Here is a 44745-nt window from a genome sequence, read left to right on the forward strand (position 1 = left end):
CGTCGGCGGTCATGATCTCCAGGTGCTCGGCCGCGTAGGCGTCCACGACGGCGAGCCCGTGTTCGACGTCGTCGACCAGGACGATGCCGGACTGGGGACCGCTGAGAGCCTCGCGGACGCGGTCCGCGTGCTTGGTGGCGGGGACGCGCACGGCGAGCCGTTCGGCGACGGCGTCGGCCAAGGCCTCGTCCGGAGTGACCAGGACGGAGGCGGCCACGACGTCGTGCTCGGCCTGGCTGATGAGGTCGGCGGCGACGTAGTCGGCGTTGGCGGTGGCGTCGGCCAGGATGGCGATCTCGGTGGGCCCGGCCTCGGCGTCGATGCCGATGACACCCTTGAGCAGGCGCTTGGCGGCGGCCACCCAGATGTTGCCGGGGCCGGTGACCATGTCGACGCGCGCGCACTCGCCCGCCCCGTGGGCGAACATGGCCACGGCCTGGGCGCCGCCGACGGCGTAGACCTCGTCGACGCCGAGCAGGGCGCAGGCCGCGAGGATGGTCGGGTGGGGCAGGCCGCCGAACTCGCGCTGGGGCGGTGAGGTGACGGCCAGGGACGCCACGCCCGCCTCCTGGGCGGGGACGACGTTCATGATGACGCTGGACGGGTACACGGCCCGGCCGCCGGGCACGTAGAGGCCGACGCGGCCGACCGGGATCCACTTCTCGGTGACGGTGCCGCCGGGGACGACCTGGGTGGTGTGGTCGGTGCGGCGCTGGTCGCGGTGGACCTTGCGGGCGCGGCGGATGGACTCCTCCAGCGCGGCGCGCACGGCGGGGTCGAGGTCGGCCAGGGCGGCGTCGATCGCCTCGCGCGGGACCCGGATGTCGGTGAGGCGGACGCCGTCGAAGCGTTCGGTGAGCTCGATCAGCGCCTCGGTTCCGCGATGGCGCACGTCCTCGCACAGGGGGCGTACGCGCTCGGCCGCGTCCGCCACGTCCAGTTCCGCGCGCGGGAGCGCTTCGCGGGGGTCGCCTTGGGTGCCTCGGAGGTCGATTCGACTGATCACGGCCCCAGTCTAGGGCGCTTCACCGTGACCGAGGGTGTCGTGTTCCGCATGTTGGACAGCGCACGTGCGCGTCCGGTGGGTCGCGTTCGCCCGTGAACATCGCCGACCAGCCCGACACGAATGCCCTTAATAAGCTTCCCCTTACTTTGGAATACCTAACCTCAGCTATCTTCAGAAAGGCTTGCCTAACAAATTGAGACACGTTTTTCAGCGTGTCGCATAATGCATTTGAATGCGTTATCGTGATGCCATGACTTCGAGCAAGAGCGGCGACAGCGGCCTTTCCAAGTTCCACCGCCTCCTGGTTGACCAGGTACGGCACGAGTACACCGCGTCGCACCAGTATGTGGCCATCGCGACATGGTTCGACGCCCGGGACCTTCCGCAGTTGGCACGCGTCTTCTACGAGCAGTCGCTGGAGGAGCGCGATCACGCGCAGATGATCGTGCGATACCTCATCGACAGCGACGTGGACTTCGCCTTTCCCGCAGTGGACGAGATCGAGACCGATTTCAACACCGCGCGCGATCTCGTGGCCCTGGCCCTGCGTCAGGAGCGCGAGGTGACGAACCAGATCCACCGGCTGGCCAAGGTCGCCCGTGACGAGGACGACTACGCGGGCGAGCAGTTCCTCCAGTGGTTCGTCCAGGAGCAGACGGAGGAGATCGCCAAGATGTCGACCCTCCTCAACGTGGTCGACCGCGCCGACGGCAACCTCTTCGACGTGGAGACCTTCGTGGCGCGTGACATGCCCAGCGAGGAGCACGGCAGCCAGGACGCGCCGGAGACGGCGGGTCCGTCGGTGTCCTGACCTCGGGCCGTCCCGGTGATGGGAGGGTCCGCTCCAGGCGGCCCGGGTGCGGGCGTCCGGCCCTGAGGGGAGGCCGGTCGCCGCCCGGGCCGTGCCGTGCGCGGGCTCCACGGGCATACTGGAACCATGCCCGTGGCACTGCCGATCTTTCCGCTCAACACCGTCCTGTTCCCCGGTATGAGCGTTCCCTTGCACGTGTTCGAGCGGCGTTACCGCCGCCTCGTCTCCGAACTCCTGGGCCCCACCCTGACCGGGGGTGAGGGTTCGACCCGCCGTGGTGGTCCGCACCGCTTCGGCGTGGTGTGGATCGAACTCGGCCACGAGGTGGCCAGCGAGTCCGGCCAGGGCTCCGGCGGCGCCGACACGGGCGTACCCACGACCGGCCGGAGCGAGGTGTCCCTGCCGAGGGTGAGCGGGACCGGGTGCACCGCGGTCGTGCGGGACGTGCGCACCTACGAGGACGGGCGCTACGACCTGGTCGTCGAGGGCGGCGCCCGGTTCGCCGTCACCGACCTGTCCGAGGTCGACCCCTCCTCACCGGACGAGTACTCGACCGCCTCGGTGTCGTTCCTGCCCGAACCGGTGGGTCCGGACGCCGAGGAGCACGCCGAGCGGGTCCGGGATCTGTACGACACCTACTGCGAGCGTTTGGCCGCCATCGGGATGGCGCCGGAGACCCACCCCGATCTGCCCAAGGACCCGATCGCGCTGTCCTACACGGTGGCGGCGTCGGTGGTCCTGGACCAGGCGGAGAAGCAGCGGATGCTGGAGGCGGAGGACGCCGCCACCCGCCTCGCGGTGGCCGCGCGCTTCCTACGCCGGGAGAACCGGATCGTGGACGCTCCCACCCTCCCCAACCTGCCCGCCGGTCCCTTCCTGAACAACGGCGTCTCCTTCAACTAGCCCGGGTTAGGCTGCTGGTGCGGTCGCCGCACGCGACGCGTGTCCGGCGTCCGTGACCTTCAGTGACCCCGTGAGAGTTGAGGAGACGTCCGGCATGAGTGGAAGGGGCACACCCGCGACCGTGGCCGCGGGGCGGGCCAAGACCGCCTACACGCTGCACCCCTATGAGGTGGACGGTGGCGCGGACGGGCACTCCTACGGCACCGACGCCGCCGACGCGCTGGGGGTCCCGCACGAGCGGGTCCTCAAGACACTGATCGCCGAGGTGGACGGTGTGTTCACGGTCGGGGTGGTGCCGGTGAGCGCGTCGCTGGACCTCAAGGCGCTGGCCGCCGCGGTCGGCGGGAAGCGCGCGACGATGGCGGACCCGGCCCGGGCCGAACGGATCACCGGGTACGTGCGCGGGGGCATCAGCCCGCTGGGGCAGCGCAAACGGTTGCGGACGGTGATCGACGCGTCGGTGACGGAGCTGGCGTCGGTCTACGTCTCAGCGGGGCGGCGGGGGCTCCAGATGGAGTTGGCGCCCCGGGACCTGATCCGGCTGACGGAGGCGGTCACCGCCCCGATCGGCGCCTCCTGAGTGACGGCGGGCACGGTCGCGCATCCCCCGCGCCACAGGGGCCGGTGCTTCCGCGCACAGTCGGCCACGGACCGTTGCCGGACCCGCTACCCGGGGGTAGCGTTGTGACATGAACAACAGTTCATCCCCCTTTCCCTCGATCGCCGCCATGTTCACCGCCCGTGTCGCCGAATCCGGCGACGCCGTGGCCTTCACCCACCCCGTCCCGGCGCCCTCCGGCGACGGCGAGACCTGGGCCGAGCTGACCTGGGCCCAGACCTGTGACCGTGTCCGCGACATCGCCCTGGGGCTGCACTCGCTCGGGGTGACCTCCCAGGCCCGGTGCGCGATCGCGGCGAGCACCAGGATCGAGTGGATCCTGGCCGACCTCGGCGTGCTGTGCGCGGGAGGGGCGACGACGACCATCTACCCCTCATGCACCCCGCCCGACTGCGCCTACATCGTCTCCGACTCCGGCAGCATGGTCGCCTTCGCCGAGGACGACGAACAGGTCGCCAAGCTGCTCCGACAGCGCGCCCAGATGCCTGGCCTGACCCGGGTGATCGCCTTCGAGGGCGAGGCCGGGGGCGACGACGAGTGGGTGATGTCGCTCGCCGAACTGGAGGCGCGCGGCGCACGACTGGCCGCCGAGCGGCCCGGCCTGTTCGGGGAGTTGGTGGCACGGGTTCGCCCCGAACACCTGGCCACCCTCATCTACACCTCCGGCACCACGGGCAGGCCCAAGGGGGTACGGCTCGACCACGCCAACTGGCTGTACGAGGCCGAGGCCCTGCACACCCTCGACCAGGAGCTGCGCGCTCAGGGGCGGGCGCTGTTGACCGGTGACGACGTGCAGTACCTGTGGCTGCCGCNCTGCGCATCGGCTACCGGACGGCGGTGGACGGGCGCATGGACCGGATCGTGGACAATCTGGCCGTGGTCCGGCCGACGTTCATGGCGGCGGCGCCGCGCATCTTCGAGAAGGTGTACAACCGCGTGGTGATACAGGCCAAGGAGGGCGGCGCGGCCCGGTATCGGATCTTCCGGTGGGCGGCGGCCGTGGCCGACCGAGTCGCGCGCGAGCACGAGCGGGGGCGCGAACCCGGCGGTGTACTGGCCGCGCAGCACCGTGTCGCCGACCGGCTGGTGTTCTCCAAGCTGCGTGCCCGGTTCGGGGGACGGCTCCGATTCTTCGTCTCCGGCAGCGCGCCCCTGGCTCCGGAGATCGGCCGGTTCTTCCACGGTGCGGGGATCACGATCCTGGAAGGGTACGGGCTCACGGAGAGCAGTGGAGCCACGTTCGTCAATCGGCCGGGCGAGGTGCGGTTCGGGAGTGTGGGGCTGCCGATGCCCGGTACCGAGGTCAGGATCGCCGAGGACGGCGAGGTGATGCTGCGCGGCGGCGGGGTGATGCGCGGCTACCACAACCTGTCCGGTGCCACCGAGGCGGTGCTGACGGAGGACGGGTGGTTCGCGACCGGTGACATCGGCGTCCTGGAGGACGGGCACCTGCGTATCACCGACCGCAAGAAGGAACTGATCAAGACCTCCGGCGGCAAGTACGTGGCCCCGCAGGGCATCGAGGGTCGGTTCAAGGCGCTGTGCCCGTACGTGAGCAACCTGGTCGTGCACGGGGATCGGCGGCCGTACTGCGTGGCACTCGTGGCTCTGGACCCCGAGGCGATCGCCGAGTGGGCCGCCGACAAAGGCCTGGGCGGGCTCGACTACACCGCGCTGACCAGGGAGCCCGCGGTTCGGGCGATCGTGCAGGAGGCGATCGACACGTTGAACCGGGATCTGCCCCGGCACGAGACCGTGAAGCGCTTCGCGATCCTGCCGAGTGACCTGTCGGTGGAGGAGGGGGAGATCACACCGAGTCTCAAGATGCGGCGGCGGGCGATCGAGGAGAAGTACCGCGAACTGCTGGACGGCATGTACGAGGGCACCGTCCAGAGCCTCTGACCCGCGGGGCTCAGGGAGCGGAGTCCTCGGTGCCGGTCTGGCCGTGTTCGGGGGTCGCGGAGGTGTCGGTCGGGTCCGCGGCCCGCGGGGATCGCGGGTGCTCCACGGCCTGCGGGGGCTCCGGATCAGGGGCGGGCGGGAGCACGCCCGGCTGGTCGGAGCGCAGGGCGCTGATCCCGTCCAACAGTCCGTACTGGAGGACGAAGAGGAAGGGCCAGACCACCAGGAACGAGGTCGCGCGCAGGTCGAGACCGACGGTGACGGACTCCCCGCGTTCGGCGGCGGCCGCGGCCGCGTGGAGGGGCGCGTCGATCAGGGTCCCGACCTGCCAGGTGAGCACGGTCGCGGCCATCGCGCCCAGGGTGCCCGCGACCAGGAAGACCATGCGCAGGTCCTGGATCCGATAGCGCGCCAGGGAGAACTGGACCATGTAGGCGGCGTAACCGGTGGCCATACCGGCGGCCCCCGTGATGAGGGCGAAGTACGCCTCCCCCGCGAAGACCTCCCCGGCGGTGCCCGTGAAGACCCGGCCGTCCCCGAGCGCGGTGCCCACCGCGCGGTCGGGGGCCAGCAGCCACCACACCGGGCCCAGGACGGTGCCGATCAGGGCCATGCCGACCAGGACGCACGCGCTCACGAGGAGCGCGTGGCGCGCTGCCCCCGCACGACTGTGATCGGTCATGTTCCCCCTTCTCCCGGGCTCGTCGACGCCCCGGAAAAGCACTGGCTGCGGGGCACGGCCGGAAGGAGAATACCCGCATGAGCGACATCACCGTCCCCTCACCCCTGACCGAACCCGCCCGAGTCGACCCTCCGATGGCCGCCGACGAGCGCACGATGCTCTCGTCGTGGTTGGACTGGCACCGCGCGACCGTGCGTCGCAAGTGTGCCGGGCTCGCCCCCGAACACGTGGGCGCGAGCCCGCTGCCGGCCTCGCCGCTGATGACGGTGGGCGGCATCGTGTCGCACCTGCGCTGGGTGGAGGCCTACTGGTTCGACACCGTCATGCTCAACCAACCCGATCGGGCACCCTATTCGCCCGAGGATCCCGACGCGGAGTTCCGGGTCGGCGCGCAGCGACCGTTGGCGGAGCTGCTCGACGAGTACGACGCCCAGTGTGCGCGCTCGCGGGAGATCACCGCCCGTCTGGAGCTGGGTACGACCGCCCGCAAGGCACGGCCCAACCCGACCCTGAGATGGGTGCTGCTGCACATGATCGAGGAGACGGCCCGACACAACGGGCACCTGGATGTGGTGCGCGAGCTCGCCGATGGTGTGACCGGCGAGTAGCCCCGCGTCCGTGTGGTCAGGAGGCCGGGCGCCGCCGGGCGGCACGTGCCCGGTTTCCGCACATCACCGTGCACCACGCCTGGTCCCTGCGCGTACGCAGGAAGTACATGCCGCAGCTGGGGGCGTCGCAACGGCGCAGCCGCTCCTTGCCCTCCCGCGCCAGCAGCACGAGCGCCTCCCTGGCCAGCACGGCGCCGACGTCGTCGGCCGCCTCCTCGTGGACGAGACCGCCGTCGGCGCCCAGACGCATGGTCACGGGGGCGCCCGCGGCCAGGGTGTTGAGCTCCTCCCGCGTCCGGTCCGGGATCTGCTCACCCCTCGCTCTGGCGTCCACCGCGGCCCGCAACGGGGCGCGGAGCGCACGCAGCGCGCCGAGCGGTTCCCGCGCCAGCGCCCGGTTTCCGAGCCGCTCCCGCCACGCCGCGGTCAGCCCGGGATCGGAGAGGAAGTCGACGTCGCCGTGTCCGGGACCGGCGCCGATGACGACGGTGTTGGTCAGGTCGAGGACGGGGTGCTCGTGGCCGATCCACGGCATGTCGTAGAACTCACGCAGCGTCATCCCCTCAAACTACCGGATTCTGCTCCCTGAATCCGTGATACTTTCATGTCACGGTTTTGAGCAATCAAGTCCGTGACATATTCGCTCTCCAGAGACGGGATGGTCCTCCATGACGCTTGAGTACGTTCACTTCGAGGCCAAGGACGTCGACGCGCTGACCGCCGACCGCGACCGGCTCGTCCATCGGCTGAAGGAGCGCTACGGCGACGCGTTCGTCAGTGCCCGGCTGGTGCGTTACGACGACGGCAGCATCGGTGACGTCATCGTGTGGGGATCACGCGAGGCGGCCGAGCGGGCCGCGAAGGAGATGCCCTCCGACGAGGCCGTCGCCGACTTCTTCGGTCAGATCACCACCGTGCACGACATGCGCCACGCCGAGGTCCTGCACAGCGCGTGACGCATCGGCGCCCGCTGACGAGCTTCTCGTCAGCGGGCGCCGCCGTGTGTCACTCCTCGGCGTCGGAGTGTTCGTCGGCTCCGTCGTCCTCGGCGAGGATCCGGTACAGGCCCCGTTTGGTCTCGTTCAGGAGCCGTTTGGCCCGTTCCGACTGCTCGTCGGTACCCGCCTGGGCGACCTGGGCCGCAGCGGCGCTGAGCTGGTAGGCGAGCTCGCCCATCTCCTCGTAGCGTGAGCGGGTGTCGGCGTGGGCGTCGTCCCCCGCCGCCCAGGGCGGGGTGAGGTCGGCGCCGTGCTCCTCCAGGTGGGCGATGCCCTCCTCGGTGAGCTGGTAGGGGCGGCGGCGCCCCTCCCCCGCGATCTGACTGACCATGCCCTCGTCCTCCAGCTGCTGGAGCATGGGGTAGACGGAGCCGGGACTGGGCCGCCACATGCCGCCGCTGCGCTCACGGCCCTCACGGATGATCTCGTATCCGCTGCGCGGCTCCTCGGCGAGCAGCAGCAGGATGCCGGTGCGGACGTCACCGCGCCGGGCACGGCGGGGGGCCCCNNNNGGGCCGAAACCGCCGAAGCCGTGCGCTGAGGGGCCGCCACCCCAGGGCGGCGTGGGGGGCACGACGGGAGGCCCGGGGGGAGGTGGCGGCCGGTGGCCGAACTCGGCGCGGTGGTGTGCGTGGCGTTCCTCGCCGGGCGCCTCGTCGTGACCGTGGTCGTGGTGACCGCGCGGGGTGTCGGTCGGCCGCCAGGACCAGGGGCCGCGGAACGGTCGACCGCCGCGCCCCTCCCAGGACCAGGGACCGGGCAGTGCCATGGCACTCATGGGGACTCCTTCTGCATTGTAGCGACACAAAGCGACTGTCTTACATGATTACGACAGTCAGCCTTTGTTCTGATAGCTTAAAGATATATCGCTAACTCGCTCAACGCAAGAGGGCCGCCGCGAAGAAGTCGCCTCGAACACGACGAAAGGGGGTCCCGCGCGCCGTTCGGCACACGGGACCCCCGGGGTCCTTCGGGATCAGTAGTCGACCGCGTAGGCCCCCAACAGGCTCTTCATCTCACTGTTGAACTCCGGGGAGATCCGCACGGAGTACCGGTCCACGGCGTAGATCCGCGACCGCACCGGGTTGTCCACCCGGATACGCACCGGGGTCTCCCCCTTGTGGGAGCTCAGGACCTGGCGCAGGTCGTCGACCAGCTCCGCGGTGAGCCGCTTCTCGTCCACGGTCAGCAGGACCGGGGGTTCCCCGTCGGACACGTGCGAGATGTCCAGGATCGACATCTCCGAGGCGAACATCGAGTAGGTGCCGTCACGCTCGTTCAGGCGGCCCTTGACGGTGACCGCGGTGTCCTCCAGCAGGGCCTCCACGTACAGCGGATAGGTCTTGGGGAAGAACAGGACCTCCATGCTGGCGTCCAGGTCCTCCACCGTGGCGATCGCCCACTGGTTGCCCGCCTTGTTGACGCGCTTGTCCACCTTGGAGATCAGGCCGGAGATACGCACCTCGCCGCGTTCGCGGCTCAGCTCACCGGCGACGACCTGGGCGATGGAGGTGTCGCGCGAGCGGGCCAGGATGCGCTCGGCACCGGCCAGCGGGTGGCTGGACACGTACAGGCCCAGCATCTCGCGCTCGAAGGCGAGCTTGGTCTTGCGGTCCCACTCCTCGTCGCCCCACTGGATGTTCAGCCCGATCGGCGTGGAGTCACCGTCGTCGTCACCACCGCCGAACAGGTCGAACTGGCCGTGCGCCTCCTGCTTCTTGGAGCTGATCATGCCGTCGACCGCCGTCTCGTGGTGGCGGTACAGCTCGCGCCGGGGCTGGCCCAGGGAGTCGAACCCGCCCGCCTTGACCAGCGACTCGATGACGCGCTTGTTGCAGGCCGCCAGTTCGATCTTGGACAGGAAGTCGGTGAAGGAGGTGAACTTGCCCTTCTCCGTACGGGTCTTGATGATCGAGTTGACGACGTTGGCGCCGACGTTGCGGACCGCGCCCATGCCGAAGCGGATGTCCTTGCCCACCGGGGTGAACCGCAGACCCGACTCGTTGACGTCCGGCGGGAGCACCTTGATGCCCTGGGTCCGGCACTCGGCCAGGTAGACCGCCATCTTGTCCTTGTCGTCACTGACCGAGGTGAGCAGCGCGGCCATGTACGCGGCCGGGTAGTTGGCCTTGAGGTAGGCGGTCCAGTACGCGACGAGGGCGTATCCGGCGGCGTGCGACTTGTTGAACGCGTACCCGGCGAAGGGGAGCATGACGTCCCACAGCGCTTGGGTGGCCTCCTTGGAGAAGCCGCGCTCGGCGGCACCGGGGAAGAACTTGGCCTCCTCCGCCTCCAGGGCCTCCTTCTTCTTCTTACCCATGGCGCGACGCATCAGGTCGGCGCCGCCCAGGCTGTACCCGGCCAGCTGCTGGGCGATGGCCATGATCTGCTCTTGGTAGACGATGAGGTGGTACGTCTCACCGAGGATCGGATCCAGTGCGTCCTTGAGATCCGGGTGGATCGGTGTGATCTCCTGGCGCCCGTTCGACCGGTCGGCGTAGTCGTTGTGGGCGTTGGCCGCCATCGGGCCGGGCCGGTACAGGGAGATCACGGCGGTCAGGTCGCCGAACTGCTTGGGTTCCATGCGGCGCAGCAGGTTGCGCATCGCTCCGCCGTCGAGCTGGAACACGCCCAGGGTGTCGCCGCGTGCCAGCAGGTCGAAGGTCTTCTTGTCGTCCAGGGGCAGGCTCCCCAGGTCGATGTCGATCCCCTCGGCCTCCTTGATGCTCTTGACCGCGTCATCCATGATCGTGAGGTTGCGCAGGCCCAGGAAGTCCATCTTGAGCAGACCCATGGACTCGCACTGAGGGTAGGGAAAGCCGGTGATGATGGCGCCGTCGGTGTCGCGCTTGTGCACGGGAATGACGTCGAGCAGGGGGTCCCGGGACAGGATGACACCCGCCGCGTGCACACCGGTGCCGCGGGTCAGGCCCTCGATACCACGAGCGGTCTCCATGACCTTGGCGACCTGGGGGTCGTTGTCGATGAGGCCGCGCAGCTCGGTGGTCTCCGGGTAGCGCTCGTGTTCGGTGTTGAAGACCGCGTCCAGCGGGATCTCGTTACCGCCGACGGGGGCCGGGAACGCCTTGGTGATCTGGTCACCCACGGAGTAGGGCATGCCGAGGATGCGGGTGGAGTCCTTGATCGCGGCCTTGGCCTTGATGGTGCCGAAGGTGAGGATCTGCGCGACGCGTTCCTCCCCGTACAACTCCGTGACGTAATCGATCATCTCGGCGCGCCGACGCTCGTCGAAGTCGAGGTCGATATCGGGCATGGAGACACGTTCGGGGTTGAGGAACCGCTCGAACAGCAGACCGTGCTCCAGGGGGTCCAGATCGGTGATGCCCAGGATGTAGGCGACCATCGACCCCGCTGCGGAGCCACGCCCCGGCCCCAGCGCGATCCCCGTCTTACGCGCGTGCTGACAGATGTCGGCGGTCACGAGGAAGTAGGCCGGGAAACCCATCTCGTTGATGATCCCGAGTTCGTACTCGACCCTCCGACGTGCTTCCTCGGAGACGCCGTTGGGGTACCGGAAATGGAGCCCCTTCTCGACCTCCTTGGCCAGCCAGGAGGACTCGGTCTCCCCCTCGGGGATGGGGAAGGCGGGCATCAGGTCGCGATGCGCGAACACGTTGTCGTAGGCGTCCGGCGCGATGCGTTCGGCGATGAGCAGGGTGTTCTTGCACCCCTGGGCCCACTCGTCGAAGTTGAGGATGCCGCGCATCTCATCGGCGGTCTTGAGGTAGTAACCGGACCCGTTGAAGCGGAACCGGGTGGGGTCGTCCAGGTTCTTGCCCACGCCGACCGCCAGCAGGGCGTCGTGCGCGGCGGACTGGCTCTCGTAGACGTAGTGGGAGTCGTTGGTGACCAACGGCGGGATGTTCAGCTCACGGCCGACCTTGAGGAGGCCGTCGCGAACCTCCTTCTCGATATCGACGCCGTGGTCCATCAACTCCAGGAAGACGTTGTCCTTGCCAAAGATGTCCTGGAGCTGGGAGGCGTAGGCGATCGCCTCCTTCTCCTGGCCCAGTCGCAGACGGGTCTGCACACCGCCGGAGGGACAACCGGTGCTGACGATAATGCCCTCGCTGTGCTCGGCCATGAGGTCGAGGTCCATTCGAGGTTTCATGTAGTAGCCCTCCATGGACGCCAGGGAGGACATCTTGAACAGGTTGCGCAGCCCGGTCTCGTTCTCCGCGAGCATCGTCATGTGGAGGAACCGACCGCCACCGGAGACGTCCTTGCCACCCTCACCGGCGACGTCGTCGGACCCGCTGGCCCGACCCCAGAAGACGCGCTTCTTGTGGAACCGCGACTCCGGCGCCACATACGCCTCGATGCCGATGATGGGTTTGACCCCGGTGCCCTTGGACTGCTGGAAGAACTCGTAGGCCCCGAACATGTTGCCGTGGTCGGTCATGGCGACCGCTGGCATGCCCAACCGCGAGGCCTCCTTGAACAGGGGCTTGAGTTTCGCGGCGCCGTCCAACATCGAGTACTCGGTGTGGACGTGCAGATGGGTGAAGGAGTCAGCCATGGCTCGGGTGCCCCCAGGAGGGTCGACGGACGGGTGATGACTCCTGAGCCTACGCCCGTCCCACGACTCTCGCGGACCCCTGTGGACAACCAAAACGGGTCCCCCACTGATCAGTGCGGGACCCGCCCGACGAGCCGCGATCTAGATCACGACATCGTTCTCACGGACGTAGTAGCGGACGAAGGCGTCCATCTCGGCCTTCGTGAACCGCAGCGGCTCGGCCACCGGGTTCTTGGAGTCACGGATGGCGACCACCTCGGGGGTGTTCACGACGAGGACGCAGGACTCCTCGTCACCGTCGGAGTCGTTGTTGCCACCGCAGGGCTTCACCTAGTCGGTACCACTCAGGTTGATGTTGTACAGGTTGCGCATGAGCGCCCCTCCTTGGTTCCTCACCTAATCCAGCGCCGCGACCACACGCACCGGGCCCTCGCAGGAGCCCTGGAGGCCGGTGACCACGCTGTCGCGATCGCTGTCACCATGCCCCTACGCGAACCAGCGGATACGTACACCGTGCTCACGAATGGCGCGAGCGCGATCACACGTGACCACAGGAGATTCGGGCATCTCAGGCACCTGCTCACGACGGAGTTGTGACCAGGATCCACCGCGCTGAACACGCGTCCCCCGATACTTAGCACGAACCTCTGAAGCACACCCGTGAAACGCACTGTCCGGTGGCCGGGTGTCTCCGGCCACCGGACAGGGGAAAGGGGTCAGCTCTGCTTGGATGAGGCGAGGAAGGCGTCCCACTCCCCCGCGTCGAAGGAGAAGTAGCCCAGCCCCGGGTTCTTGGAGTCCCGGAGATACATGCTGTGCTCTCCCTCGGCCACCTCCACGCACTCGCCACCCTGGGCACTGCTGTAAGAGGATTTCCGCCACTGCATACCCGTCGCGGAGGGGGTCCTGTTCATGTCTCTCCCATGTACTTCTCGATCATCTCCACCGACAGGGACGACGGCAGTGCGGCACCACACAGAGCGAGAAAGCGAAGCTGCGCAGGCCTTACCTCACTGGGAACGGTGGTGATGGTCGCACTTCCCGGCCCCTCAACGTACAGGGCAGACTCCCCCTCTGGCAGATCTAGGATCACGTGCGACCCGTCGATAGCCGGATGGCCACCGACCGAGAAGGGCATGATGAGAAGGTTGACAGTCGGCCACTGGGATACGTCCATCAGTCGTTGAAGCTGCTGCCTCATCACCGACGCCGTCCCGATCCGCCGTTTGAGGACTGCCTCATCGATCACGAAGAACAGATGCGGTGGTTCCGTCCGGCCCAGGATCTCCTGGCGCTGCATTCGAGCGGTGACGAGACTCCCTACCTCCGTCTCACTGGGAGCCGGATACAGACACCTGGCCAATTCCTGCGCGTACTCCTCCGTCTGTAGCAGTCCAGGCACCGTTTGGGACTGGAAGATGTAGATGGCCGTAGCCTCGGCTTCCAGGTTGGCGTACGGCCTGAACCAGGAGGGGTACGGGTCACCCGCATCTTCCAGTAGAGGCAGTATCCGGCTGAGCGCTCCCCCGGTGTCCAGCACCTGGTCGCAGTAGTCGGTGAACCTGGATGTGAGTTTCTCGCCTCCCCGCGCCTCCAACGGCGACCGCTTGGCTGTCTCCACCATCGAGATCATGGACTTGGAGTACGGGATGAGGTTCGAGAGCTGCTCCTGCGTGAGCCCCGCCGCCTCCCGATACCGCTTGAGTTCACTCGCGTAGTACCGCAGAGGCAACGGAGTCGCCCGCTGCGGCTCGTCCGCGTCCTCCTCGGGCACGAGGTGCAGGTCGGTCATGGCTGGCTCTCCGGAGGGGTGAGGGGTGACGCCGATCCCGATGAATCGGCAATCTCAGCGTAGTTCCGCGCTCACCTTCGGTGGAGGTTTTCCACAGGCCGAGTTCGGTCACCTGGTCACGACCGCTCCTCACCCGCTCACAGCGGATCGCGCACGCCCACAGCACTCCACCGGCCCCTGCGGTATTTCGGACGGGAATCCACGGATCAACAGGTGAACAGGAACCAGTAGCGCAGGGTGACGCCCCTGTCGCAGTCTCGACGCATGGAGAACACCACCGCACAGCGCGCCCACACCTTCGCCCTCATATCCGAAGATCTGCGATCCGAGGCCGATGCCCTGGCCGCCGAACAGGCACCGCGACGGTTCGCGGTCCTCGCACTGGACTACGCGGAGCAGGACGGCGTCATCCTCGCCTGGGGACTGTGTTTCGGGGACGGTCGTGTCGTCCTCACCGGGGAGACCGCACCGATTCGCGGCACGTTCGGTTCCCTGGACTCCGCACTCCGGCTCTTCCGGCACGGCGAGGACACCACATACGTGACCTGGGTCGATCCGGAACCGGACCCGACCCCGGCGGCCTAACGCCCCCGGATCGCGCGGGCGACGTCGCGCAGCCAGGACTCGCGGAAGGTTGGCTCGCCGGTGAGGACCTCGTGGACGTGTTCGCGCACCCCACGTGTGCGGCCGTGCTGGTAGAGGGCGACCGCGGCGGCCAGGCCCCGGCGCGCCTCCTCGTCACGGCGCGGCACCGTCCGGAACCCGGCGCAAATCACATTCCACGCTGATTCCACCACACGGCCACCCACTGCCCCGTACGGTAACAGCACGTGACTGACCGGAAAGAGAAGTATCTTGACCACCCCGAACAGGCGGCACCGTCGTCTCATGCCGTTCGGCCCCGCGCCGGGACAGACACGGCTGCTCACCCTCGAACTCGAACCTGAGGTTGAGGCGAAGCTGGACGCGATCCGCGAGGACGAGTACGTGGTCGTCCTACGTCTGGCCGAGATGCTCGCCTTGATGGGACGCAGGCTCACAGAGCCACAGGCGAAGCCGTTGGGAGAGGGTGTCTACGAGCTCCGGCCGGGGGCCTGGCGCCTGACCTACTGGTTTCCCAGCGAGGACCGTATCGTGTTCCTGACGATGTTTCGCAAACAGCGCGACAGGGACACCCGCCAGGTCACCTACGCCAAGAGCACACGGAAGCGGTGCGAGCGAGAACACTTCGCCGCTGACCCGCACGGTAGCTGGTTCGACCGCCCTCGGGAGGAGAAGTGATGGCGCACAGCGTGTGGAGGATCTCCGGGGACTGGTCGGGACACCCCGGCTACGAACGCGCCGGGTGGTGTGTGGCTCTTTCCACCGTCGTCCACCAGGAACGGACGGCGCGCGGCTGGTCCCACGCCGAATTGGCCGAACGTATGGGTATCGGTATCGACGAAGCGGAGGAGCTGGAGGAGAATGCCACCTACCCCGGACCGGAACTCCTGGTCAGGCTCGCTCACGTGTTCGGTGCCGAGGGAGCGGTGACCCGTACTGATGCCGACGGTGTGGAGCTGATCGAGTTCACCCCAAGGGTGGCCTAACGCCCCCGGATCGCGCGGGCGATGTCACGCAGCCAGGACTCGCGGAAGGCCGGCTCACCGGTGAGGACCTCGTGGACGTGTTCGCGCACCCCACGTGTGCGGCCGTGCTGGTGGAGGGCGACCGCGGCGGCCAGGCCCCGGCGCGCCTCCTCGTCACGGCGCGGCACCGTCACCTCCGGGTCCGCCCAGCGGGTGCGCCGGAAGGAGCGGGCGGTCTTGGGCTGGTCGTTGCCCAGGTAGCGCCACAACCATCCCTCGATCGAGACGTTGCGCACCGCCCTGCCCGGCAGCTGCGCGACCCAGTCCTTGTTCTGCTGCCACCGCCAGGTGTTCGGACTGGTCTTCTCCCGGGCGGTGATCCCGAGGTAGCGGATCTTGGCGCGGATCACGTTCCATGCGGCGCGCTCGTCCTCGATCCAGTCGCACAGCTGGTGGTGGAGGTTGGTGAACGTCGACCCGTGCAGGACGAGGTCGGCGAACACGAAGGGGCGCCGCCTCGCCGCGAGCGCCTTCGGGGACAGATCCGAGGCGGTGAGGTTGACGCGCAGCCGGGCGCGTTCCTCACCCGTGAGCCCCATGCCGTCGAGGCCGTACAGGGACAGCGGCAGCTGGTGGAGCCGCGCATCGTACGGGGTGTCCGCGAGCACGCCGCTGAGCAGGTCGAACACACTGTCGGCGGACCGGCCGACGAAGTACAGATCCCCGTCGGAGCTGCGGGCGAGCACCTTGGCGGCGCACTCGGTGAGTTCGGACAGGTAGAGGGGCTCGTACCCGTGGCCGTCGAGCAGTGAGCCGAGCCGGTCACCGCGCGCGACGTTCCAGCGGAAGGGGCGGATCGGTTCCATGGGTCACCATGGAAGCAAGGCGGCCGTGGACGGGACAACCGGTTTACGCTCCCCGTGGAGGGGCGACCTGCTAACGTCCGGCCCACGGGGCGGGTGTGCCCCGTGCTCCTTGTGAGAGGCCCTCCCGTGTGTTCGACCGCCACCCTGGTGCTGGCGTCCTCAGGCGTGCGTCCGGCGCGTCCGGTGTCAGTGGTCTCGCCCTCGGTTCCGGGCCCGCCCGGCCCCGGTGAGGTGCGGTTCGCGACCTTCAACGCCGCGCTGACCCGACCGACGGCCGGCGCGCTGTTGGCCGAACTGGCCGGACCGGGCGGCGCGCAGCCGCGCAACGTCGCCGAGATCGTCCAGCGCGTGCGCCCCGACGTCCTGCTCGTCAACGAGTTCGACCACGACCCGGACGGGATGGGTCCGCGTCTGTTCCAGGACCGCTATCTGTCGGTGGGCCACCGCGACGCCGAGGGGATCGAGTACCCGTACGTGTACACGGCCCCGGTGAACACCGGGGTGGCCTCGGGGACGGACCTGGACGGTGACGGCCGGGTGGTGACCGAACCCGGCAGCGTCGCCTACGCCGGGGACGCGTTCGGTTTCGGACTGTTCCCCGGCCAGTACGGCATGGTCCTGTTCTCCCGGTACCCGATCCTCGCCGACCGGGTGCGCACGTTCCGGACGTTCCGCTGGGCGGACCTGCCGGGGGCGTTGCTGCCGGTGCGCCCCGACACGGGCGCGCGGTTCCACTCGGACGAGGCGTTGGCGGTGCTGCGCCTGTCCTCCAAGAGCCACTGGGACGTTCCGGTGGACGTGGGCGGACGGCGTCCGGTGCACGTGCTGGCGAGCCATCCGACACCGCCCGCCTTCGACGGCCCCGAGCGGCGCAACGTGCTGCGCAACCACGACGAGATCCGGTTCTGGGTCGACTACCTGTCCCGGGACGCCGGGCACGTGTACGACGACGAGGGGCGGCGGGGCGGGTTGGCGCCCGGGGCCCCGTTCGTGGTCGCGGGGGACCTGAACGCCGACCCGGCGGCGGGAGACGGTCACCCCAAGGCGATCACCCGCCTGTTGGAGCATCCCCGGGTGCGAGACGTGGAACCGTCCAGCCGGGGCGGGCTGGGCGCCGCCGCCCTGGACGCGGCGGCCGCGCCGTCCGAGGGGCATCTTCGCGCGGACTACGTGCTGCCGTCGGCGGAACTTCCCGTGGGCAGGGCCGGAGTGTTCTGGCCCGCGGCGGACGATCCGCTGTTCCGGCTGACCGGCGACCACCCCTTCCCCAGTTCCGACCACCGGCTGGTCTGGGTGGACGTGGGACGCCCGTGAGTGGGGAGGATCAGGACCTCTGCGGTCGACGGCGCCAGAGCACCCGCAGGGGCTGGGTGACCACCCCGTAGAAGGCGAGACCGGCCAGGAGAACAGCCGTGACGATCAGCGCGACGAAACACGCGTCGTCTCCTTCGACGTCCTTCACGGTCACGACGTCGCCCGGGTCGTCGTGACCATAGAGGACATCGACCTCCTCCCCCTCCTCCACGTCGGAGGCGATGTCGTCGACCTCCCGCACGTACTCGGTGCCCCGGACCGCGTAGGAGATCTCTCCGTCCTGGTGCTGGCACCCGCGTTTATCGCACGGCCACACGTCCAGAACAGTGGCCGTGGTGAGCCTGGGGTTGTCGACGGGCACGGGGTCCACGACGGCGATGGGCACGAGGACGCCGAACGTGATCAGGGCGATGAAGCAGAACACCATGCCCCGATCACTGATGAAAGCGTCGAGTGCCAGGGCGACCACACCGCGCCGTCCGGGAAGCTCACGTTGGCCCCTGGACACCCTCAGGTGCATGAGGAGGCAGACGGCGCTGAGAGTCAGGGAGGCGGCCGCGACGACGGCGGCCGCCCCGGCCGGGTGCCGGGCACCGTCGATCGCGACCAGGGGGTCGGGGCCGGGCACCACCTCGACGGTGACGGGAGTTCCGTGGGCGTGAACCCCGTCGCTGAGTGCGGGGTCCGCACGCCACCGCCCGTCCTGCTCGTACCACACGTACTGGTCGTCGGCGAGGAACCAGAGGGCCTGCGCGGTACCGTCCTCGCCCCGGGTGTCGAGCGCGTGGTTCTCCCACGCCCAGGCCCCGGCGAACACCGCGGACGCCAGCCCCACGAGAAGGAGCAGCAGGGCGGGGAGCAGCCAGCGGTTCGCCTCCCTGCGCAGCTTCTCACGGCGCCGCCTCCGCACCTCGGGCGAGGTGTGGGAGGCGGCCTCCCTCCGTCCACGGAACCGGGCCACGCTCTCTCCTTCCGCGGCCCGGTGCGGGGGCGGGACCCGGGCCACGGGAGATGGGACGCGGTTCCGAACCGGACGGTTCCCGCGCCTGGGGGTCGGCACTGGTCAGCGCCGCCCTTCGGCCTCCTCCTGGGCTGCGGCCAGTCCCGCGCTGATGACGCTGTCCATGATCGCGGCGAGCCGGTCGGGGCCCAGACGCGGGGCGTGTTCGGCCATGCGCTCGACCAGTTCACGCTCGCGGCGCGCGTCGCGTCCGGCGAAGTAGCCGACCGGCTTGAGCCGCTGGACCTGGGCGGCGACGAGGGCGCGGCGCTCCAGGAGCTCGGCGAGTTCGGCGTCCATCCGGTCGATGCGGCCGCGCAGGTGGCGGATCCGCTCGTCGGCGGCGGGCTCGGGCGTGGTGGCCTGACGGTGCACGGTGCTCTCCAACGGGTGTGGGCGTGGTGCGGCCGAACGTCCCGTCGGGATGCCGTCGGTGGGGAGCATCGGCCGCCTGAAAGACGAAGGAGCACCGGGGCGATGCCCGAGTGCTCCGTTGCCGACGATCCCTGTGTCCGCCTACGTGTCAGCGGCCGACGGGACCGTCGGCTGGCTAAACACGAAATAGCGGTGGATCATGGCGCCGATCCTACCTCCTGCGTCCGGCGCTCGCCCGCCCGACCCTCGTTACGCGCCGGGCTCGGGCAGTTTGAACTGCACCATGATGGCGGTTCCCTCGGCGGTGACCTCGCCGCCCGCACGGATCTCCCCGGAGACGAACACCTTGCGCCGCTCCACCCCGGTCACGCGCGAGGTGATCTCCAGCGGGGTGAACAGCGGGGTGGGCCTGCGGTAGTCGGTCTCGAGTCTGGCGGTGAGGCCGGGCATGCCCGCGACCGCGGCGGCGCTGCCGAGGGCCTGGTCGAGCAGGGCGGCGACCCATCCGCCGTGGACCAGCCCGGGCGGCCCTTGGTAGACGGTGCTGAGGGTGACCTCACCGCGCAGGCCCTCGGCGGTGCGTTCCAGGGAGAGCGGCGGGGCGGCGGGGTTGGTGTCGCCCGCGACGATATTGGTGATGGTGCCGTACTCGGTCGTGCCGTCGCGTAGATCGCGCTCGACCATGGTGCCGACCTCGCGGCGGGCGACGTTGAGCCGGTCGGTGAGCGTCTCGACGGCGGCGGCGGCCTCGGCGAGGGCGTCCGAGTCGGCTTCGGTGTTGGCGACGGCGTCGATGAGGTCGTGGACACGGGCCACCAGGGAACGCAGTTCCGGGGGGATGCTGGCGCCGTCGACGACGGGGAGGCCGAACTCCCGGGGGTCGGGCAGTGCGGAGACCGGCTGCGTGTTGACCGTCATGTGTTCCTCGTCGGATCGGGATGTGCACGGGAGGTGGGGGGCACGAACGTCAAAACCGAATCCTACTCGGTAGTATTCCGGGAAGACGTCTCGTGCCCTGCGCTCGTGTCCGCGCCCCGAGCCGCGATCAGCGGTCAGCGGTCAGCCCAGGTGGCGCACCATGTGCAGATGGGGGATGCCCGCGTCCAGGAACTCCTCGCCGTGGGCGGTGTAGCCGAGCCGTTCGTAGAAGCCGAGCGCGTGGGTCTGCGCGTGCAGTTCGACCGCCGTGAGACCGCGCTCCCTGGCCCGGTCCTCCACGGCGCGCACCAGGGCCGCTCCGGTGCCGGTCCCCCTTCCCTTGGGCAGGACGGCCAGCCGGCCGAGCAGGCCGACTCCCCCGTCCTCCTCCACGAGTCGGACCGTGCCCACGGGGACACCGTCGACCAGGGCGAGGAGGTGGTCCGCGGTCGCGTCGCGCTCGTCCCACTCCTCCTCGATGGGCACCTGCTGCTCGGAGACGAACACGGCGCCCCGGATGACGAACACGGCGGCGCGGTCGGGCTCGTCCACGGCCAGGCGGATCAGCGGTTCGGTACTGGTCATGTCCGCAGACTAACCGCACCCGGAACCGGTCGGGCCGCCGGCGTCGCACCTAGTCTTGGGCGTATGGGCCAGCCCGAGACCGTTCACCCGTCCGTCGAGGACCCGCGCGCGGAGCACGCGCGCTACTGGCGTTTCTCCGGGCTGCCCGACACCGAACTGCTCACCGCGCGCTTCGTCACCACCGCGTTCGTCCGACACACCCACCCCACGTACACGATCGGGGTCATCACGGGCGGGATCGAGGAGTACACCCACGAGCGCGGCCACGCGCGCGTGGGTCCGGGCGGTCTGGCCGTCGTCGGCCCGGGTGAGGTGCACACGGGCCACGCCGGGACCCCGGAGGGGTGGAGCTACCGGGTCTTCTACCCCTCTCCCGCGGTGGTCGAGGACGTCGCCCGCGAACTGGGGATGCGCGGGACGCCCGCCTTCACGGACTCGGGCATCCACGCGCCCGAGGCCGCTCGGGCCCTGGCCCGCGCGCACCTGGCCGCCGAGCGGGGCGAGCCGCTGGACGCCTCCTCCCACGCCCGGCGGGGGATGGGGCTGCTGCTGAGCTCCCACGGACGCGAACGCGCCGCCGAGCCGGTCGAGCGCACCGCCCGACCGCAGGTCGCCCTGGCCCGCGAGGTCCTGGCGGAGCGGATGGTGGACCCGCCCACGCTGGAGGAACTGGCGGCGCGGGTGGGGATGGGGCCGTTCGCGCTGACCCGGGCCTTCCGTGCCGCCCACGGCCTGCCCCCGCACGCCTACCTGAACCAGCTCAGGATCGACCGCGCCCGCTCCCTGCTGCGCTCCGGCCGCCGTGTGGGCGAGGTCGCCGCCGAGGTGGGCTTCGCCGACCAACCGCACCTGACCCGCCACTTCAAACGCCATCTGGGCGTGCCGCCCGGCACCTACCAACGGGCGATCCTGGCCTCCTGAGGCGGCCGCCGTCCACGCGCGCAAGAACGTTCAAGACCCGGACCGGGGCGCGTACCTACCGTCGGTGGACGTGAAAGCTCCCTCGTTCCTTCGTTCCACCGCCGTGCGCGACGGCGTCGGGCTCGGTGTCGCCGTGGGCGCGGCGGGCCTGGCCTTCGGCACCGCGGCGGTGACCGCCGGGCTCTCGCCCGCGCAGGCGGTGTTCCTGAGTCTGTTCGCGTTCACCGGCGCCTCCCAGTTCGCCCTGGTCGGTGTGGTCGCCGGGGGCGGCAGTCTGGTCGCGGGCGTGCTCGGGGCCCTGCTGCTCGGCGCCCGCAACACCCTCTACGGCCTGCGGTTGGCCGACATCCTGGGGTGGCGCGGCCTACGGCGGGCCGTCGCGGCCCACGGGGTCATCGACGAGACCGCAGCGATGACCCTGCCCCACACCGACCGGGCCTCGGCCCGCGAGGCGTTCACGGCCACCTACGTGGTCCTGGGCGCGTTCTGGGTGGCCACGACCCTGGTGGGGTCACTGGCCACGGACCGGGTGGCCGACGTGTCGGCGTTCGGACTCGACGCGGTGGGACCGGCGGTCTTCCTCGGGCTGCTGTGGCCGCGGCTGCGCGACGGGGACACACGGGTGCGCGTGATCGCCCTGCTCGGCGCGGGGGTCGCGCTGGCCGCCACACCCCTCCTGCCACCCGGGGTGCCGGTACTGCTGGCCGCCTCGGCCGCCCTGGTCGGGCTCCTCGGCCCCGCTCCGGAAACGGTGCCCCGGACCGGCCGCGCGACCGTCGAGGAGGGTCGGCCATGACCCTGTGGATCGCCCTGGTCGCCACCGCCGCTGGGTGCTACCTGCTCAAGTACGCCGGGCTCGCCGCCCCTCGTCGCCTGTTGGACAACCCCTGGCTCCAGCGGTTCGCCATGACCGTCCCCATCGCCCTGCTCGCCGCGCTGATCGCCGTGGAGGCACTGCGAGGCGAGGGCCAGGCGCTGGCCTGGGACACCGCGCGGATGGGCGGGATCGGCGCGGCCGTGGTCGCCCTCGTTCTGCGGGCGCCCTTCCTCGTCGTGGTCGTGGTGGCCGCGACGGCCACGGCCGCGCTCCGGTGGTGGGGTGTGGGCTGAGGCGAAGCCGCGGGCCCGCGTCGGACGCTGCCCGGTCACTCCGTGTAGGTCGCGGCGGACTCCCTCAGCGCGCGCACGACCGCGCGGATGGCGGGCCGCCGTGAGCCGTCGCTGCGCCAGAAGACGTACACCTGGCGGACCAGCGCGGGTTGGACGGGAACGATCCGCACCCCCTCGGGCACGGGTCCCCGTCCCAGCCGGGGCATGACCGCGGCGCCGATCCCGGCGGCGATGAGAGCCAGTTTGGTCTGGTGCTCCTCGACGTTGTGGATGATGACGGGCTCGGCGCCGCGCGAGCGGATCATGTCATGCAGCCAGTCGTCACAGATCGACCTGCGCGACCAGCTGATCCACGGCAGGGTGAGGATCTCCTCCAGGTCCAGCAGCTCACGGTGGGCCAGGGGGTGGTCGGCGGGCAGCGCGATGTCACCGACGTCCTCCATGAGGGGCGCCCGGCTCATGCCGCCGGGCAGATCCAGCGGGGCGCCGTCCCAGTCCACGACCATGGCGAGGTCGGCGTCCCCCCGCGCCATGGCGGGCAGACTCTCGTGCGGTTCCTCCTCGTGCAGTTCCAGGCGCAGTCCGGGGTGGGCCTCGCGGAGGGAGACCAGGGCGTGCGGCAGGAGGCCGCGCACGGCGGTGGGGGTGGCCGACAGCCGCAGGTGTCCGACGACGTCGTCGCGGTGGGCTTCCAGTTCGGCCTCGGCCCGCTGGACCAGGGACAGGATGCGGGCGGTGTGCTCGACGAGGAGCTCGGCGGCGTCGGTGAGGCGCACGCCCCGCCCGGTCCGCTCCACCAGGGGCTGACCGACCTCGCGTTCCAGCTTGGTGAGCTGCTGGGACACGGCGGAGTTGGTGACGTGGAGGGCTTGGGACGCGGCGCTGAGGGAACCGTGCGCGGCGACGGCGTGGAGGACGCGGAGCCGGTCGACACTGAGCATGTAAGGAATTCTAACTCACTGATTAAGGAACTGTAAGTAGACCTAAGACGTCCGACAAAGGTACAACGGTCGTATGTCCGTGCTCTCCCCGTCCCCGACCACGTCCGGGACCGTCACCCGTGTGTTGTCCGACTGGCGTACCAAGTTCGTGCTCCTGGCCCTGATCTGGGGCACCAGCTTCGTCTTCATCAAGATCGGCGCCGAGGCGCTGCCCCCGATCCAACTCACGCTGGGACGGATGGTCTGCGGGGCGCTCCCGCTCCTGGCCGTCCTGCTGTTGCGCGGCGGACGGCTACCGCGCTCACCCCGGCTCTGGGGTCACCTGTTCGTGACCGCGCTGCTGCTGAACACGGTGCCGTTCACCCTGTTCGGATACGCCGCGCAGCTCATTCCCTCCGCCCTCATGGGCATCGTGAACGCCTCCACACCGCTGTTCGCCGTGGTGTTCTCCATGCTCCTGCTCGCCGACGAGCGTCCCGACCGGGACCGGATGCTGGGGTTGGTCATCGGCTTCGTCGGCGTCCTCACCGTGTTCGGGGTGTGGAACTCCCTGAGCGAGGTGTCGGTCAAAGACCGGGACGCCCTGGTCGGCATGCTGCTCGTGGTGGGCGCGACCGCCTGCTACGGGCTCGGCACGCCCTATCTGCGGCGGTTCGTGGCGGGCAGTTCACACGGCGCCCTGGAGCTGAGTACGCTCCAGCTCCTGCTGGGATCGGTACCGCTGGTCATCCTGGCGCCGCTGGTCACCGACGCGCCCGCGGACATGGGCTGGCGGGTGGTCGCCTCGGTGGTCGCGCTGGGCGCCCTGGGCACCGGAGCGGCCTACATCCTCCAGTACGCCATCGTGCGCGCCGCGGGCGCCACCGTGGCCACGACGGTCACCTACGTGGTGCCGGTCGTGGCGATCGCGGCCGGCATCGTGCTCATGGGCGAGACGCTGACGTGGAACCAGCCGCTGGGCGCCGTGGTCATCATCCTGGGCGCGGCCCTGTGCCAGGGGGTTCTACGCACCCGTCGCCCCCCGTCCCGGGAAACGTGACGGGGGCGGTCAGGTGGGTGTGCTCCCCATGACCGCCCCCTCGGCGCGTGTGGCGGTTCAGTCCTCGCGCAGCGTCTCCACCGCCGCCGCGAGGTCGTCCGGATAGGGACTGGCGAACTCCACCGGGCGGTGCTCCGTCGGGTGGTCGAAGCCCAGCCGCACCGCGTGCAGCCACTGGCGCCGCACGCCCAGCCGCTCGGCGAGTGTGGGGTCGGCTCCGTAGAGCATGTCTCCCACGCACGGGTGACGCAACGCCGACATGTGCACGCGGATCTGGTGTGTGCGCCCGGTCTCCAGCTTGATCTCCAGCAGGCTGGCGGCCCGGAAGGCCTCCTGGGTGTCGTAGTGGGTGACGGAGGGACGCCCCCCGGCGACCACGGCCCAACGCCCGTCCCCTGAGGGGTGCCGGTCGATCGGCGCGTCGACGGTGCCGCGCAACGGGTCGGGGTGCCCCTGCACCAGCGTGTGGTACCGCTTGTCCACGGTGCGTTCCTTGAACGCCCGCTTGAGCACGCTGTAGGCGGTCTCGCTCTTGGCCACGACCATCAGACCGGTGGTGTTGGCGTCCAGACGGTGCACGATCCCCTGTCGCTCGGCCGCTCCGCTGGTCGCCACCTGGATACCGGAGGCGAGCAGCCCCTCCAGGACGCTCGGCCCGGTCCAGCCCACGGTGGGGTGGGCGACCACGCCGACCGGTTTGTCCACGACGATGATGTCGGCGTCCTCGTGCACGATCCGCAGACCCGGTACCGCTTCGGGGCGCGGCACCGGCGCGACGGGCGGCGGCGGGAGCGTGATCTCCAGCCAGGCGCCGGCCTGGACCCGGTCGGACTTGCCCGCCTCGGCCCCGTCGACCAGGACACTGCCGTCGAGGATGAGTTCGGCCGCGCGGGTGCGCGACAGACCGAACATGCGGGCGATCGCCGCGTCGAGCCGGTCGCCCTCCAGCCCGTCGGGCACCGGCAGGGTCCGTGTGTCGGTCACTTGCCCGTCCCCTCGTCGGTGTCATCGTCCGAACGGTCCGCCGCGCCGTCCTTCTTCTTCTCGTCCACGGCCAGGCTGCCGTCCAGATTGATCCCCTTGAAGGTCAACAGCACCACCAGGCACGCGCCCACCACGACGCAGGAGTCGGCGATGTTGAACACCGGCCAGTACGGCACGCGGATGAAGTCGACGACCGCGCCGTGGAAGGGGGCGGGGTCACGGAAGAGACGGTCCAGGAGGTTTCCGGCCGCCCCGCCCATCATCAGGCCGAGGGTGATCCCCCACCAGACGTTGCGCACGCGCAGACCCAGGTAGGCGATGGCCGCCACCACGACGATGGCGATGCCGGTGAACATCCACGTGTGGTCGGTGCCCAGTGAGAACGCCGCCCCGGTGTTGTACACCAGTGTGAACTGGAGGAGCCCGCCGATCACGTCGACGCTCTCCCCCTCGGAGAAGGTCGACAGGACCCACTGCTTGGTGGCGAGGTCGGCGAGGACCGCGGCGAGCGCGACCAGCAGCAGGAGCAGGTACCTGCGCGGTCGCGCCTCGGCGGTGTCGGGCGTGGTCATGTTGCTGTCCCCGGAGGGCTCTACCTCAGTCAGCGACGCTCCTCGCGCTGTTTGCAGGTGACGCACAGGGTGGCTCTGGGGAAGGCCTGCAGGCGTGCTTTCCCGATGGCCTGGCCGCAAGACTCGCAGACCCCGTAGGTTCCCGCGTCCATCCGTTCGATCGCCCGCTCGCTCTTGGCGAGCAGGTCACGAGTATTGTAGGCCAACGCCAGATCGTGTTCGCGCTGGAAGGCCTTGGCCCCGGTGTCCGCGGGGTCGTCCCCCGCGCCCTCGACCGGGTCGCTCAGCCGGGCGGCGAGCTCGTCCTCGCTCTCGCGGATCTCCTCGCGCAGGGCCGCGATCTCGTTCTGGAGCTGTTCGCGGACCTCGGCGATCTCCTCCGGTGTCCAGGGCTCCTCCCCCGGACGGACCGGCAGCCTGGCGGCTTCAGTGGCCTTCATCGCACTTCCCCTCCCAGACGGGCTCGCCCGCCCCATGCCCCGCGGACCGCGGGACCTCCCCCACGTGGGACGTTGCGCGAGCGGTGCCGGAAGCCTAGGCAAAACACGAGCCCAAGGCAATGATCCAGGCGGTGTGCCCTCGTCTCACCTGGTTCAAACGACGGCCAAGCCCCGGTGCTTCCCGGTGCTATCGCACGGAGGCGAACCCGCCGTAGTCCTCCGCGAGCGCGGACAGGTGGGGTTCGTCGAACACGGCCGGACCGCCGTGGGGGCCGGTACACACCTCGATCACCCAGTCCACGTCCTCCGCGTCGTCCTCCCCGGCGAGCATGTCCCGGTGCACGTGACAGGGCTCATAGCCCTGTTCCAGCAACTGCTCGGCCAGCTCGTCGGCGTCCTCGCGGTCGGGCAGGCTCACCATGACCGCGCCGCGCGTGCCCTCCGCCATGACCGGCACCCTCCCCTGGGCGAAATCGCGCCGTGCACCGCACCGCGCTGCGTTATCCTGACTCTCAAGGCGTCGATGGGGACGAGTAACGCTGGCCCCGACCGGACGGACACAGCCTAGAGGGCCCACTCCGTCCAAGCGACCCGGGGTTGGTGGGAGCCCGGGGGCACGACCAGCGCGAAGATCACCCCGGAGCCGCCGGAGGAACGGGAGCCCCGCGCTCCCCAGTAGAACCGGCACCGGCGTAACGAAGAGGGACCCGCCCGCCGACCGCCCAGCGGATCGGCCGCGGTTCCAAGGAGGGTGGTACCGCGGGGCTTGAGCCTCGTCCCTCCGTCAGGCACACCCCTGATGGAAAGGTACGACGGTGGCCAACGACCCCCGGCCCGAATCCCGCGCGCTGCCCCAGCTGCCCGCGCAGATCGATCTACCCGCGACGGAGCGCGAGATCCTCGGCCGCTGGTCGAAGGAGAACGTCTTCCAGCGCTCGCTCGACCAGACCCGCGGCGGCCCCAACTGGGTCTTCTACGAAGGGCCGCCCACCGCCAACGGCCAGCCCGGCGTGCACCACGTCGAGGCCCGTGCGTTCAAGGACGTCTTCCCTCGCTTCCGCACCATGCGCGGCTACCACGTCGACCGCAAGGCCGGGTGGGACTGCCACGGCCTGCCCGTCGAGGTCGCCGTGGAGAAGGAACTGGGCCTGTCCGGCAAGAAGGACATCGAGAGCTTCGGCATCGCCGAGTTCAACGACCGCTGCCGCGAGTCCGTCCTGCGCAACGTGGACGCCTTCACCGCCATGACCGAGCGCATGGGCTACTGGGTGAACATGGACGACGCCTACCGCACCATGGACCCCCAGTACGTGGAGTCCGTGTGGTGGGCGCTCAAGCAAATCTGGGAGAAGGGGCTCCTGGTCCGCGACTACCGGATCAGCCCCTACTGCCCCCGGTGCGGCACGACGCTGTCCGACCACGAGCTCGCCCAGGGCTACGAGACGGTCACCGACCCGTCCGTCTACGTGCGCTTCCCGGTGACCTCCGGTCCGCTGGCCACGCCCGAGCACCCGACCTCGCTCCTGGTGTGGACCACGACCCCGTGGACGCTGGTCTCCAACACGGCCGTCGCCGTGCACCCGGACGTGTCGTACGTGGTGGCCACGGACGGCACCGAGCGCCTGGTGGTGGCCGAGCCCCTGTTCGAGAAGGTCCTGGGCGAGGGCTGGGAGCTGACCGGCGAGCGGTTCGAGGGTGACGAGATGGAGCGCTGGACCTACCAGCGCCCCTTCGACCTCGTCCCCTTCGACGAGCCCGCGCACTTCGTCCTGCTCGCCGACTACGTCACCGTCGAGGACGGTACCGGCCTGGTCCACCAGGCCCCCGCCTTCGGTGCGGACGACATGACCACCTGCCGCGCCTACGGCCTGCCGGTGGTCAACCCGGTGCGCCCCGACGGCACGTTCGAGGGCGACCTGGGGCTGGTGGGCGGGACCTTCTTCAAGGAGGCCGACAAGACCCTGGTCCGCGACCTCAAGGACCGCGGCCTGATGTTCCGCCACCAGCAGTACGAGCACTCCTACCCGCACTGCTGGCGCTGCCACACCGCGCTGCTGTACTACGCGGTCCCGTCCTGGTACATCCGCACGACGGCGGTCAAGGACGAGCTCATCGCCCAGAACGACGTCACCAACTGGGTTCCGGAGAACGTCAAGGAGGGCCGCTTCGGCGAGTGGCTGCGGGGCAACGTCGACTGGGCGCTCTCCCGGAACCGCTACTGGGGCACGCCGCTGCCGATCTGGGAGTTCCCCGACGGACGCCAGATCTGCGTCGGTTCCCTGGAGGAGCTGAGCCGGCTCAGCGGGCAGGACCTGTCCAACCTCGACCCGCACCGCCCCTACGTCGACGACGTCGTCATCCCCGACCCCGACGCCGACCCCTCGCTGCCCGAGGAGGAGCGGGTGGCGCGCCGTGTGCCGGAGGTCATCGACGCGTGGTTCGACTCCGGGTCGATGCCGTTCGCCCAGTGGGGCGCGCCGCACCGGGACGCCGACACCTTCCAGGAGAACTTCCCGGCGCAGTACATCTCCGAGGCGATCGACCAGACGCGCGGGTGGTTCTACTCGCTGCTGGCCGTGAGCACCCTGGTCTTTGGCCGCAACTCCTTCGAGAACGTGGTCGTGCTCGGCCACATCCTCGCCGAGGACGGCCGCAAGATGAGCAAGCACCTGGGCAACGTCATGGAGCCCATCCCGGTGATGGACCGGCACGGCGCCGACGCGCTGCGCTGGTTCATGCTCGCCAGCGGCTCCCCGTGGACGGCCCGGCGGGTCGGTCACGCCGCCCTGGAGGAGATCGTCCGCAAGGTCCTGCTGACCTACTACAGCACGGTCTCCTTCTTCACCCTGTACGCGAACGCCGGTGAGGGCTGGGACCACGCCAAGCTGGCGCAGGCGCCCGCGCCGAAGGACCGTCCGCTGCTGGACCGCTGGCTGCTGTCGGAGCTCAACGAGGTCGTCCGCGACGTCACCGAGGCGATGGACTCCTTCGACACCACCACGGCCGGGCGGCGCCTGACCGCGTTCGTCGACGACGTGTCCAACTGGTACGTGCGCCGCTCCCGCCGCCGGTTCTGGGGCGGGGCGAACACCCCGGAGGGCGCGTCCGCGTTCGCGACGCTGTTCGAGGCGCTGGAGACGGTGACCCTGCTGATGGCGCCGATCGTGCCGTTCCTGACCGACCACGTGTGGTCGGCGCTGCGCCGACCGGACTCCCCCGACTCGGTGCACCTGGCGTCGTGGCCGACGGTGGACGAGGACCTGATCGACACCGGGCTGTCCGAGCAGATGGGGCTCACCCGCCGTCTCGTCGAACTGGGCCGGTCGGCCCGCGTCGACTCGGCGGTGCGCACCCGCCAGCCGCTGGCCCGTGCCCTGGTGGGCGCGCCCGGGTTCGCGGAACTGCCGGTCCAGCTGCGCGACCAGGTCGCCGACGAGCTCAACGTCGAGCGGCTGGACGCGCTGTCCTCCGTGGGCGGCGACCTGGTGGACTACGTCGTCAAGCCGAACTTCCGAGCCCTGGGCAAGCGGTTCGCCAAGCGCACCCCGCTGGTGGCCAAGGCGATCCAGGCGGCCGATCCGGCCGAGCTGGTCGCCCGGGTCCGCGACACCGGTTGGGCGCAGGTGCGCGTCGAGGACGAACCCGTCGACGTCAGCGCCGACGAGCTGCTGGTCACCGAGCAGCCCCGGGAGGGCTGGACGGTGGCCTCCGAGTCCGGGGAGACCGTCGCCCTGGACCTGGAGCTCACTCCCGAGCTGCGCCGCGCCGGCCTGGCCCGGGAGATGGTCCGGATGCTCCAGGACGCCCGCAAGCGCAGCGGTTTGGAGGTCTCCGACCGGATCCACGTGTGGTGGTCGGCGTCGCAGGAGAGCACCGAACAGGCTCTGGTCGAGCACGGGGACGCGATCGCCGGGGAGGTCCTGGCGGACGCCTTCGTCGCCGGTGAGTCGGGTGAGGACCTGTTCACCGCCTCGTCCGAGGAGTTCGGTGTGACCTTCGGGTTCCGCCGGGTCTGACGGTCGGGCTCCGACTGACCGTGAAGGCGGACGGGCGCCGCTCCGGAGGGTGGAGCGGCGCCCGTCGTGCGTTCGGGTCCGTGTCAGTGGACTCGGTCGGTCTCCTCGTCCTCGGTGGCGGAGGCACGGTCCTCCGCGGCCGTGGTGGGGGCGGTGTCGGTGTCGTCCTCGACCGTGTCCGCCGGGGTCTGCGGCTCCGGCTCGTGGCTTTCGGCCCCGGCCTCCCCGTCGGCGGCGTCCTCGTCCGGTTCGGCGCGGGCCTCCTCGCGCTCCCCGACGTCGTTCGGTGAGGGCTCGTCGTCGGCTTCGGTCACCTCGTGGGCGGTCGGCGCGGCGATCTCCGCCGCATCGGATGCGGCGGGGGGGNNCGGGGGCCGGTGCGGCCGCGTCGACCGTGTCCTGAAGGCTCGGGATCCGGTAGCTGAAGGGGGTGGCGGGAGTATCGTCCCCGTCAGGAATGGTCTCGGAGGCGGGGGTGTCCCGCTCGGTGGGGGATTCGGGGGGCGTCTCGTCGTCGTGCGCGGGGGCCGGTTCGTCCGCGGCCTCCCGGGCGGACACCGTGTCCGGTGTGTCCGCGGGGCTCGTCTCCTCCTCCGCGATCCGCTCGCGGGAGTCTTCGGGGGCGGGAGGCCCGGTGTCCGGTTTCGGCCACGCGGCCGCCACGGGCGTCTCTCCACGGGGAGGACCGGGCTCCGGCTCGCCGGGCTCCTCGACGACCCGTGTGTCCTGGAGGCGTGGCTCCTGGGCCGTGGTGACCTCCCGCACCGGCTCCGGCGCCGGTGCGGGTACACGCCCTGGGTCCTCCGGCCGTTCGTGGGGAACCGGGGGTGTCACGGGGACGGACGCCTTCCCCAAACCGTCCGTCCCGGAACGTTCCCGCTGCGATCCTCCCCCGCTGAACCGGCCCTGGATCATCGCCCCCACCAAGAGGAGGGCGCTGACCGCGCCGAGTCCGAGTGCGACGTACACCAAGGTGGTCTCGGCGAACAGCAGGGCAGCCGCGATGACGGCGATGGCCGCCAGCACCGCCACGGTTGCGATGACGCTAAGGATCACGGGTCGACCAGGGCCTTTACACGCGTTGAGCCGGAGTCTTCAGTTGTTCGGAACCGCACACCGCCGAGCTCAGCGGCGCTCGTGCGGAGCCTCACCCGGGTGGAAACCACCGTGCGGGGCGGGCTCGGGCTGCCCGAACGGGTTGCCCGCGGGGCCGTGCTGCTGGAGCGACGGAGCCCCTCCGGACTGGGGAGCCATCGTCTGGAAGCCACCCGTGGTGTTCGGGTTGGGCTCACCGGACTTGCCCTCCTCGTTGAGCTCGCGCAGCTGCCGCTCGAAGTAGTCCTTCAGGCGGCTGCGGTACTCGCGCTCGAAGTCCTTGAGGACGTTGACCTTGTGCTCCAGCTCCTCGCGCTGCTGCACGAGGCTGCCCATGACCTGACGGTGGCGCTCCTGGGCGTCGCGGTCCAGGTTCTCGGAGCGGGCGCGGGCCTCACCGATGATCTGGTCGGCCTGACGGCGCGCCTTGCCGAGGATGTCCTCGGACTCGTGGCGGGCGCGGCCCAGCGTCTCGTCGGCCTCGCGGCGGGCGTCGGAGATCGCCTGGTCGGCGGTCTGCTGGGCGAGCGCCAGGACACGGGCGGCCGTGTCCATGTTCTCCTCGCCGCCCATGGCCAGGTTCGCACCGGTCATCGACATCTGGGCGGGCTGGGCGGGAGGCTGGGGAGCCTCGACGGCCTGCGGCGGCTGGACGGGCTCCGGGCGCATCTGCTCGACGTGCTGCTGGGGCTCGGGAGCGGCCTCCTGCTGCTGGAAGTCCTGCATGCCGGCGTTGGGGACCTTGCCGCGCAGACACTCGGCGAGCTTGCCGCGCAGTTCCTCGTTCTCCTGGATCAGCCGGTCCAGCTCGGACTCGACCTCGTCGAGAAAGGCATCGACCTCTTCTTCGTCGTATCCCGGTCGGAGCCGGGTGGTACTGAACTGCTTGTTCCGCACGTCCGCGGGTGTCAGCGGCATCTTCGTCTCCTTGGCGCGCTTGGGAGTCTGTCCGTAGGGACGCTACCTGATCGTGACCTTACGGCAATCCAGATCATGACCAAGACCACATAACGGAATCAGGGGTATCTCGTTGCCCTGTGTATCCCTACGCGACCGTAGCTGCGAGGCCCCCGAGTACGTTCATCAGCAGCCACACGGCGATGAACAGGATCAACACACTCAGGTCGAGTGCGATGCTCCCCAGTCGCACCGGCTTGATGAACCGACGCAGGAACCTCAGTGGTGGGTCGGTGATCGTGTACACGATCTCAGCGAGCACGAGCACGAACCCCGTGGGACGCCATGTCCTGGAGAAGGACTGCACCATCTCCAGGACCACTCTCGCGATCAGCACGAAAAGGAAGATCTGGAGCGCGATGAGCAGCACTGACAGGACGATACTCACGGTCGTTCCCCGACCCAATCTTTGGACAGGTGTGATGGTCTAGCTCTGATTGAAGAACCCTCGCTCAGCAATCCGCGCCTTGTCTTCGGCGGTCACCTCGACGTTCGCCGGAGAGAGCAGGAACACCTTGTTGGTGACCCTCTCGATACTGCCATGGAGACCGAAGATCAGACCAGCCGCGAAGTCGACGAGACGCTTGGCGTCACTGTCGACCATCTCGGTCAGGTTCATGATCACCGGTGTACCCTCCCGGAAGTGTTCTCCGATGGTACGCGCCTCGTTGTAGGTGCGGGGGTGGAGCGTGGTGATCCGCGCGAGGTCGGCGGTGGAGGCCACCGTGGTCGAGCCACCGCGCCGGTCGCCCGAACCCAGGTAGTCGTCGGTGTCCGTCACTGAGTCGCCCCGTGCTTCCTCGCCTCGCGGAGCGTCGGCGTCGCCGTCCCGCCCCTCATCCGACCCCTCGTCGAATTCGTCGAACTCATCATATTCGTCCGCATAGCGGTGATCGTAACGGTCGTCCTCCACGAGGCCGAGGTAGACCGCCATCTTGCGCATCGCGCCGGCCATCCCATGCCCTCCGTCGTCCCCGCGGCCTTCACCGCAGCCAGCTCCTCCATCTTCACCCGTCCCTCACCACCCTCGCGGGGCGGAGCGCCCATTGGGGCGAACTCCACAGACGGGCCCCAAGGTCTATGTGGGGACATTACCCCACGATCGGCGCCCGGTCGCCGAGCAACGCCGTGCCGAGTCGCAGGTGTGTCGAACCGTGCGCGACGGCCGCCTCCAGGTCACCGCTCATACCCGCCGAGATCGCCGCGGCCCCCGGGTAGCGGTCGCGGACACGGTCGGCGACCGCCCGCAATCGGGCGAAGGCGGCGTGGGCGTCACCCTCGCGCGGAGCCACCGCCATGACACCCCCGAGGGTGAGCGCCTCGTGCTCGTCGATCCGCTCGGCCAGGTCGAGTGCGTCCCGTGGGTCGACTCCGCCGCGCGGTCCGATCACGCCCGCTTGGGAGTCGGAGTCGAGGTTGACCTGGATCAGACAGGTCAGATGCCGTCCGGCGGCCGCGGCGCGCTCGCCCAGGGCCCGGGCCAGACGAGCCCGGTCCACCGAGTGGACGACGTCGGCGTAACCGGCCACCGAGCGGGCCTTGTTGGTCTGCAACTGGCCGACGAAGTGCCAGGTCAGATCCAGGTCGGCGGTCTCGGCGGCCTTCGGCGCGGCCTCCTGGTCGCGATTCTCCCCGACGTCGGTGACGCCGAGGGAGGCGAGGACGCGCACATCGCTGGCCGGGTAGGTCTTGGTGACGGCGACCAGCGACACCTCGGCGGGGTCACGGTCGGCCTTGGCGCAGGCGGCGTCGATCCTGGCCCGTACGGCGTCGAGATTCGCGCGGACCTGGGCTACGCGCGCGGGGTCGGGGTGTGACACTGTTTCCCTTCTGTTCCCCGCGGGACCGGGGTGAATCGAGTCATTCGAGGTGGCCCGTGGTGGTGACGGGTCCACCCACCATCGCAGACACAGAGTACGACCTGGCGTCCCGTCTCCCGGGGTGGGGAACGGTACCGGGTGACCCGGTCCGGGGCTCAGACCCGCCAGAGGAACGAGGCGAACCGTCCGGTCGGGGCGTCGCGGCGGTGGGAGAAGAGTTCGGGGCTCTCCAGGGTGCAACGGCCGTCGGCGGTGATGTCGGCGACCCCGGCGCGGCGCAGCTGGGCGGTGACGGCGGCGAGCATGTCCACACCGGCCGTGCCCTGGCGGGTCGCACAGGCGGCCTCGGGCGTGTTCCGGGCGGTCTCGTCCCGTACGTGCTCGGGCACCTCGTAGCACTTGCCGCAGATGGCGGGGCCGAGGAAGACGGTGATCCGGTCGGTGTCGGCGCCCTGGGCGACCATGGTCTCCACCAGGTTGGCGGCCACACCCGCCGCCGTCCCCAGGCGGCCGGAGTGGGCCGCGCCCAGCACTCCGGCCTCGGCGTCGGCGGCCAGGACGGGCAGGCAGTCGGCGGCCATCGAGGCCAGGACCAGGTCGGAACGGGTGGTGACCACCCCGTCGCAGGTGCCCACCTCCCCCGGTCCGGCGGCCACGAGGACGTCGGCGCTGTGCACCTGGTTCATCCACACGACACGGTCCACGTCGAAGCCGAGGTTCCGAGCCGCGGTCTCCCGGTTGGCCGAAACCGCCTCGCGCGCGTCACCCGTGCCGAGTCCGAGGTTGAGGGAGTCGTAGGGCGGCGCGCTCACACCGCCGCTCCGCTCGGTGACGGACGCGCGTACGCCGCGGCCCAGGTCGATGACGTTGCCCATCCGGCCCTCCCCTAGCCCGGAGGCCGCTTCGTGGGGGGACCCCTTCAACGGACGCCTCCGGCGCAGTTCTACCTTGTCGCCGCCCACCACCGCCCAGGGAGCGGCTTCGCGGAACGGTGGTCTGTCCTCGGGCCCGCACGGGGAGGCACGGCCGTGTGAACGACATCCCCGGGGGCGACGACGGCCCCGCCACGGAAGGCGGGGCCGTCGGCACTCAGATGCTACCGGGGTTGGATCCCGTTACTTCAGGAACTCCGGGATGTCCAGGTCGTCGGGGTCGTCGAAGATGACGCGGCGCCGGGGTGTGGGAACCTCGCCGCGCCGCTCGGCGGTGGAGTCGGTGACGGCGTGGATGGGACCGTTGCGCCCCTCCCGCGCAGCGGGTTCCTCCGTCTCCCGCTCGACCGGCCGCTCCTGAGCGGGCGCCGCCTCGGCGGCGGGCTCGGCGTGGCTCTCCGGGAAGGAGGTCGGGGCGTGCGACGGCGTCTCCGCGGGCGGCTCCGATTCGGTCGGCGCCGACGGAGTCGACGGCGTGGCCGGGGTGGTCGGCGCGGAGGAGGCGGTCGGGACGGCCGGCGTCGGCCGCTCCGGCTCCACCTGCTGGTACTGGACCGGCTGGACCGGCTGGGCCGGCTGGGCCTGCGGGCGCGCGGGCTCCGGGGCGCTGGTCGGTTCCGGTCGCGTCGGAGCGGTCCACGGCATGGTGCCGGCCGTCGCCCCACCCGTGTCCGCCACGGACGACGCCCGCTCCTTCGGCGCCTCCGGTGCGGTCTCGGTGATCGCCTTGGGGGCGGCGGCCTCAGAAGGGTCCACGGGGCGGCGCTCCCGCACCACGGGACCGGTCACTTCGGGTTCGTCGAAGCCCGCGGCGATCACGGTGACGCGCACCTCGTCGCCGAGCGCGTCGTCGATGACGGCGCCGAAGATGATGTTGGCCTCGGGCGCGGCCGAGTTGGCCACGAGTTGGGCGGCCTCGTTGATCTCGAACAGGCCCAGGTCGGAGCCGCCCTGGATGGACAGCAGGACCCCGTGGGCCCCGTCGATGCTCGCCTCCAGGAGCGGTGACGAGATCGCCATCTCCGCCGCCGCGACCGCGCGATCGTCCCCGCGCGCCGATCCGATTCCCATGAGCGCGGAGCCGGCGCCCTGCATGACCGACTTCACGTCCGCGAAGTCCAGGTTGATCAGGCCGGGGGTGGTGATGAGGTCGGTGATGCCCTGAACACCCGAGAGCAGGACCTGGTCGGCCGCCTTGAAGGCGTCCAACACGCTGACCTGCCGGTCGGAGATGGACAGCAGCCGGTCGTTGGGAATCACGATGAGTGTGTCGACCTCCTCACGGAGCATCGCTATTCCCGACTCGGCCTGGGTGGCCCGCCGCTTGCCCTCGAAGCCGAAGGGGCGGGTGACCACACCGATGGTGAGGGCCCCGAGGGAGCGGGCGATGTTGGCGACGACGGGTGCCCCTCCGGTGCCCGTCCCACCGCCCTCGCCTGCCGTGACGAAGACCATGTCGGCCCCCTTGAGGACCTCCTCGATCTCCTCACGGTGGTCCTCGGCGGCCTTACGGCCGACGTCGGGGTTGGCTCCGGCTCCCAGACCGCGGGTGAGCTCACGACCGACGTCGAGTTTGACGTCGGCGTCACTCATCAGCAGCGCCTGGGCATCGGTATTGATGGCGATGAACTCGACGCCCTTGAGCCCCTCTTCGATCATTCGGTTGACGGCGTTGACACCGCCGCCGCCGATGCCGACGACTTTGATGACCGCGAGGTAGTTCTGCGGTGCTGCCACGACGAGGGGCCTTTCCGCTCGCATGAGCCGTCCCCTCACCGTGTCCGGGGCTCTGGCCGCCGGAGACGCCTCAGGTTCGGCATCCGGTTTACTCCATGTGCGTTTCGGGTTCCCCGCACCGCGGCGTCCACGACGCCGGTGTCAAGGGACCCGGGGCCACCTGATCCCGTTCCGCATCCGGCCGACCGGCCGATGCCCTCCGCCTCGTGGACGGATGAGAACGGTTCCTGCGTACCCCGAAAAGCGTGTTTTGCTACGTTCTTGACGGTGGTTGTGCTTCCCGACAGTAAGCGGACTGCCGAGTACGGGCAACCGTGCTGGGATCAGCCTAACCGCGCATAACACGGGGAAGCGATGTGCGCACTCGGCGCGTCGCGTCTGGAATGTCCGCGCCGATCGGTAAAACGTCCCGCAGGGTGGCCCACGACACTCCTCCTGGGCGCGGTGAGCGACCCTGTCGTTCCTTTTCCTCGCACTGGGTAACGCTTCACCGAACGATGGCCAGGTCAGGAACGCTCACGTCGTAGACCAGCCCGTCCTGCGGGGGGTGCTCACGCATGAGCACGCGCAGGACGGCGCTCTTGTCGGCGGTGCCTGAGGGGTCGCCCCATTCCACGAGGGAGCCGTCACCGAGGTCGAGGGTGATCGCGTCGGTCTCGGTGGCGTCGATGAGCTGGATCTGCGCCAGGAGCGAGTCCGGTGCGCGTTCGACGATGTCCGCCGCCGCCCGGACCGCCTCGTTCCCCTCGACCTCACCGGTGACGCGCACCACCGGGTGGGTGCCCGGGCGCGTCGGCGAATCCTCGATGCGCACGCCGTCCCCGTCCACGAGGCGGTACTCGTCACCGGCCCGGACCGCCAACAGCGGTTGGCGCTCGACCACCTCCACGCGGAGGGTGGCGGGCCAGCCGCGTGTCAACGTGGCCGACTCCACCAGTTCGACGGACTCCGCCCGTTGCGCGCCGCCCTCCAGATCGACACGGATCAGCGGCGTGCCGGTGGGCACGTCGACGGCCGCCACGACCTCCTCCGCCGAGACCCTGTCCAGGCCGGTGACGGCGACGTCGCGCACCACGAGCAGCCGGGACCCGAGGAGCACCCAGGTGACCACGCAGACCAGGGCGACCACCAGCAGCGCCACGAAGGCGAGCTTCCAGGGGTCGGACTTCCCCCGCGCTCTCGTGCCCGGCTTCGAAGCCGGTTTCGAAGCCGGTTTCGTGCTGGTCTTCGTCCCGCCCTGGTCAGCGCTCACGTGTCTCCCCCTGCTTACTTTGGGCCTGCCGCTTGGCTTCGGCCCGTGTTCGGGCGCCCCGAGGGCAGGGATGCTTCATCCTCGGCCACGCCTGTCGCTCGTTCCTCGCCACGCGGCTCGCCTCGCCCGCCCGTCGCCCGGACGGCCTACCCGGCCGCGATCTCCGCGGCCTCGGCACAGGCCTCCACGATCCGCGGCCCCAGCTCGGTGACGTCACCCGCGCCCATGGTGAGCACGATGTCCCCGGGGCGGGCGAGTTCGGCCACACGGCGCACGACCTCGTCCCTTCCGGGCACGTACCACACGCGGTCGTGGTCGACCCTGGAGGTGATCAGCTCGCCGGTCACCCCGGGATCGGGGTCCTCACGGGCGGCGTAGACCTCCATGACGACGACCTCGTCGGCGAGGCTGAGCGCGGCGGCGAACTCGTCGGCGAAGAAGCGGGTGCGGCTGTACAGGTGGGGTTGGAAGAGGGCGACGACCCGGCCCTGGGGCAGTCCCCGCTCCACCGCCTCCCCGGCCACCGACTCCAGGGCGGCCCGGGTGGCGCGCAGGTCGGCCTCGATCTCCGTGGGGTGGTGGGCGTAGCTGTCGTAGACCGCCACACCGTCCGCCTCGCCCTTGAGCTCGAAGCGGCGCGCGGCACCGGCGAAGTCGGCGATACCCTCCACCGCGACGTCCAGGTCGTGGCCGAGTTCGTCGGCGACCACGAGCGCGGCGGCCGCGTTGAGCACGTTGTGCCGCCCCGGGACCGCCAGGGTGCCGTCGATGGGATCGCCGCCGACGGTCTCGATCGTGAACTCGGTGGTGAAGCCGCGTGCGACCGTCCGGGTGATCCGGTAGTCGGCGTCGTCGGCCTCTCCGTAGGTCACGACGCGTTTGCCGCGCTCACGGGCGATCTCGGCGACCCGACGGGCGCCCGGGTCGTCAACGCCGACGATCAGGGTGCGCTCGACCCGGTCGACGAACGCGGCGAAATTGGCGTGGATCTCGTCCAGACCGCTGTAGTTGTCCAGGTGGTCGGCTTCGACGTTGGTGACCACGGCGATCTTCGGGGAGAGCATGAGGAAGGAGCCGTCGCTCTCGTCGGCCTCCACGGCGATGGCCGGGCCGATCCCCGCGTCGGCGCCCAGGCCGGTGGTGACCAGCTTGCCGCCGATCACGTAGCCGGGTTCGGCGCCCAGGTGCTGGAGCACGACGGCGACCATCGACGTGGTGGTGGTCTTGCCGTGCGTACCAGACACGGCGACGCCTTCACGGCCCAGCAGCAGCGCGCCCAGGGCGGCGGCCCTCGGCAGGATCCGCAGACCGCGTCGGCGGGCCTCGACCAGTTCGGGGTTGTCGTCGCGGATGGCGGAGGAGACCACGAGCGTCTCGGCGGCGCCCAGGTGCTCGGCCGTGTGGCCGACGTGTGTCCTCGCGCCCATCTCCTCCAGTTCGCGAAGGGTCTCGCTGTCCCGGGCGTCACTGCCCGACACCTCGACCCCGGACTGGAGCAGGACACGGGCGATACCGGACATGCCCGCGCCGCCCAGGCCGATGAAGTGGGTGCGGCCGAGCTTGTCCACGGGGACCGGGTCGGTGGGAGGAACAAGACTCATCGAGCGTCCTTGCCGTCGTCGTAGAAGACCTCGTCGCCGTCGCCGTCCTCGACGGGCAGCTCCGGGGTGGGTTTGTCGCCGCGGGCGATCGCCATGACCTCGCGGGCCAACTCCATGTCGGCGTCCCTGCGGCCCATCCGTGCGGCCGCCTCGGACATGGTCACGACCCGGTCGGTGTCGGTGAGCAGGGGGATGAGCTGACTGGTGATCCACTCGACGGAGACGTCGGCGTTGTTGACCATGAGGCCGCCGCCCGCCTGCACGATCGGTTCGGCGTTCAGGGCCTGCTCACCATTGCCGATGGCCAGCGGGACGAAGGCGCCGGGCAGACCGACGGCGGTGAGTTCGGCACAGGTCATCGCACCGGAGCGGCACATCGCGATGTCGGCCGCGGCGTAGGCCATGTCCATCCGGTCCACGTAGGGGACCGCGACGTAGGGGATGCCGTCCTGGGTCAGGTCCTGGGGCTCCTCGGCGTTCTTGGGGCCGACGACGTGCAGGACCTGGACACCGCTCTGCCGGAAGTAGGGGGCGGCGGCGAAGGCGGTCTCGTTGATGCGCTGGGCGCCCTGGGAGCCACCGAAGATCAGCAGGGTGGGCAGATCGTGGCGCAGGCCGAAGTAGGCACGGGCCTTGTCGCCCATCGCCAGCCGGTTCAGCTTGGTGATCTGCTCGCGCAGGGGAATGCCGACGAAACGGCCGTTGCGGATCTGGGTGTGCGGGTGCCCCGTGTACACGTGCGGGGTCAACCGCGCCCCCAGCCGGTTGGCCAGGCCGGGAAGCGGGTTGGCCTCGTGCACGACGATCGGAATGCGCCGCCGCCGAGCGGCCAGGTAGCCGGGTGTGGCCACGTAGCCGCCGAAACCGACGATGACGTCGGCCTGGAGCCGGTCGAGCTGCTCACCCGCGGCGCTGAGCGCGCCGGCGAGCTTGCCCGGGACCGTGAGCAGCTTGGGGGTGAGCTTGCGTGGCAGGGGAACCGCCGGGATCAGGCCGAGCTCGTAACCGCGCATGGGAACCAGTCTGGTCTCCAGCCCCCGTTCGGTGCCCAGACAGAGGATCTCCGTGCTGGGGTCGACGCGCCTGAGCGCGTCGGCAAGGGAGAGTGCGGGCTCGATATGCCCGGCCGTGCCGCCTCCGGCTAGGGCTACCCTCATCGTCGCCGATTCCTCCTTGGCCGGTCACCCGCCGGGACCGGTCCGCTCCTGTGCTTGGCCGTCGTCCTGCCACCACGGGGGCCCGTCGTCCGGGAGCCGCGCGCTGTGGTGGAGCGCCTGGGGACCGCGGCGCCACTCCGTTTGGGCACCGCGGTACCGACATTGTCCAGGCCCAGCCAGCTTAGAGCCCTTTGGGCCCCACTGGGACCCCGGGCCGCCAGGGCTTTCCTCGCTTGGGGCTCGGCCTTGGCCAGGGCGAGCAGGACACCGAGGGCCACCATGGTCGGAATGAGCGCGGAACCGCCGTAGGAGACGAGGGGCAGCGGGATCCCGGTGACGGGGACCAGACCGATGACAGCGGCGATGTTGATCATCGCCTGGCCGAGGATCCAGGCGACGAGCGCGATGGCGGCCAGGCGCGCGAAGGGTTCATCGACCCTGCGGGCCACGCGCAGTCCGGCGTACCCCAGCACGCCGAACAGGGAAATGACCACGAGCGTGCCGATGAGGCCGAACTCCTCACCGATGATCGCGAAGATGAAGTCCGACTCGGCGAACGGCAGGAAGCCCCACTTCTCCCGACTCGCCCCGATACCGAGGCCGAACACCCCACCGGTGCCCAGCGCGTACAGCCCGTGCAGTGACTGGAAGCCGTTCCCGGTGGGGTCGGAGCCGGGGTCCAGGAAGGCGGTGACGCGGGTGATGCGGTAGGGCTCGATCGCGATGACGATCACGGCCAGTGCCGTGACCAGACCGAACATGGCCACGAACAGCCGCCCGGGCGCACCGACCACCCACAGCAGGGAGAGGAAGACGAGCAGCAGGACGAGCGTCGTGGACAGGTCCGACCCCAGCAGCACGAGCAGCGCGAGCAGCCCGCATCCGGGCAACAGGGGGAAGAGCAGGTGCCGCCACTCGGTGAGCTCCCGCAGCTCCTCCTTGCGCGCGAGCACGTTGGCGCCCCACAGGGCGAAGGCGAGCTTGGCCGGTTCCGAGGGCTGGATGGTCAGACCACCGATCTCCAGCCACCGCATGGCGCCGTTGACCTCGGTGCCCTGGAACGTGGTGAGCAGCAGCAAGGCCACGGAGATGATCATCGCCGGGTAGCCCGCGATGCGCAGCACCCACTGCGGCAGGTGGGAGGCGAGCAGCATGAGCGGCAGGCCGATGCACGCCGACACCATCTGGCGCTGGAACATCGAGAAGGCTGAGCCGGTCTCGGTGATCGAGTTGACCATCGTCGACGACAGCACCATGACCAGGCCCAGGGCGATGAGCATCACGCCGGTGCCCAGGACCAGGTAGTAGGAGGTGAGGGGACGGTCGAGGGACCGCGCCCACTCACGCCAGAGCGCCCGTTGGCGCCCACCGGTCGCCGCGCGTCCCCGGGGCCGGGTCACCCCTGGGACCGTTGTCGTCGCCGCCATCCACACCCTCCGCACGATTCGCGCCTCAATACTGGCGTACGGGCACGTGCGAGAGCGCGGACATTTCCCGCGTGTTGGCTATCTTTGGCGCCCGGGTGAGTGGTACCGGGCACACTGGAGGCGCCCGCGCGCGCATTCGTGACGCACGGGCGTCAATCCGATACTCAGCGTCGTCGTTCGACCGCTTCGGCGAAGAATCGGCCCCGCTCGGGGTAATTGGTGAACATGTCCATGGAGGCGGCGGCTGGCGCCAGGAGCACCGTGTCGCCCTCCGCGGCCAGTTCCGCGGCGGCGGACACCACCGCGTCCATGACCGTGTGCCCCTCGGGGGCGTCCGCGGCCGGTCCCTCGACCTCCACCACCGGAACGTCGGGCGCGTGCTCGGCCAGGGCCTCGCGCAACCTGGCCCGGTCGGCGCCGATGAGCACCGCGCCGCGCAGCCGGTCCGCGGCCATGGCCACGAGATCGTCGACCTCGGCGCCCTTGAGCAGTCCGCCCGCGATCCACACCACCGAGCGGAAGGCGCTGAGCGAGGCCGCCGCGGCGTGCGGGTTGGTGGCCTTGGAGTCGTCGACGTAGTCGACACCGCCCACCGTGGCCACGTACGCGATGCGGTGCGGTTCGGGGACGAAGGCCGTCAGTCCGGCCTTCACCGACTCCGGAGCCGCACCGATCGAGCGGGCCAGCGCGGCGGCGGCCAGGGCGTTGGCCACGTTGTGCGGGGCGGCTGGACGCACGTCGGCGAGGGTGGCGAGCTCCTCGGCGCTGCTGTGCGGCTCCGCGACGAACGCCCGGTCCACCAGCAGGTCCTCGACCACGCCCAGCTCCCCCGCCTTGGGGGTTTCCAGACGCAGCCCCACCATCGGCGTGTGCGGGTCGCCGTCCTCCTCGGCCAGGCGCACCGACCAGGGGTCGGCGGTGTTGACCACGCGCACGGTGCCGCGCGCGAAGACCCGGCCCTTGGCACGGGCGTAGGCGGTGAGTCCGCCGTGCCAGTCCAGGTGGTCGGGCGCGACGTTGAGCACGGCGGCGGCGTGCGGGCGGACGGTGGAGGACCAGTGCAGCTGGAAGCTGGACAGCTCGACCGCCAGGACGTCGTGGACGTGTCCGTCGGCGTCGGGCAGGACGGCGTCGATGATCGGGGTGCCGACGTTGCCCACGGCCAGCGCGTCACGCCCGTCGGCGCGCAGCATCGCCTCCAGCATCCGGACCGTGGTGGTCTTGCCGTTGGTGCCGGTGACGGCCAGCCAGACCTGGTCGGCGGGCTTGAGCCGCCAGGCCAGCTCCACGTCGCCGACGACCTCGATCCCCGCCTCCGCGGCGCGGAGCAGCAGCGGGGAGTCGGGCCGCCACCCCGGAGAGGTGACGACCAGGTCACACCCCTCGGGCAGCGGGGTGTCCCCCAGGACGACCTCGGCGCCGGCCGCGGTCAGTTCGGCCGCCACCGGGCGGGTGGTGTCGTCGTCGCGACCGTCGACGACGACCACGCGGGCGCCGCGGGCCAGGAGCGCCCGGGCCACGGGGGGACCGGAGACGCCCAGCCCGGCGACGCAGACCGTGCGGTCGGCGAAGGCGGTCGCGGTGTCGGGGTTCTCGTGGTTCGCCATGCCTCTACCTTGGCATCCATTCCAGGTAGAACAGTCCGATGGCGATCGCCACGAACAAGCCCTGGATGATCCAGAAGCGGATCACGATGGTCGTCTCGGCCCATCCCTTGAGCTCGAAGTGGTGCTGGAGCGGGGCCATCCGGAAGACGCGTTTGCCGGTCAGGCGGAACGAGCTGATCTGGATCATCACGGACATGGTGATGATGACGAACAGACCGCCGATGAGCAGCAGCAGGAGCTGGGTGCGGGTGGTGATGGCCAGACCCACGATGAGACCGCCCAGGGCCAGGGAGCCGGTGTCGCCCATGAAGATCTTCGCGGGAGGGGCGTTGAACCACAGGAAGGCGATGCAGGAGCCGAGGACGGCGGAGGCGACCACGGCCAGGTCCAGGGGGTCGCGGACCGTGTAGCAGTTGGTGGCCAGGTAGGAGACGCAGGACTGGCGCAGCTGCCAGTTGCCGATGATGACATAGGCGACCAGTGACAGGATCGTCGCGCCGGTGGCCAGGCCGTCGAGGCCGTCGGTGAGGTTGACCGCGTTGGAGAAGCCGACGATGAGGAACAGCGCCCAGAGGATGAACAGCGGGAGCATCAGCGCGGGGCCGAAGTCGCGGAGGAAGGACAGGCTGGGGGCGGCCGGCGTGTATCCG

At 70.1% G+C, this 44745-nt stretch carries 46 protein-coding genes and 1 pseudogene; 15 read left to right on the forward strand and 32 right to left on the reverse strand.

All coding sequences use genetic code 11. The features are described from left to right. A partial coding sequence (hisD, locus tag D471_RS0119690; RefSeq protein ID WP_017600200.1) for a histidinol dehydrogenase occupies positions 1–1006 on the reverse strand: 1006 nt, incomplete at its 3' end. Between the two features lie 250 nt (positions 1007–1256). Here hisD and D471_RS0119695 point away from each other — a divergent pair. From D471_RS0119695 to D471_RS35250, 4 genes and pseudogenes are all read left to right on the forward strand, one after another. Next, positions 1257–1817, forward strand: coding sequence for a ferritin (locus D471_RS0119695; protein ID WP_017600201.1), 561 nt, complete (start codon positions 1257–1259; stop codon positions 1815–1817). 126 nt (positions 1818–1943) lie between these two features. Further along, positions 1944–2720 carry an LON peptidase substrate-binding domain-containing protein gene (locus D471_RS0119700; RefSeq protein WP_026127887.1) on the forward strand — a complete coding sequence of 259 codons (777 nt, stop codon included), beginning with the start codon at positions 1944–1946 and terminating at the stop codon, positions 2718–2720. 121 nt (positions 2721–2841) lie between these two features. Next, positions 2842–3300, forward strand: coding sequence for a Cys-tRNA(Pro) deacylase (gene ybaK, locus D471_RS0119705; protein WP_026127888.1), 459 nt, complete (start codon positions 2842–2844; stop codon positions 3298–3300). A gap of 109 nt (positions 3301–3409) precedes the next feature. Further along, positions 3410–5241, forward strand: a pseudogene (locus D471_RS35250) (AMP-dependent synthetase/ligase). A 10-nt stretch (positions 5242–5251) separates the two neighbouring features. On the opposite strand, the gene D471_RS0119715 reads toward D471_RS35250, so the two are convergent. Further along, positions 5252–5923 (reverse strand): hypothetical protein, encoded by a 672-nt coding sequence (locus tag D471_RS0119715; RefSeq protein ID WP_017600204.1) that lies wholly within the window; start codon positions 5921–5923, stop codon positions 5252–5254. 77 nt (positions 5924–6000) lie between these two features. Here D471_RS0119715 and D471_RS0119720 point away from each other — a divergent pair, with 77 nt between their 5' ends. Further along, a complete protein-coding gene (locus tag D471_RS0119720) occupies positions 6001–6531 on the forward strand; it encodes a DinB family protein (protein ID WP_017600205.1) in 531 nt (176 codons plus the stop codon). A gap of 16 nt (positions 6532–6547) precedes the next feature. Here the strand turns inward: D471_RS0119720 and D471_RS0119725 are convergent, their stop codons facing one another. Beyond that, positions 6548–7090 carry an ABATE domain-containing protein gene (locus D471_RS0119725; protein ID WP_017600206.1) on the reverse strand — a complete coding sequence of 181 codons (543 nt, stop codon included), beginning with the start codon at positions 7088–7090 and terminating at the stop codon, positions 6548–6550. 109 nt (positions 7091–7199) lie between these two features. On the opposite strand from D471_RS0119725, the gene D471_RS0119730 reads away from it, so the two are divergent. Beyond that, positions 7200–7487 (forward strand): hypothetical protein, encoded by a 288-nt coding sequence (locus tag D471_RS0119730; protein ID WP_017600207.1) that lies wholly within the window; start codon positions 7200–7202, stop codon positions 7485–7487. Positions 7488–7536: 49 nt separating this feature from the next. On the opposite strand, the gene D471_RS0119735 is transcribed toward D471_RS0119730, so the two are convergent. The 5 genes from D471_RS0119735 to D471_RS35260 form a co-directional block, all read right to left on the reverse strand. Next, a complete protein-coding gene (locus D471_RS0119735; protein ID WP_017600208.1) occupies positions 7537–8307 on the reverse strand; it encodes a PadR family transcriptional regulator in 771 nt (256 codons plus the stop codon). Positions 8308–8505: 198 nt separating this feature from the next. Next, entirely contained in the window at positions 8506–12069 is a 3564-nt protein-coding gene (gene dnaE, locus D471_RS0119740; RefSeq protein WP_017600209.1) for a DNA polymerase III subunit alpha, read from the reverse strand. A 141-nt stretch (positions 12070–12210) separates the two neighbouring features. Next, positions 12211–12399 (reverse strand): DUF397 domain-containing protein, encoded by a 189-nt coding sequence (locus tag D471_RS35255; protein WP_017600210.1) that lies wholly within the window; start codon positions 12397–12399, stop codon positions 12211–12213. 386 nt (positions 12400–12785) lie between these two features. After that, a complete protein-coding gene (locus tag D471_RS0119755) occupies positions 12786–12983 on the reverse strand; it encodes a DUF397 domain-containing protein (protein WP_017600212.1) in 198 nt (65 codons plus the stop codon). After that, positions 12980–13861 (reverse strand): helix-turn-helix domain-containing protein, encoded by an 882-nt coding sequence (locus D471_RS35260; RefSeq protein ID WP_017600213.1) that lies wholly within the window; start codon positions 13859–13861, stop codon positions 12980–12982. Before D471_RS35260 ends, D471_RS0119755 begins: the two co-directional genes overlap by 4 nt. A 264-nt stretch (positions 13862–14125) precedes the next feature. On the opposite strand from D471_RS35260, the gene D471_RS0119765 reads away from it, so the two are divergent. Then, positions 14126–14446 (forward strand): hypothetical protein, encoded by a 321-nt coding sequence (locus tag D471_RS0119765; protein ID WP_017600214.1) that lies wholly within the window; start codon positions 14126–14128, stop codon positions 14444–14446. Here D471_RS0119765 and D471_RS40915 read toward each other — a convergent pair. Beyond that, complete coding sequence (locus D471_RS40915; protein ID WP_017600215.1) at positions 14443–14613, reverse strand: hypothetical protein; 171 nt, start codon at positions 14611–14613, stop codon at positions 14443–14445. The two genes, D471_RS0119765 and D471_RS40915, sit on opposite strands and share 4 nt — an antisense overlap. A 103-nt stretch (positions 14614–14716) precedes the next feature. On the opposite strand from D471_RS40915, the gene D471_RS35265 reads away from it, so the two are divergent. After that, complete coding sequence (locus D471_RS35265) at positions 14717–15142, forward strand: type II toxin-antitoxin system RelE/ParE family toxin (RefSeq protein WP_152486380.1); 426 nt, start codon at positions 14717–14719, stop codon at positions 15140–15142. Next, positions 15142–15450, forward strand: coding sequence for a helix-turn-helix domain-containing protein (locus D471_RS0119780; RefSeq protein WP_017600217.1), 309 nt, complete (start codon positions 15142–15144; stop codon positions 15448–15450). Before D471_RS35265 ends, D471_RS0119780 begins: the two co-directional genes overlap by 1 nt. Here the strand turns inward: D471_RS0119780 and D471_RS35270 are convergent. Further along, positions 15447–16295, reverse strand: coding sequence for a hypothetical protein (locus D471_RS35270; protein ID WP_017600218.1), 849 nt, complete (start codon positions 16293–16295; stop codon positions 15447–15449). The two genes, D471_RS0119780 and D471_RS35270, sit on opposite strands and share 4 nt — an antisense overlap. Positions 16296–16421: 126 nt before the next feature. Between D471_RS35270 and D471_RS0119790 the strand changes: the two genes are divergently transcribed. Continuing rightward, positions 16422–17609: an endonuclease/exonuclease/phosphatase family protein gene (locus D471_RS0119790; protein WP_017600219.1), complete on the forward strand. Its 1188-nt coding sequence runs from the start codon at positions 16422–16424 to the stop codon at positions 17607–17609. A 10-nt stretch (positions 17610–17619) separates the two neighbouring features. Here D471_RS0119790 and D471_RS0119795 read toward each other — a convergent pair whose 3' ends face one another. From D471_RS0119795 to D471_RS0119810, 4 genes are all read right to left on the reverse strand, one after another. Next, a complete protein-coding gene (locus D471_RS0119795) occupies positions 17620–18570 on the reverse strand; it encodes a hypothetical protein (protein ID WP_017600220.1) in 951 nt (316 codons plus the stop codon). A 102-nt stretch (positions 18571–18672) separates the two neighbouring features. After that, a complete protein-coding gene (locus D471_RS0119800; protein ID WP_017600221.1) occupies positions 18673–18984 on the reverse strand; it encodes a chorismate mutase in 312 nt (103 codons plus the stop codon). 249 nt (positions 18985–19233) lie between these two features. Continuing rightward, positions 19234–19902, reverse strand: coding sequence for a PaaI family thioesterase (locus tag D471_RS0119805; protein WP_017600222.1), 669 nt, complete (start codon positions 19900–19902; stop codon positions 19234–19236). Between the two features lie 141 nt (positions 19903–20043). Then, positions 20044–20487, reverse strand: coding sequence for a GNAT family N-acetyltransferase (locus D471_RS0119810; protein ID WP_017600223.1), 444 nt, complete (start codon positions 20485–20487; stop codon positions 20044–20046). Positions 20488–20550: 63 nt separating this feature from the next. Here D471_RS0119810 and D471_RS0119815 point away from each other — a divergent pair, with 63 nt between their 5' ends. The 3 genes from D471_RS0119815 to D471_RS0119825 all read left to right on the forward strand — a co-directional run bounded on the left by D471_RS0119815 (position 20551) and on the right by D471_RS0119825 (position 22518). After that, the gene (locus tag D471_RS0119815; protein ID WP_017600224.1) at positions 20551–21408 is read left to right on the forward strand and encodes an AraC family transcriptional regulator; all 858 of its coding nucleotides are present in this window, start codon (positions 20551–20553) and stop codon (positions 21406–21408) included. Positions 21409–21478: 70 nt separating this feature from the next. Continuing rightward, positions 21479–22204 (forward strand): AzlC family ABC transporter permease, encoded by a 726-nt coding sequence (locus tag D471_RS0119820; RefSeq protein WP_026127889.1) that lies wholly within the window; start codon positions 21479–21481, stop codon positions 22202–22204. Beyond that, entirely contained in the window at positions 22201–22518 is a 318-nt protein-coding gene (locus D471_RS0119825) for an AzlD domain-containing protein (protein WP_017600226.1), read from the forward strand. The genes D471_RS0119820 and D471_RS0119825 overlap by 4 nt, the downstream gene beginning before the upstream one ends. Positions 22519–22553: 35 nt before the next feature. On the opposite strand, the gene D471_RS0119830 is transcribed toward D471_RS0119825, so the two are convergent. Beyond that, positions 22554–23459 (reverse strand): LysR family transcriptional regulator, encoded by a 906-nt coding sequence (locus tag D471_RS0119830; RefSeq protein ID WP_017600227.1) that lies wholly within the window; start codon positions 23457–23459, stop codon positions 22554–22556. Positions 23460–23532: 73 nt separating this feature from the next. Here D471_RS0119830 and D471_RS0119835 point away from each other — a divergent pair, with 73 nt between their 5' ends. Beyond that, a complete protein-coding gene (locus D471_RS0119835; RefSeq protein ID WP_017600228.1) occupies positions 23533–24498 on the forward strand; it encodes a DMT family transporter in 966 nt (321 codons plus the stop codon). A 57-nt stretch (positions 24499–24555) separates the two neighbouring features. Here the strand turns inward: D471_RS0119835 and D471_RS0119840 are convergent, their stop codons facing one another. From D471_RS0119840 to D471_RS0119855, 4 genes are all read right to left on the reverse strand, one after another. Further along, positions 24556–25482 carry an RluA family pseudouridine synthase gene (locus D471_RS0119840; RefSeq protein ID WP_017600229.1) on the reverse strand — a complete coding sequence of 309 codons (927 nt, stop codon included), beginning with the start codon at positions 25480–25482 and terminating at the stop codon, positions 24556–24558. Then, on the reverse strand, positions 25479–26054 hold the full coding sequence (gene lspA, locus D471_RS35275) for a signal peptidase II (RefSeq protein ID WP_017600230.1): 576 nt from the start codon (positions 26052–26054) through the stop codon (positions 25479–25481). The genes D471_RS0119840 and lspA overlap by 4 nt, the downstream gene beginning before the upstream one ends. A 29-nt stretch (positions 26055–26083) precedes the next feature. Next, on the reverse strand, positions 26084–26494 hold the full coding sequence (locus D471_RS0119850) for a TraR/DksA family transcriptional regulator (RefSeq protein WP_017600231.1): 411 nt from the start codon (positions 26492–26494) through the stop codon (positions 26084–26086). A 187-nt stretch (positions 26495–26681) separates the two neighbouring features. Continuing rightward, positions 26682–26942, reverse strand: a complete 261-nt coding sequence (locus D471_RS0119855) for a hypothetical protein (protein ID WP_017600232.1) — start codon at positions 26940–26942, stop codon at positions 26682–26684. A 367-nt stretch (positions 26943–27309) separates the two neighbouring features. Here D471_RS0119855 and ileS point away from each other — a divergent pair, with 367 nt between their 5' ends. Continuing rightward, the gene (ileS, locus tag D471_RS0119860; RefSeq protein WP_017600233.1) at positions 27310–30510 is read left to right on the forward strand and encodes an isoleucine--tRNA ligase; all 3201 of its coding nucleotides are present in this window, start codon (positions 27310–27312) and stop codon (positions 30508–30510) included. 83 nt (positions 30511–30593) lie between these two features. On the opposite strand, the gene D471_RS39120 is transcribed toward ileS, so the two are convergent. From D471_RS39120 to mraY, 13 genes are all read right to left on the reverse strand, one after another. Then, positions 30594–30824 carry a hypothetical protein gene (locus D471_RS39120; protein WP_017600234.1) on the reverse strand — a complete coding sequence of 77 codons (231 nt, stop codon included), beginning with the start codon at positions 30822–30824 and terminating at the stop codon, positions 30594–30596. Between the two features lie 811 nt (positions 30825–31635). Beyond that, positions 31636–32523, reverse strand: a complete 888-nt coding sequence (locus D471_RS0119870; RefSeq protein WP_017600235.1) for a DivIVA domain-containing protein — start codon at positions 32521–32523, stop codon at positions 31636–31638. A 127-nt stretch (positions 32524–32650) separates the two neighbouring features. Further along, positions 32651–32950, reverse strand: coding sequence for a YggT family protein (locus tag D471_RS0119875; protein WP_017600236.1), 300 nt, complete (start codon positions 32948–32950; stop codon positions 32651–32653). 39 nt (positions 32951–32989) lie between these two features. Next, positions 32990–33517: a cell division protein SepF gene (locus D471_RS0119880; RefSeq protein WP_017600237.1), complete on the reverse strand. Its 528-nt coding sequence runs from the start codon at positions 33515–33517 to the stop codon at positions 32990–32992. 136 nt (positions 33518–33653) lie between these two features. After that, a complete protein-coding gene (locus tag D471_RS0119885) occupies positions 33654–34382 on the reverse strand; it encodes a YggS family pyridoxal phosphate-dependent enzyme (RefSeq protein WP_017600238.1) in 729 nt (242 codons plus the stop codon). Between the two features lie 155 nt (positions 34383–34537). Beyond that, positions 34538–35257, reverse strand: coding sequence for a peptidoglycan editing factor PgeF (pgeF, locus tag D471_RS0119890; protein WP_017600239.1), 720 nt, complete (start codon positions 35255–35257; stop codon positions 34538–34540). A gap of 240 nt (positions 35258–35497) precedes the next feature. After that, entirely contained in the window at positions 35498–37051 is a 1554-nt protein-coding gene (gene ftsZ, locus D471_RS0119895; RefSeq protein WP_017600240.1) for a cell division protein FtsZ, read from the reverse strand. Between the two features lie 487 nt (positions 37052–37538). After that, entirely contained in the window at positions 37539–38303 is a 765-nt protein-coding gene (locus D471_RS0119900; protein WP_026127890.1) for a cell division protein FtsQ/DivIB, read from the reverse strand. A 146-nt stretch (positions 38304–38449) separates the two neighbouring features. Next, positions 38450–39904 carry a UDP-N-acetylmuramate--L-alanine ligase gene (gene murC / locus D471_RS0119905; protein WP_017600242.1) on the reverse strand — a complete coding sequence of 485 codons (1455 nt, stop codon included), beginning with the start codon at positions 39902–39904 and terminating at the stop codon, positions 38450–38452. Beyond that, positions 39901–41061 carry an undecaprenyldiphospho-muramoylpentapeptide beta-N-acetylglucosaminyltransferase gene (gene murG / locus D471_RS0119910; protein ID WP_017600243.1) on the reverse strand — a complete coding sequence of 387 codons (1161 nt, stop codon included), beginning with the start codon at positions 41059–41061 and terminating at the stop codon, positions 39901–39903. The genes murC and murG overlap by 4 nt, the downstream gene beginning before the upstream one ends. Further along, the gene (gene ftsW / locus D471_RS0119915) at positions 41058–42488 is read right to left on the reverse strand and encodes a putative lipid II flippase FtsW (protein WP_026127891.1); all 1431 of its coding nucleotides are present in this window, start codon (positions 42486–42488) and stop codon (positions 41058–41060) included. The genes murG and ftsW overlap by 4 nt, the downstream gene beginning before the upstream one ends. 164 nt (positions 42489–42652) lie before the next feature. Next, the gene (murD, locus tag D471_RS0119920; RefSeq protein ID WP_017600245.1) at positions 42653–44095 is read right to left on the reverse strand and encodes a UDP-N-acetylmuramoyl-L-alanine--D-glutamate ligase; all 1443 of its coding nucleotides are present in this window, start codon (positions 44093–44095) and stop codon (positions 42653–42655) included. A 4-nt stretch (positions 44096–44099) separates the two neighbouring features. Then, a partial coding sequence (gene mraY, locus D471_RS0119925; protein ID WP_017600246.1) for a phospho-N-acetylmuramoyl-pentapeptide-transferase occupies positions 44100–44745 on the reverse strand: 646 nt, incomplete at its 5' end.

The sequence above is a fragment of the Nocardiopsis lucentensis DSM 44048 genome (genome assembly GCF_000341125.1).
In the GTDB taxonomy this organism is placed as follows: domain Bacteria; phylum Actinomycetota; class Actinomycetes; order Streptosporangiales; family Streptosporangiaceae; genus Nocardiopsis; species Nocardiopsis lucentensis.

What these genes read in the sequence shown, in the direction of transcription:
- D471_RS0119695 (WP_017600201.1), top strand. Translation starts at nt 1,257, where the DNA reads ATGACTTCGAGCAAGAGCGGCGACAGCGGCCTTTCCAAGTTCCACCGC.
- D471_RS0119700 (WP_026127887.1), top strand. Translation starts at nt 1,944, where the DNA reads ATGCCCGTGGCACTGCCGATCTTTCCGCTCAACACCGTCCTGTTCCCC.
- D471_RS0119715 (WP_017600204.1), bottom strand. Translation starts at nt 5,923, where the DNA reads ATGACCGATCACAGTCGTGCGGGGGCAGCGCGCCACGCGCTCCTCGTG.
- D471_RS0119720 (WP_017600205.1), top strand. Translation starts at nt 6,001, where the DNA reads ATGAGCGACATCACCGTCCCCTCACCCCTGACCGAACCCGCCCGAGTC.
- D471_RS0119725 (WP_017600206.1), bottom strand. Translation starts at nt 7,090, where the DNA reads ATGACGCTGCGTGAGTTCTACGACATGCCGTGGATCGGCCACGAGCAC.
- D471_RS0119730 (WP_017600207.1), top strand. Translation starts at nt 7,200, where the DNA reads ATGACGCTTGAGTACGTTCACTTCGAGGCCAAGGACGTCGACGCGCTG.
- dnaE (WP_017600209.1), bottom strand. Translation starts at nt 12,069, where the DNA reads ATGGCTGACTCCTTCACCCATCTGCACGTCCACACCGAGTACTCGATG.
- D471_RS0119755 (WP_017600212.1), bottom strand. Translation starts at nt 12,983, where the DNA reads ATGAACAGGACCCCCTCCGCGACGGGTATGCAGTGGCGGAAATCCTCT.
- D471_RS35260 (WP_017600213.1), bottom strand. Translation starts at nt 13,861, where the DNA reads ATGACCGACCTGCACCTCGTGCCCGAGGAGGACGCGGACGAGCCGCAG.
- D471_RS0119765 (WP_017600214.1), top strand. Translation starts at nt 14,126, where the DNA reads ATGGAGAACACCACCGCACAGCGCGCCCACACCTTCGCCCTCATATCC.
- D471_RS0119780 (WP_017600217.1), top strand. Translation starts at nt 15,142, where the DNA reads ATGGCGCACAGCGTGTGGAGGATCTCCGGGGACTGGTCGGGACACCCC.
- D471_RS35270 (WP_017600218.1), bottom strand. Translation starts at nt 16,295, where the DNA reads ATGGAACCGATCCGCCCCTTCCGCTGGAACGTCGCGCGCGGTGACCGG.
- D471_RS0119805 (WP_017600222.1), bottom strand. Translation starts at nt 19,902, where the DNA reads ATGACGGTCAACACGCAGCCGGTCTCCGCACTGCCCGACCCCCGGGAG.
- D471_RS0119810 (WP_017600223.1), bottom strand. Translation starts at nt 20,487, where the DNA reads ATGACCAGTACCGAACCGCTGATCCGCCTGGCCGTGGACGAGCCCGAC.
- D471_RS0119815 (WP_017600224.1), top strand. Translation starts at nt 20,551, where the DNA reads ATGGGCCAGCCCGAGACCGTTCACCCGTCCGTCGAGGACCCGCGCGCG.
- D471_RS0119825 (WP_017600226.1), top strand. Translation starts at nt 22,201, where the DNA reads ATGACCCTGTGGATCGCCCTGGTCGCCACCGCCGCTGGGTGCTACCTG.
- D471_RS0119830 (WP_017600227.1), bottom strand. Translation starts at nt 23,459, where the DNA reads ATGCTCAGTGTCGACCGGCTCCGCGTCCTCCACGCCGTCGCCGCGCAC.
- D471_RS0119835 (WP_017600228.1), top strand. Translation starts at nt 23,533, where the DNA reads ATGTCCGTGCTCTCCCCGTCCCCGACCACGTCCGGGACCGTCACCCGT.
- lspA (WP_017600230.1), bottom strand. Translation starts at nt 26,054, where the DNA reads ATGACCACGCCCGACACCGCCGAGGCGCGACCGCGCAGGTACCTGCTC.
- D471_RS0119850 (WP_017600231.1), bottom strand. Translation starts at nt 26,494, where the DNA reads ATGAAGGCCACTGAAGCCGCCAGGCTGCCGGTCCGTCCGGGGGAGGAG.
- D471_RS0119855 (WP_017600232.1), bottom strand. Translation starts at nt 26,942, where the DNA reads ATGGCGGAGGGCACGCGCGGCGCGGTCATGGTGAGCCTGCCCGACCGC.
- D471_RS0119870 (WP_017600235.1), bottom strand. Translation starts at nt 32,523, where the DNA reads ATGCCGCTGACACCCGCGGACGTGCGGAACAAGCAGTTCAGTACCACC.
- D471_RS0119880 (WP_017600237.1), bottom strand. Translation starts at nt 33,517, where the DNA reads ATGGCCGGCGCGATGCGCAAGATGGCGGTCTACCTCGGCCTCGTGGAG.
- pgeF (WP_017600239.1), bottom strand. Translation starts at nt 35,257, where the DNA reads ATGGGCAACGTCATCGACCTGGGCCGCGGCGTACGCGCGTCCGTCACC.
- murC (WP_017600242.1), bottom strand. Translation starts at nt 39,904, where the DNA reads ATGAGTCTTGTTCCTCCCACCGACCCGGTCCCCGTGGACAAGCTCGGC.
- murG (WP_017600243.1), bottom strand. Translation starts at nt 41,061, where the DNA reads ATGAGGGTAGCCCTAGCCGGAGGCGGCACGGCCGGGCATATCGAGCCC.
- ftsW (WP_026127891.1), bottom strand. Translation starts at nt 42,488, where the DNA reads ATGGCGGCGACGACAACGGTCCCAGGGGTGACCCGGCCCCGGGGACGC.
- murD (WP_017600245.1), bottom strand. Translation starts at nt 44,095, where the DNA reads ATGGCGAACCACGAGAACCCCGACACCGCGACCGCCTTCGCCGACCGC.